The organism is Bradyrhizobium sp. USDA 241, from assembly GCF_049739505.1.
Taxonomy (GTDB): Bacteria; Pseudomonadota; Alphaproteobacteria; order Rhizobiales; family Xanthobacteraceae; genus Bradyrhizobium; species Bradyrhizobium liaoningense.
This window is the reverse complement of sequence record NZ_JBMGPZ010000002.1, coordinates 57,672-114,672: the sequence shown is the minus strand read 5'-3', so window position 1 is coordinate 114,672 and position 57,001 is coordinate 57,672. Positions and strand designations below refer to the sequence as shown.

Sequence of the window (57,001 nt, the reverse complement as noted above, 5' to 3'; positions counted from 1 at the left end):
CAGCTTGGCGCTCAACGGCCCAGAGTCCGCGTAAGGGACGATTTGATCGTCGTCGCCGTGCATCACCAGCGTGGGCAGGCTGATTTTCTTCAGGTCCTCGGTGAAGTCCGTTTGAGAGAAGGCCACGACGCCGTCGTAGTGGGCCTTGGCGCTGCCCATCATGCCCTGACGCCACCAGTTCTGGACGATTCCTTCGACCGTTTTCACGCCGGGCCTGTTAAAGCCATAGAACGGGCCTGCGGGCAGATCGCGGTAGAACTGTGCGCGATTGGTCGCGACCTGCTGCTGCAGGCCGTAGAAGACATCCTTCGGCAATCCGCCCGGATTGGTCGCCGTCTTCACCATGATGGGCGGGACGGCAGCGATCAGCACGGCCTTTGCGGCGCGGCTCTCGCCATGACGCGCTAGGTAGTGAACCACCTCGCCTCCGCCGGTGGAGTGACCGACATGAACGGCATTCTTCAGGTCGAGATGCGCGGTCAGGGCGGCCAGATCGTCGGCGTAGTGGTCCATGTCGTGGCCGTCGGCCACCTGTGCCGATCGGCCGTGACCGCGGCGGTCGTGCGCGATCACGCGAAAGCCCTTCGCGACGAAGAACAGCATCTGCGCGTCCCAATCGTCGGAGGATAGCGGCCAGCCATGGCTGAATACGATCGGTTGGCCGGAGCCCCAATCCTTGTAGAAGATCTCGACACCATCTTTCGTGGTCATGGCAGGCATTGCTCTCTCCTGGTTCGCCGCCTCGGGCGGGTGTCCGTGGACGATAGAGGGCGGCCCGAAGAAACTGCTTGGACGATTTGATCACCCTTTGGACTGGCTTGCGATCCCGGAGCGTCGGCCGTCGAGGCTGCTCCGTCAATTAGCCGCATCTCGCTGATCACCGCGCTGGAGTCCAAGCCACGACAAGATCGTCCAAGCCGCGAAAAGGCTATTTGCTCACCATGCGGGCGTTCGCAACCATTCCCGGTCGGCCCATCGTAGCTGCCGATCGCAAGGAGCCATCACGATGTCCAAGCTCGAAATGCTCACCCCTGAAAACAGCGCGATTGCATTGATCGATTATCAGCCGGCGATGTTCCAGGGCGTCCAGTCGCACGACCGCCTGGTCACGATGAACAACGTCCAGATCCTCGCCAAGGCCGCGAAGCTCTTCAAGATCCCGACCGTGCTGACCACTGTCGCGAGGGACTCCTTCTCGGGGCCGTTCATGCCCGAGGTCACGTCCCTTTTTCCCGGTCACGACATCATCGATCGGACCTCGATGAACTCCTGGCTCGACGCGAATTTCCGCAAGGCTGTGGCCGCGACCGGACGCAAGAAGTTCGTTCTGGCCGGCCTGTGGACCGAAGCGTGCGTGATTTTCCCAACGCTGGACATGATGCGCGAAGGGTTCGAGATCTACATCGCTGCCGATGCATGCGGCGACCTGTCGCTCGAGGCGCACAATCGCGCCATGGAGCGCGCCATCCAGGCTGGCGCCATCCCGATCACCTCGTCGCAATACGCCTACGAACTCCAGCAGGACTGGGCGCGCAGCGAGACCTACGAAGGCATGATGGACATCCAGCGCGAGCATTCGCCTTACGGCATCCAGATTCGCTTCTCGAAGTGGGCGCTCGGCGAACACGCATCTGAGGGCGGCACCAAGGCGGCCTGAGGCCGTAGCGCAGGCCGGGAGTGATGCCATGAAGATTTATCTGCTCTCGTTGGGCGCCGGTCTCTTGGTCGGCGTGATCTACAGCCTGCTCAACGTACGCTCCCCGGCGCCACCCCTCGTGGCGCTGGTCGGGCTTCTCGGCATCCTCGCCGGTGAGCAGATCGTGCCGGTCGCTCGCCAGCTGTTGGCCGGCAACGGTCTTGCCCGCGCCTGGCACCAGGCGAAATGCGCTCCGCACATGTTCGGCATGTTGCCGGGGCATCACAGCGACCAAGCGAAGAGCGCCTCTTCGCTTGAAGGAACGGAGAAGCATTCATGAACTCGGCGCCTGATATCATCCTGCATCGCGGTCTGTTCACGACGCTCGACCGATCGAACCCAACAGCTTCGGCGGTTGCGATTGCCGACGGCCGTTTCGTTGCGGTCGGCCAAGATCACGAAGTCATGAAGCTCGCAGGTCCGTCGACGAAGATCGTCGATCTCAAGGGCCGTCGCGTGCTGCCCGGATTGATCGATAACCATCTCCACATCATCCGCGGCGGTCTCAACTTCAACATGGAGCTTCGTTGGGACGGTGTGCGGTCGCTCGCTGACGCCATGGACATGCTCAAGAGGCAGGTCGCGATCACGCCGCCGCCGCAATGGGTGAGGGTGGTCGGCGGGTTCACCGAACATCAGTTCGTGGAAAAGCGCCTTCCCACGATCGACGAGCTCAATGTGGTCGCACCGGATACGCCGGTATTCCTGCTCCACCTCTACGATCGTGCGATCCTCAACGCCGCTGCGCTGCGCGCCGTCGGCTACGCCAAGGATACGCCGGAGCCGCCTGGCGGCGAGATCGTACGGGACGCGTATGGAAACCCGACTGGCTTGCTGCTCGCAAAGCCCAACGCAAACATCCTCTATGCGACCCTTGCCAAGGGTCCGAAATTGCCCTTCGACTACCAGGTCAATTCGACCCGGCATTTCATGCGAGAGCTCAACCGGCTCGGCGTGACCGGCGCGATCGATGCCGGCGGCGGCTTCCAGAACTATCCGGAGGACTACGCCGTCATCCAGAAGCTCAGCGATGAGGGTCTGCTGACGATCCGCCTTGCCTACAACCTCTTCACCCAGAAGCCCAAGGGCGAGAAGGAAGACTTCCTGAACTGGACGAAGACCTCGAAATACAAGCAGGGCGACGACTATTTCCGCCATAACGGCGCCGGTGAGATGCTGGTGTTCTCGGCAGCCGACTTCGAGGACTTCCGGGTCGCGCGCCCCGACATGCCTCCGGAAATGGAGGGCGAGCTCGAAGAGGTCGTGCGTGTGCTCGTGCAGAACAGATGGCCGTGGCGGTTGCACGCCACCTACGACGAGACGATCTCGCGGGCGCTCGACGTGTTCGAGCGCGTCAACCAGGACATGCCGCTCGAAAGCTTGCACTGGTTCTTCGATCATGCCGAGACGATCTCGGACCAGTCGATTGACAGGATCGCCGCGCTCGGCGGCGGCATCGCCGTGCAGCACCGGATGGCCTATCAGGGCGAATATTTCGTCGAGCGATACGGCGCTGGTGCCGCGGAGGCGACGCCGCCGGTCAGGAAGATCATCGACAAGGGCGTCAAGATGTCGGCCGGCACCGATGCGACCCGGGTGGCCTCCTACAATCCCTGGGTTTCGCTGTCCTGGCTCGTCACCGGCAGGACCGTGGGTGGACTGCGGATCACTCCGCAGCGCAACTGCCTGGATCGCGAGACCGCGCTGCGGATGTGGACCGAGAACGTCACCTGGTTCTCGAATGAGGAGGGCAAGAAGGGACGCATCCAGGTCGGTCAGCTCGCAGACCTCGTCGTTCCCGATCGCGACTACTTCTCCTGCAGCGAAGCCGAAATCGCCGACACGACGGCGCTGCTGACCATGGTCGGCGGCCGGATCGTGTACGGAGCCGGTGATTTCTCGAAACTGGAGGCGGTCACGCCGCCGCCGGCAATGCCGGACTGGTCGCCCGTTCGGCGCTTCGGTGGCTACGCCGCCTGGGCGGACGACAAGGCGAACGGGAAGCAGGGCAGTCTGGCGATCCGCACCATGCAGGCGTGCGGCTGCTCGAATTCCTGTGGCGTGCACGGGCACAACCATGCGTCGGCCTTTACGAGCCGCTTGCCGGTCTCGGACCTCAGGAGCTTCTGGGGCGCTCTCGGATGCGCGTGCTGGGCGGTTTGACATGGCGAGCGCAGCGACGCCCCACTGGATCGCGGCGGTCCTCCGCTGGCCGCTTCTAGGGCATGCGGCCCGTCTTGCCCTCGTCTCCGCTTACATCCTCGGCGGTTTCGCGAAACTGTTCGACTTCCCAGGCGCGATCGCCGAACAGGAACATTTCGGGCTCAATCCCGGATGGTTATGGGCCTCGGCCGCGATCGCAATCGAACTTGGCGGCTCGCTTCTCGTGGTCGTCAACAGGCTGGTCTGGCTCGGAGCGGGTGGCCTCGGGGTGTTGACTTTCGTGGCAATGCTCACGGCGAATGCGTTCTGGACGATGAGCGGTCACGAACAGTTCGTCGCCACCAACAGCTTCTTCGAACATCTGGGATTGATCGCAGGGCTGGTCCTCGTTGTGTTTCGGCATGGAATAAGGACCCCGTTTTCGGGGTGATCGGCATCCAATCGGGACCCCGGGATAAGGGTCCACAGTGGCTTCCATCGAGTCATGGAAGCCGAGGTTGGGATGCTGGTGGTGGAGACGATTGGTAAGATCCGTCGCGCCTACTTTGTTGATGGTCGTCCGATCAAGGCGATCTGCCGAGAACTTGGCGTATCGCGGAAGGTGGTTCGCAAGGTCATTCGTTCTCAAGCGACGGAGTTCCGGTACGAGCGCGAGACGCAGCCGCTCCCGAAGATGGGTGCCTGGAGTGCCGAGCTTGATCGGTTGCTGGCAGGGAATGAGAGCAAGGCGGCGCGGGAACGGCTGACGCTGATCCGGCTATTCGAGGAGCTTCGCGGCCTGGGTTATGCCGGCGGCTATGATGCGGTTCGTCGATACGCACGACGGTGGAGCAAGGAACGCGGCACCTCGACAGCGTCGGCTTATGTGCCGCTGAGCTTTGCACCCGGCGAAGCTTACCAGTTCGACTGGAGCCACGAGGTCGTCCTGCTGAGCGGCACCACGGTGATGGTGAAGGCTGCTCATGTCCGGCTCTGTCACAGCCGCATGCTGTTCGTGCGGGCCTATCCGCGGGAGACGCAGGAGATGGTGTTCGACGCCCACGACCGGGCATTCGCCTTGTTCAAAGGCACCTGCACCCGCGGCATCTACGACAACATGAAGACCGCGGTGGAGACGATCTTTGTCGGTAAAGGCCGTCTCTACAATCGCCGCTTCCTGCAGATGTGCAGCCACTATCTGGTCGATCCGGTCGCCTGTACGCCAGCGTCGGGCTGGGAGAAGGGGCAAGTCGAGAACCAGGTCGGGCTGGTCCGGGAACGCTTCTTCACGCCGCGGCTGCGGTTCAAAACCCTCGACGAGTTAAACGCCTGGCTGCTCGACAAATGCATCGCCTACGCCAAGGCTCATCGCCATCCGGAGCTGACCGATCAGACGATCTGGGACGTGTTCGAAGCCGAACGCCCCAAACTCGTTCCCTATGCCGGCCGCTTCGACGGCTTCCATGCGGTGACGGCATCGGTCTCGAAGACCTGCCTGGTGCGCTTCGACAACAACAAGTACTCGGTCGCAGCCAGCGCAGTCGGACGACCGGTCGAGGTTCAAGCCTATGCCGATCGCATCGTGATCCGTCAGGATGGACGTATCGTTGCCGAGCACCCGCGATCATTCGGTCGCGGCGAGACGGTCTACGACCCTTGGCACTATGTGCCCGTGCTGGTGCGCAAGCCCGGTGCCTTGCGTAATGGCGCTCCCTTCAAGGACTGGGTGCTGCCCGCAGCGATTGAGCGTGTACGGCGCAAACTCGCCGGTGCCGACGATGGCAATCGACAGATGGTCGACATCCTCAATGCGGTGCTGACAGACGGATTGCCCGCGGTGGAAGCCGCCTGCGCCGAGGCGGTCGCTCATGGCGTTCATTCCGCCGATGTCGTTCTCAATATCCTGGCCCGTCAACGTGAACCCGCCCCACCGGCCAACATCATGACGCCGGCCGCACTGACGCTCCGTCATGCACCGATCGCCGATTGTGCCCGCTACGACAACCTCCGGAGGACCATCTGATGGAACGAACCCAAATCTTCGACCTCATGGGCGAACTCAAGCTCTACGGCATGAAGGCTGCCTTCGACGAGATCATGGCAACTGCCGTTAAGCGCCAGCACGAACCTCAGCGCATTGTCGGCGACCTGCTCAACGCCGAGATCAACGAGAAGCAAGCCAGGTCGATCAAATACCAGCTCACCATTGCCAAGCTGCCGCTCGCCAAGGACATCGCCGACTTCCAGTTCGACGGCACGCCGATCAATCAGACTCTCGTCAATGATCTCGCTGACGGCGGCTTCATCGCCCAACAACGCAACGTCGTGCTGGTTGGCGGCACCGGTACAGGCAAAACACACCTGGCCATTGCCGTCGCCAGAAGTTGCATCCGCAATGGCGCTAGAGGACGCTTCTACAACGTCGTCGACCTCGTCAACCGGCTCGAGACCGAAACCCGCAACGGTCGGCAGGGACGGCTCGCCGAGCATCTGACCCGCATGGACTTCATCGTCCTCGACGAGCTGGGCTATCTGCCGTTCGCGCAATCCGGCGGTCAGCTCTTGTTCCATCTCATCAGTCGGCTCTACGAGCGCACCTCAGTCATTGTCACCACAAATCTTGCGTTCGGCGAATGGCCGAGCGTGTTCGGCGATGCCAAAATGACCACCGCGCTACTCGACCGATTGACCCATCACTGCGACATCGTCGAGACCGGCAACGACAGCTGGCGATTCAAAAGCCGCGACGATGTTCAAACAACCCGCGCTCGCGCCGTCTCCGCAACCCCGACCAGCTCCGACGACCCGAGCGCTACCAGCAGAGCACGCCGATCAAAGGGGTCCCTTTTGGAGGCCGATAGGGGGTCCCAGTCAAACGCCGATTGACAAACTGCATCGCGTGCAAGTCCGGCTTCGAGCGTCTCGCGAAGCTTCCCGGCACGCGCGCAAGACTCAATGGCAAGCGCGCGCAAGTTCTCGAGCTGCTCCGCGCACTGGGCGTCGTCCGTTGGCGGGCAGCATGCGAACAACCCGTTGATGTTATTCAAACTGGCTTGCAAACGGAGCAAATGAGGACGCAAGTCCTCGCCGAACTGGGTTAAATTGCCGCTCATGGGTTTCCTGCCCTGATAATGCGCCATACTCCTCCCTGGCAGGCGTCGCGGCCAGCAAAATTTTGCAAATTCCCAGGTAGTCCGCGACTGCAAACTGCTTCTATGAGCCGGAGAGGGGTGATTTTTGGAACATTTTACTGGCGAGTGAGTGTAGCAGAACCTAACCATCGGCCGGGTCTGCGGGTATCCTGGGAACTCCAATGGCCGAAGAAGGCGACGGCTCATTCGAAGGTTTCTATGGTCGCCGACTTGCCGCCCATCTCGGTATGGACGGCGATTGTCTCCGCAAGATCAACCGTCAAGGAAAGCTCGCGCTTGCCGTCACGAGACTGACGTGTAACCGTCTGCTGCGGGAGCGGACTGCCGCAATTCCCTCGGAGCAAGCCTTCAGCATTCTTCATCAACTCGGCGACCTGGACCGGCATTCTTGCTGGCTCGCCGGGCGCCAGCGATATTCAGGCTCATTCCAGGCCGGGACGGTGAGCGTCATTGACTTGCGTGACACTCCCCAGTGCGAGTTCAAAGGTCCGGTCGACGCCGTCCAATATTATATCCCGCGCCGCGCACTCGACGAATTTGCCTACGAGAATGGTACGAAGCCAATTTCGACCCTGAGTTGGGATCGTGGTCGGCGTGATCCCTATCTTTCCGCCCTATCCAGTGTGCTTTTGACTGCACTGAAGGAAGAGAACGCCAACAACAGTCTGTTCATTGATCAGCTTGGTTTGAGCTTGCTGGCCCACTTTGCGCAGACATATGGCGCTTGCGCGCGCAAGGGCGCCCAGGAAAGCGGCCTTGCTCCATGGCAGGAGCGCCGAGCCAAAGCGATCATGCGCGTGCGCCTCTCAAGCAACTTGACGATCGCCGACGTCGCTGCCGAATGCAAGCTGACTCCGAGCCACTTCGCTCGCTCGTTTCGGCGCAGCACGGGTGTCGCTCCGCATGAATACCTCTCACGGCTTCGTATCGAAGAGGCAAAGCGGCTGATGGCGGACACGAAGCTCTCCTTAGCGGACATCGCGCTGATCTGCGGGTTCGGCGACCAGAGCTATTTTACGCGAGTGTTTTCGCGCAGCGTCGGCACGAGCCCTGGCCTATGGCGCCGAGCTCGTTCGGAAGGATAAGGCTGGCGCGCTTCGCAGGGGGAGTATCCGGATTTGACCCATCGGAAGGACCGGCAGTCTCCAATCGTCTGAAAGCAGACGCAGGATTGGAAGGGCTCTGATTCATCCCCAACGATAAGGACGATCGCTCGTTTGGTTGCAGAGTTTATTTGCCGGTACGCTCCCCCTGAAAAACGTCGCCATGGCAGATCGCCGCGGCCGCACGCTCGGCGATCAGGATCGTCGGCGTCTGGATGTTGCCGGAGATCATGATCGGGATCACCGAGGCGTCGGCGACGCGGAGGCCTTCGAGGCCATGCACTTTGAAGGTCTGGGGATCGACCACCGCCATCTTGTCGTTGCCCATGCGGCAGGTCGAGGAGGCGTGATACAGCGTGGTGCAATGGCCGCGCACATACTCCGCGATGTCGGCGTCGCTGGTCGCCTCCACGCTCGGCGTGACTTCAGTCTCGATCAGCTCCTTGAGCGGTGACTGCGCGGCGATACGGCGGTTGATGCGCACGCCCTCGACCAGCGTTGCGATGTCGCGGCCACTCGGATCGGATGAGAAGTAGCGCGGGTCGATTGCCGGATATTCCAGCGGATCGGACGAGCGCAAGGTCAATTCGCCGCGGCTGTTCGGCCGCTGCAATGTCGAGTGCAAGGTGATGCCCGGCTTCGAGGACAGGAAGCGGACGTAGTCACGGTGCGGGCTGATCGCGCCATAGAGCTGCAGATCGGGCTCAACGTCCGGACGGCTGCGGACATGCGCGCCAGCCGCGACCCAGGGCGAGGAGCGGGGACCGCTGCGGCTGTCCTGCCATTCCTTCAGGCTGGCCTCGAGGGTCTCGTCGGTCCAGGCGCCGACGCCGATCTTTTCCTTGGTGTAGAAGGTAATGGGGATGTTGATGTGGTCCTGCAGATCCTTGCCCACGCCGGGCAGGTCGTGCACCGGCGTCACGCCGACGTTCTTGAGCTCGTCGGCGGGGCCTACGCCCGACAGCAGCAGTTGCTGCGCGGAGCCGATCGCACCTGAGGACATCACGACATCGCTCGATGCCTGCGCAGTCTTGAACTGGCCGTTCTCGAGATACTCGACGCCGGTAGCGCGCCCCTTCTCTATGACCACCCGGATCACGCGTACGCCGGTCTTGACGGTGAGATTGGGCCGCGACAGCGCCGGACGCAGATAGGCCTTGCCGGTGCCGAAGCGCTCGCCCTGCTTGATCACGAATTGGAAGAAGCCAGCGCCTTCCTGGCTCTCGCCGTTGAAGTCGCGATTATGCGCATGACCGGCGGCCTTGGCCGCCTCGAGCCAGAGCTGCTCGTTCGGATCGACGAACGGCACGTGCGCGACATAGAGCGGGCCCTTGGTGCCGTGCATCGGGCTGTCAGTGAAGTCGGCATTGTTCTCAAAGGCGATGAAATCCGGCAGCACTTTGCGCCAGCCCCAGCCGGTGCATCCGGCCTTTTCCCAGCCGTCATAGTCGGAGGGCAGGCCGCGGATATAGATCATCGCATTCATCGCACCGGAGCCGCCGACCATCTTGCCGCGCGGCCAGAACACGCGACGGCCGCGGCAACCGGCCTGCGGCTCGGTGTAGAAGCCCCAATCGACCGCGGTGTTGAACATCGTCGGCCAGTCTGACGGAATGTCCGACGCCAACGGCGCGGCGCGGCCGGCTTCCAACACCAGCACCTTGCGGGCCGGATCTGCAGACAGCCGGTTGGCCAAGACGCATCCGGCCGAACCGGCGCCTACGATAATCGTATCGTACATCTCTCGCTCCATGGGTCACGCCGGCGTTTCGCCGGACATCTCTGCTGTCATCCCGGGGTTGCGCGTGCGCAAGCGGTCCCAGATGCTCTCAAAGAGGCCGATCAGCCCGTTTGGCATCAGCACCATGACGGCGGCGATGATGATGCCGAGCCCGAGCGAGTGGAATTCGCCGATCTCGCGCATCGCCTCGTCGGCGGCCACCAGCACGATGGCGCCGACCAGCGGCCCCCACAGCCGGCCGATGCCGCCCACGACCACCATGGCGATGATGAAGAACAGCTGCGAGAACGACAGCACGCCAGGACCGACCAGGAGGTGGGCAAGATCTTCGCGTTTCACATGGACCTCACAGACGCCGCACTTCGACCCGGCCGAACAATCCGCCCGGCCGGCGGATGAGCACCAGGATCACGATGGCGAGCAGAGCAGGGAAACCCCATCGCGCGCCGGCCAGGAACTGGACCAGCGCCTCGACGATCGCGAGACCGAACGAGGTGATGATCGCGCCCGGCAGATTGCTGGTGGTCTCAAAGGTCTCCGGGCTGCGGCGCGACAGCGGGTAGGCGACCAGCGCGAAGATCAGCGCCCCGATCACGCCGCCGACCGCGGTAGCGGCAAGCACCGCGAGCGGCACCGGCAATCCGAGCTGGCTGGCTGCCGTGAAGGCCGCGTAACCGCCGAGCGTCAACAGTGTGCCATGCGCCATGTTGAGCATGCCGAGCGAGCCCCAGACCAGCGACAGACCAAGTGTCGCCAGCGCGTACAGAGCGCCGGTGGTGATGCCAGAGACGAGTACGGGTCCTATGATCTCCACGTCGTCAGCCTCCGAGATAGGTTGCGAGCAGCTCGTCGCGCTGCAGCAGCACGGCCGGCTCGCCCGACCAGACGAAGGCACCGTTGTCGAGCAGATGGATGCGGTCGGCGATGTCGGCGACGCGGGCGGGGTTCTCCTCGACCAGCAGGATGGTGCGGCCGCTCGCCTTCAGCCGCGCGATCACCTCGTAGATCTGCTCGATGATGATCGGCGCGAGGCCGAGCGACGGTTCGTCGATCAGCATCACCGAGCCGTTCATCATCAAGCCGCGGCCGATGCCGACCATGCGCCGTTCGCCTCCGGACAGGCTGGCGGCGATCTGAGTCTGGCGCTCGGCAAGCTTGGGCAGCAGGGTGAACACCATCTCGAGCCGCCGCGCCACTGCCGCCTGATCGGAATCGAGATAGGCGCCCATCAGCAGGTTCTCGAGCACGCTCATCCCTGCAAACAACAGATCGCCCTGCGGCACATGGATCACGCCGTTGGATGCCACGCGATGCGCCGGTTGGCCGGAGATCACGCGGCCGTTCAGCGATATCGATCCCTTGCGCACCGGAAGCAGGCCGGAGATCGCACGCAGCAGGGTGGATTTGCCGTGGCCGTTGGGGCCGACGACGGTGACCAGCTCACCCGGATCGACCGACAGCGATACGCCGTTGAGGACGTTACGGCCGTCGTAGCCGGTGACGAGCCCATTGACGACGAGGCAGGGAGAGTTCGACCGATCAACCATGAGCACTCATCTCGGGCTGTTTGACGAAAAAGGCCTGGATCGTTCGTCTGGTCAGGAGAGGTCACCGCGCCAGCCTCTCACGCCTTGATCCACGGCGGCAGCTTCATCGCGTCGATGGCGTAGAGCGGAGGCGCGATCAGCTTGGGATCGGTGCGATAGTCCTGGTGTTGCAGGAACTGGTGCGCCATCCCGAGCGAGGGATCCTTGACCTGGGTCGGATAGCAGAACGCGGACTGACCCTTCGGATCGGCGTGATAGATGCCGTTGACGCCGCGATAAATCAGCCGCTTCATCGCTTCCGAAACCTTGCGGGTCTGCTCCTTGTTGTTGGGCTCGCTGGCGCCGCCGGCGATCGCAGCCGACAATGCGTAGTGCCAGAGCCCGTCATAGGTCTGCGAGCCCGTGATGAAGGCAGCTTTGGCGCCGAACTTCTCGCGATAGGTCTTGCGGTAGGCCGCGGAGAATTCATCCGGCAGGCAGCCGATTACGGTGGAATAGATCACGCCGTTGACGGCTTCCTTGCCGATCTCGCGAAACGCCGGTAACGAAGGTCCGTACTGCATGTAGACCAGGCTCTGCGTCGGCTCGGGCAGGAACTGGGTCATGAACTGCGCCAGATCCTGCGGCAGGAAATGCGTCACCGCAATCGCAGCCGGCGGATTCTGGCGCAGCTTGGCAAGCGTAGGTCCCCATTGATTGGTCGGGAAGGGTACCGTCTCGTAGAGCCCGAGCTCGAAGCCGAACTCCGTGAGCCGGTCGCGGATCGCGTTGGCGATCACGATCGAATACTCGTTGGCCGAAGGGATGATCGCGATCTTCCTGTTCGGCGGATTCCACTGCTTGCTGTCGATCAGCGACTTCAGAAACAGCAGGAAGCCGGGGCCGTAATAGAACTCGGGCGGGTCGCCTTGGAAGCACGAATAATAACGCTGCGGGTCGCTGAGGAACTTGGTGTTATGCGAGATCAGCGTGTTGTAGTGCACGAAGATGACGTCGTTGTCGGCGGCGACATCCATCTCCACCATGTTGGTGCCGACATTGTAGCCGTTGATGATGGCGCCGGCCGAATGGCGATCGATCAGGCGCTGCATCGCCTGGGTGACGATGTCGGCGCCCATCTCCTTGGTGTCCTCGATCTCGATCTGGATCGGGCGTCCGAGGATGCCGCCGGCGGCGTTAATTTCTTCGGCGGCGAGCGTGAGGCCATTCTTGAACTCGATGCCATCTGCGGCGGCAAAGCCCGACATCGGCAGTGCCGAGCCGATCTTGACCGGTGCTCCCGCGGCGTGAGCTCCACCATTCAGGCTCGCCAGCATTGCAATTGAACCTGCGCCGGCGGCAACGCCGCCGAGAAGTGAACGTCGGTCAATCATGATCGTCAGTACCCCTCGTCAATGGCGCGGACAATCCGACGCCTCCCTCTAAAGCAAGAGATGCACGGCGGTCGTTGTTGCACGAACCATGCCATGGCATCCCGCAATCCCGTTCATCGCTAACACCCTCGAGTGAACTCAGCGCGTGGCAGGAAGCTGCGCCACCAGTGCGGCGGCGGCCTCGATCACTGCGGCTTGATGCGGCTGCAGATCGTTACCGCCCCATGCGGCCATCAGCGGCTCCCAGGGATCGGCCATATGTGTCCGCACGCCCGACAGCTCCTCGAGCACCGCAAGCCCGCAATACGGCGCGTACATCTCGGAATAGCCGCCTTCATGTGTCATCAGGATGCGGCCGTTGCACAAGGTTTTGGCGGCGGCGAGCAGCATGCGCGTCATCTCGCGATAGGCCGCCGAGGACAGCATCATGCGGCCGAGCGGATCGACACCTGACGCATCGAAGCCCGATGCGACCACGATCATATCTGGCGCAAAGCGATGCAGCGCGGGCAGCACGACACGCTCGAACGCCGCGCGATAGGCACCGATGCCCGATCCCGGCGGCAGCGGCACGTTGATGTTGTAGCCTTCGCCGGCACCAGCGCCGTTCTCAGCGAGCGCGCCCGAGTTCGGCGGAAATAGATTGTCCTGATGCAGCGAGACGGTGAGCACGCTGGGGTCTTCGTAGAAGATCGCCTGCGTCCCGTTGCCGTGATGCACATCCCAGTCGACGACTGCGACGCGGCCGACCTTGCCCGTCGCCTGCAGATGGCGGATTGCGACCGCTGCATTGCCGAACAGACAGAAACCCATGCCGAGCTCGGGGCGCGCATGATGTCCGGGAGGGCGGACCAGTGCATAGGCATTGGTCACAGCGCCGGATGCGACCGCTTCGCCCGCGGCGATCGCGCCGCCGGCCGCGAGTAGCGCGATCTCGTAGCTGCCGGCGCCGAGCGGCGTCAGCTCGCTGGCATCGCCGCCGCCCGCATCGCTGAGGCGCTTGATATGCGCGATATGCTCTGACGTGTGGACGCGGGCGATCTCGGCGACCGTAGCCGAACGCGGCTTGATCTGCACGAGCTCATCGAGCAGGCCGCTGACCTCGACCAGATTGCGGATGCGGCGCTTGGTCTCCGGATTTTCTGCATGGGTCCCTGGCTGGATCGTCAATCCCGGCGGAAACACCTGAGCCCAGTTGCCGGTGTTGTGCCACATGTAAAGCTCATGGCAGACAAACCCAGTAGCCATGCGTGCAATCCTTCGTCCTGACGCGCCGCCCTCGTGTTGATCTATTCGACCGCGCTGATCGCCTCGTCGAACGTATCCGCAATCTTGTCGGCATGTTCGGTCGTGAAGGTGAGCGGCGGGGAGATGATGAACGTATCGGCGAGGTTGCGGATCAGGATGCCCTTGGCGACGCATCTCTCCCAGATCCGCTGGCCGAAATTCTCCGCCAGATCGAACGGCCGCTTGGTTTCAGGATCGGCGACCAGCTCGATGCCGATCATCAGTCCCTTGCCGCGCACGTCACCCATGTTGGGATGGCGCTTCTGGATGTCCTTCAGCCGCGCCAGCAGATAGGCGCCGACCTTGCCGGCATTGGCCGGCAGCTCTTCCTGCTCGACGATGCGCAGATTGGCGATCGCGGCCGCGCAGGCGAGGGGATGCCCGGCATAGGTGTTGCCGTGCATGAAGGCGCGCGGCGTGAACTGGGACTTGTCGTCGGACTGGAAGGCCGCTGCAACCTTCGCGTTGATCAAGGTCGCGCCAAGCGGGATGTAGCCGCTGTTGATCCCTTTGGCGAACACCATGATGTCGGGCTTCACGCCCCAGGCGCGGCTGCCGAACATGCTGCCGGAGCGGCCGAAGCCGGTGACGACCTCGTCGGCGATCAGCAGCACGCCGTGGCGATCGCAGACCTCGCGCAACAGCGGCCAGAAATTCGCAGGCGGCACGATCACGCCGCCGGCGCCTTGCACCGGTTCGGCCATGAAGGCCGCGACGCTGTCCGGACCCTGATAGATGATCTCGCGCTCCAGCAGCTCGGCGCAGAGTCGGCCGAGCGCTTCCGGATCCGACGTGAAGGGATTGCGATAGACGTGCGGTGTCTCGACCTGGAAGAAGCCCGGCAGCAGCGGCGTGAATTGCTCCTTGTAGACATTGACGCCGCCGGCCGACAACGCGCCGAGCGTCACGCCATGATAGGCGCCGCGCAGCGAGATGATCTTGGTGCGCAGCGGCTGGCCGGCGAGCCGCCAATACTGCTTGGCGAGCTTGATGGCAGCTTCATTCGCCTCCGAGCCGCCGGATGAGAAGAATGTACGGACCATGCCTTCCGGCTCGGCGAGCCGGCAGAGTTCGTCCGCGAGCGCGACCGACGGGCTGTTGGTGGTGTTGCCGAAGGTGGAATAGAAGCTGAGACGATCGAGCTGTTCGATGATTGCCTGTTTGATCTCGGGCCGGCCATGCCCGACATTGACGTTCCACAACCCGGCCTGTCCGTCGAGATAGTGAGCGCCCGGGCCGTCCGAGACATAGACACCGTCACCGCCCTCGATGCAGATTGGCGGGTTCACGGCGAGGAAGTTAGCATTCGCGAAGGGGTAGACGACGTGACGAGTCAGCGTGTCGTTGTTGCGAGCGGCTGCTGTGGTCATGTTCTCGTCCCTTTTTTTCCCGCAGCTTCGATGTTCCCTGCCTCAAGGATAAACACAGGAGCCAAAACTGGTCAAATGACCAATTTTGTGCAACGTGCAAATTTGTGCGCCACGGGATAGACAATCGCGCGCGCATTGGAGAGACGGATGACAACTGCAGCACGTGAGCAGGTCGGCGCCAAGGGCGAACGGACGCGGCGCCAGATCATCGTGGGCGCCTTGCAGGCGCTCGCGACCGGGGGCGTCGCGGCGACGACGACCCGCGACATCGCGGCTGGTGCCGGCGTTCGCCTCGCCACGCTGCACTACCATTTCGAGAGCAAGAGCGCGCTGCTGCTTGCGGTGCTCGAGCATCTGATCGATGAAACGACCACGGCGCTGCGCGAGGAGACCGGCGACACGGCTGACATCGCAAGCTGCATCCGCGGGTCCCTGCGTGCCGGCTGGCGCTACCTGACGCGGACGCTCGAGCTGCAGATCGTGCAGTACGAGCTAACCTTGTACGCGCTCCGCCGCGACGATGCAGTCGGGCTCGCGGGTTATCAATATGATGCATATATCAAAGTCTATCAGGACATCCTGCAGGGCGTTGCCGGGCGCACCGGCGAGCTCGATGCGGCTGAGTGCGCCGACGTTGCGCGGTTCATGCTGGCCGGTATCGATGGACTATTGTTGCAGGAGCTGGCGAAGCCGAACAGGACCAGATCATCGCACGCGATCGAGACGCTGATCGCAGCGACTCAGGTATTCGCAAGCGGGCTGTCGAACAACCGTAAAGCGCGAAAGGCGCGGAGGCCCGCGACGCGGGGATGAGCGCTGTTGCATAAGTCGGCGGGGTCGGCTATCCCGCACGACGACGGAGTGGATCGGCATTCTTGCGTTGGGCGCCCGCCTTGCGGAGCCTGCTTCGCTTCAATCGTCGCCCCGCCAGATTGCGGCATCAAGTCCATCCTTGAGCCTCAACTAGAAGGTGGTGGATTGGACCCGAAATATAGGGGTCATGACTTCACCGCGCCGGAGGTCATGCCGTCGATGAACTGACGCTGCAGCAGCACGAAGATCACGACGATCGGCAGGACGATGGTGACGGCTGCGGCGAGCATCTCGCCCCAGTCGGTCGAGTATTGGCCTGTAAGATTGTAGAAGCGGACGATCGCAGTGACGTTGCTGTCGTTCTGCAGGAACGTCACGGCGATGACGAACTCATTCCAGGCGTTTAGTCCGACAATGATCGCAACCGTGAGCAGCCCCGGCCGCATCATCGGCAGGATCACGTAGAAGAACGTCTGCCATGGCTTTGCGCCGTCAACCTGGGCGGCTTCCTCCAGCGCCACGGGAATCGCCAGCGCATAAGTGCGCAAGAGGAAAATCGCGAACGGCGAGAACATCGCGGTGTAGATCAGCGCCACGGCGGGAATCGAATTGACGAGGCCGAGCTTGGCGAAGATGAAATAAAGCGGATAGAGGTAGAGCTGCACGGGCACGGTGATCGTGGCCATGAAGTAGAAGGTGATGAAGCGCCAGAACTTACCCTTCTGCCGCGCCAGCACATAGGCGCAGGGCGTTGCGGTGACGCAGACCATTACGATGGTGAGGATCGCGACTTCGGCGCTGTGCAGCAGGCTCGGGCCGAGCTGGGCGTTGCGCCAGGCCGAGGAAAAATTCTCCCAGTGCAGTTGCGTCGGCAGCGCCAGCGGATTGCTACCGATCTCGACCGTCGTCTTCAGCGCGTTCATCACGGCCAGCACGATCGGCAGCAGCGAGCTGAACGATGCAACGCCGATCAGCCCCAGGGCGAACGTCCTGCTCCAGCGATCCCCGATCATGTCGATTGCGCGTCGTCGGTGATCTGGAGCCAGAGATAGACGGCAGTGGCGCAGAGGCCGAACAGGCTCATGACGCAGGCCGCCGCCGCGGCCTGGCCGACATCGCCCTCGAAGAAGGCGTGGCGGTAGGCAAACGTCGCCAGCACCTCGCTGCCATAGGCGGGGCCGCCGCGGGTGACGATGAAGATGAACTCGAACACTTGGAACGACCAGATCACGGTCAGGATCAGCATGAGCGTCAGTGTCGGGCGGATGCCCGGAATCAGCACGTAGCGGAACAGCGCGAAGAAGCCGGCGCCGTCGAGCCGCGCCGCCTCGATCTGATCGACGGAGATCTGTCGCATCGCCGACAGGAACACGACCGCAAGGAAGCCCCACCAGTGCCAGATGTCGACGGCCGCGACCGCATAAAGCGAACGATCGGGATCGGCGAGCGGATCGGAGATCGAAAAGCCATGCTCGTTCAGCCAGGCGACGATGCCGGTGGCCGGGCTGAAGATCATGCCCTGGAAAATGCGTCCGGTGACGGCGACTGCGATGATGCGCGGCAGAAAGATGATGGACTGCACGACGATGCGCGCCTTCGGCGCCATCAGCAGTGCTGCCGCCATGACAAGCGCGAGGCAGACCGGCACGGTGAGGAAGATCGCGGTCCAGATGAAGTTGTTGGTCAGCGCGGACCAGAACACGGGATCGGCGACCATGTTCTGAAAGTTGGCCAGTCCCGCCCAAACAGGCGTGCCGACGCCATCCCAGATGAAGAACGCCGCCGTGAATGTCAGCACGGCGGGCACCAGGATGATGCAGATATTGATCAGCAGCGCCGGAAGCGCGAACAGCCACATTGTGGGATCAGGCCGTCCGCGGCGGGAGCGGCGGAACCTTGCCTTCCCTGGCTTCCTGGCTGAACAGCGTCTGCATCCGCGTCAGGTAGGCATCCGGCGTGATCTTGTTGAGCCAGACCTGCTCGATACCCTCGATGAGGTAGGAGTTGGTCGCGCCCGGCCAGAACGTCCACGTCGTGAAGCCGTATTGCCCCTTGCTGAAGGCCTCGTGCAGATTCGCGATGGTCTTCTCGAACAGGGGATAGCCGATGCCGCTGAGCATCTCAGGCGGCAGGTCCTTGACCGGGAGTGCCCATTTGCCGGGCCAGTCGCGGTTCATGGTTTCGTAAAACTTACGGGTCAGCATGAACTCGAAAACGGCGGCAGCGCCTTCGGCGTTCTGCGAGGTCTTTGCGATCGACAGCGTCGCGCCGCAGGCCAGATGCACCAGTGACCCCGAGAAGGCCGAGCCGAGCGTCGGCGTCGGCGCCACGTCCATGACCGTATCGGGCTTCGACATGCCGTAGGACTTGGTGCCGAACGACCAGGTGCCGCTGAACGCCATCGCCGCCTTGCTGTTCACGACCTGCAGGAAGCTCTGCTCGATCGTCAGCGAGAAGTAGTTCTTGCCGAAATAGCCCTTGTTGTACCAGGCCTTCGACAACTCGACCGCTTCGACGAAGGGTGGCGCAGTCCAGGGAAGCTCGCCTGCGAGCGCCTTGCGGACGTTGTCGGGGCCGGCGACGTTGTTGAAGAACACCGTCATCAGCCATTCGTTGACGCCCTTCCAGTCGGCATTGCCGGCGCCGAAGGGGATGATGCCCTTGGCCAGCGCGGCGTCGGCGACCTCTTCCATCTCCTTGCGGTTGGTCGGCAGCTTCCAGCCGTTCTGCTTGAACAGCTCCTTGTTGTAGAACAAATGCATCGACTCGTAGTCACGTGGCAGCGCGTAGAGCTTGCCGCCATAGACGCTGGTGTTGAGCAGCGGCGCGAGGAAGCGCTCCTTCCACTTGTACTTCTCAGCGAAATCGTCGAGCGGCAGCACCTGGCCGGCATTCGCGATCGCGGTGAGATAGGCAGGGCCCGCGGTCTGCACGATGTCAGGGCCGTTGCCGGCAACGAGAGCGATCTTCAGCAGGTTGTTGACCGCCGCGCCCTTCACCTCGAGCTGGAGCAGATACTTGTCCTGCGAGGCGTTGAAGGCCTCGACCAGATCGTTGCGCAGCGCGGCCTGGCCGTCCGAATTCGCTTGGCCGAACCAGAACGTCACGATCTTGCGTCCGTCCTGGGCTGTGGCGCCGCGCGGCAGGCCCGCAGCAAGGGCCGCAACGGGAATGGAGGCAACGAGCTGGCGTCGGGTCATGGTCATGGGATGAAACCTCGGTTTCCTCGAATGCTGGCGACAATTGTTGATTTGTCGTAGTAATACGTATAACTAAGCGGAATGGCGACGTCAATAACGAGGACGACGCGGGGGAAAGGGCGCGACAAGGCGGCGCTGTCCCGTCCCACGCAGAAGGATATTGCGCTCGCGGCCGGCGTTTCGCAGGCCGCGGTGTCGCTCGTCCTGAACAAGGCTGAGACGCCCTCCGTCCCGCCGGCGACGCGCACGCGCATCCTCGAAGTCGCGCAAGAACTGGGTTATCGGCCGAACCATCCGGCGCGGATGCTGCGCAGCGCGCGGACCATGACCTTCGCGTGCGTCATTCCCGACATTACCAACCCGTTCTATCCCGGCCTCGTGCGCGGCTTGCAGACGGTCGCGGCGCCGGCCGGTTACGACGTGCTGATCTTCGATACCGACGGCCGTCCGGAAGGCGAGGCGCGCGCCGTCGAATGGCTGTTGCAGGGGCGCGCCGACGGTGTCGTTGCGACCTTCTTCCATCTGCGCGCTTCGCAGCTCGCGGTGCTCTCACGGAACGGAATTCCGCTGGTACGGCTGGAGAGCCAGCACAAGCCGGATGGGCCTCTGGCGATCGACAGCGTCTATATCGACAATGCCGAGGCCGCAGCCGAGATGACGCGTTTCTTGATCGCGCGCGGGCATCGCCGCATCGCGATGATTCAGGCCGAATTCGGCCCGAGCCAGCGCCGAGCACAGGGTTACGGTGCGGTGATGCGGGACGCAGGTCTGTCGCCCGATTTCATCACCGATAGCGCATATTCCGAGGAATCCGGCGCTCGCGCTATGAAGCGGCTGCTCGAGCGAAAAGAGCGCCCGACTGCCGTGTTCGGCGCCAGCGATGTGCTGGCGCTTGGCGCGATGGAGGCGGCGCGCATTGCCGGGCTCTCGATTCCCAACGATATAGCGATCGCCGGCTTCGACGACATTCCGGTCGCAAAGCTGCTTGGCCTCACCACGGTGCGGCAGCCGGAATTCGACCTCGGCGCGCTCGCGGCGAAGACGCTGATAGGGCGGCTGCTGCCGGGCGGGCTCGAGGCACCGGGCAAGAGCCATGAGCTGAAGTTCGAGATCATGAAACGCACGTCGGCCTGAACGGGCGAAGCATGAACGTGGGAGTGGATCAATGACCTTTATTCCTCATGATTACGCGGAGCGCGTCTATGCCGGCGTGCTTGGCAAGCTCATCGGCGTCTATCTCGGCCGTCCCTTCGAGGGCTGGACTTATGAGCGGATCATGAAGGAACTCGGGCCGATCAACTATTACGTTAACGAGCGTAGGGATGTCGCGCTGCGATCTCATCATCTCGTCGTCACCGACGACGACGTCTCCGGCACCTTCGCGTTTCCGCGCGCGCTTGCGGACAATGGTTATCCCAAGCGCCTGACCGCAAAGCAGGTCGGCGAGGCGTGGCTGAACTACATCGTCGAGGAGCGCGCCGTCCTTTGGTGGGGCGGCATCGGCAATTCCACCGAGCACACAGCTTATCTCCGCCTGAAATCTGGCATTCCCGCGCCACAGAGCGGCTCGATCGAGTTGAACGGGACGACCGTGGCCGAGCAGATCGGCGCCCAGATCTTCATCGACGGATGGGCGATGGTGAGCCCCGGCAATCCGGAGCAGGCCGCCTATCTCGCCGACCAGGCAGGGCGCGTCAGCCACGATGGCGAATCCGTGCATGCCGCAAAACTGCTCGCAGCGATGGAGGCGCAGGCCTTCGTCGAGCGCGACGTGCAGAAGCTGATCGATGTCGGCCTTGGTTTTGTGCCAAAGGACGCGCTGATCCGCCGCGTCGTGAACGATGTCCGCGAGTGGCACGCCGGCGACAACAGCAACGACTGGGAGCGAACCCGGGCGTTGATCGCTGACCGCTACGGCTACGACAAGTTTCTCGGCAATTGCCACGTCGTTCCGAACCACGCGCTGATCATCCTGGCGACGCTCTACGGCGCGAACAGCTTCCAGGAGGCGATGCGCATTGCCAACACCGCCGGTTGGGACACCGACTGCAATGCCGGCAATGTCGGCTGCCTGTTCGGCATCCGCACGGGGCTCGCCGGCCTCGACGCCGGGCCGGATTTCCGCACGCCGATTGCCGACCGCATGTACATCTCGACCGCCGACGGCGGCGCCGCGATCACCGACGCGGTGATCGAGACGCAGGCGCTGGTCGCAGCGGGCCTTGCGCTCGCGGGCGCTCCGGCTCTGTCCGGAGCTAAGAACGGGGCGCGTTTCAACTTCAATTTCCCGGGCAGCCTGCAGGGGTTCCACGCCAAGGGCGGTTCGCCGGCCCGGCTGCACGAGGTCGAGCTCCGTAATGTCGCGGGCCACAGCCGGACTGGCGAGCGTAGCCTCGCGATCGACTTCCGCCGCCTTGCGCCTGGCCGGGTCGCGCGAGTCGCCAGTCCCACCTTCTTTGACAAGGAGGTGTTTACGATGCCTATCTATCAGCTCGTGGCCTGTCCGACGCTGTATTCGGGCCAGCGTGTCGAGTGCCGGCTTGAGTCGGAGCTGAACGGCGGCGCGGTCACCGCGCGGCTTTTTGCCAGCATCTATGACGAGGGCGACGAGCTCGTGCAGATTCATGCCGACGCGCAGGTACTCGCCGACGGCTCCGAAGCCGTACTGGTGTGGCAGGTGCCGGAGACGCACGCATATCCAATCTTCGAAATCGGCATCGAGATCGAGGCGCTTGATCCGCTCGGCGTCGACGGCACACTCTACCTGGATTACCTGACCTGGTCCGGCGCGCCGGATACGGTGCTGAAGCGGCCGGACAACAATCTCAGCACGATGTGGAAGCACGCCTGGGTCAACAATGTCAGCCAGTTCCAGACACGCTGGGAGGGTTTGCGCGTCACCAATGGCAACGGCCTCGGCTTTATCGCGCAGGGCTCGCGCGACTGGAGGGACTATAGCGTGACCTCGGAGATTACGCCGCTGCTGGCGAACGCGTGGGGTCTCGCCGCCCGCGTTCAGGGTCGTGAGCGGTATTATGCAGTCATGTTCGATCGCGTCGAGGGTGGCCGTGTGCGCCTGGTCAAGCGTGTGCACGACGAGATCGTGCTCGCCAGCGAGCCATTCGCTTGGCAACTCGACCGCAAATACAAAGTTGAGCTGCGCGTGGCCGGCACGTGTATCGAGACGTATGTCGACGGCAAGAAGATGTTCACCGTGAAAGACACTGGCGAACTGCCGCTGACCGGCGGAGCGGTCGCGCTTCTGGTTGACAGCGGTTCGATCTCGACTGAAGAAGTACGCGTTTCCTCGAATGCGATGCGCGCAAGCTAGTGTCCTGAACCAGAAGTTCGCAACATTGCTCCGTTTTCTGCCGGGGCATTGTATCGGCAGAAGCGCTCGCTGGAAGCAAGGATGTCATCAGCGGACTTGGTCCATCGGAATGGTTTCGGATCGGCATCGTGTCGTTCGATGAACGAGGTGATATCCGCCCTGAGGGCAGCGACACTGCGATAGACGCCGCGCGGGGACAATCATGGGCAACGCGCACCAAAGCGCGAGAGCAGCTGTGATCGCCGGATGCCCCGCTGTTGACCGAATGATTTCGCTCAGCGCGATCCATACAGTGCAGGTGCAATCCGTCGTCCTCGAAGATCGCCAAAGCCCTGGTCTTTTTGACAATTGCGAATCGGGCGGGTAAATTCCGAACGGATGTTCGGTAATCGAACAAGCAGCAAGATGAGATGGGGATGATGGATTCACGTGGCCATGGTGCCCGCGGCGCGAACCGCAGCGGGTCCATCGGCGCGCCCGATACGATTTACACCAACGGCAAGTTCCTCAAGGTTGACCCGCTGTTCGGCGTGGCGAGCGCGGTCGCCGTGAGAGACGGCCGCTTCGTCGCGGTCGGCAATATCGATGAAATATCTGCGCTCGCGGGCCCGAACACGGCCGTTATTGATTTGGACGGTCGAACCGTCCTTCCGGGCCTGATCGATACCCATGCTCATGTCGAGCGGGCGGGATTGATCAAGTACACGGTGCAGCTGAACGACGTCACCACGGTCGAGCAGGCATTGGCCCGTATCGGGGAACACGCTGGCAGATTGCCCAAGGGGAAATGGGTGCGCGGTGCACAATGGCACCCGGTCTCGCAATTGGCCGAAAAGCGCTTCTTGACGCGCGAGGAACTCGATCGGGCGGCTCCCCACAATCCGGTGTGCTTGCCGATTGGCCACTTCACTCTCGTCAACTCGGAGGCATTGGCCCTCGCGAAAATAACGAAGGACACGCCTGATCCGGATGGCGGGATCATCCATCGCGACAAATCCACCGGCGAGCCGAACGGTACATTGGAGGAGGCCGCTGAGGACCTTGTTCACGACCTTCTGCCCGAATGGTCGGACGAGGATCGCGATGAGCAGATGAAGTTCGCGATGCGATACTTCAATCAATTTGGGCTGACCTCCGCAATTAGCGCGGCAGTCGATCCCGCAACTTTCCGCGCCCATCAGCGAGTCCGGCAAGCCGGACAGGCGTCTTTGCGCATCAGCGCCATGTACGCGCCGACGGGCGGCCTCAATCCCAGCATGACGATCGAAGAATGGGAGCTGTTCTTCTCCCGCATCGGCGCAGCTTCAGACTTCGGCGACGATTGGTTGAGCTATTCCGGCGTCAAGCTTCAGATCGACGGCGGGATGACATTGCGAACAGCCGCGATGCGGGACGGTTACCCCGACGATCGCGAATACAAGGGGACCATCGTTATCGAGCCGTCCCGGTTCAATGCCCTGGTTGCAGCAGCCAATCGCTATGGCTGGCGCGTCGGTGTCCACGCCGTTGGGGACGCCGCCATCGACCGTGTCTTGGACGCCTACGAGCTCGCGGATGCTGAGAGATCTATCAAGGGAAGGCGCTTTATCGTCATCCATGGCAGTCTTATGCGACCAGATCAAATGCAGCGTGCCAAGAAATTGGACGTGCGTGTCGACGCGCAGACCTCGTTCCTCTGGGACAAGGCGGCTGTCGTGGCGAAGTTTCTCGGCAAAGATACCGCCGACCGCGCCTTCCCCATGCGAACCATGATCGACGTCATGGGCTTGAAGTTGATTGGGCAAGGTACCGACTATCCGATCAACCTCCTAAATCCATTCGTCAATATGTATGTCATGGTGACCCGCCGCGACAAGAATGGCGACGTGTATGGAGAAGGCGAACGGATCAGCCGGAAGGAAGCTATCCAGCTCTACACGAGCGCAGCTTCTCGATATTCGTTTTCAGAGGACAAAGTCGGATCAATAGAACCGGGCAAGTATGCCGATATGGTTGTTCTGTCCGACGATATCATGACGATCCCGGAAGAAAGCATCAAGGACATCACGGCTGTACGGACCATCGTTGAGGGGCGAACGGTCTACGACGGTGAGGCCATCTCATGAACGCGACCTAAAAACGATGATTGTGTCATGCCGCACTTGGTGATCGAATATTCGGAAGGGGCGCTCGCTCGCGACGACGTAACAGGCTTGATGGAAGCGCTCTTTGAAGCCGCTTGGCGAACGGGGATCATGAAGGCGGAGGACGTCAAGGTGCGGGCGTGCGTCTACAACGATTTCCTGGTTGCCGGGAAGCGTGACAGCTTCGTGCATTTGTCGGTCTACCTGCTCGAAGGTCGATCGCCCGACCAGAAGGTTGAGCTGAGTACGAGCCTTCGACGGACGATGACAGAGCGATGCCCTGATGTGGTCAGCATAAGCGTGGATGTCCGTGACATGGACCCGGTCGCCTACAAGAAACGGCTGAAATGACGGGTGCTCGCCAAAAGGCGGCAGCTTCTCAGACGAGCAGGGGCTGCGCGGCGAGGGACATCTCTTTGAGAAGAGGCAGGAAGCGATCGATCATCTCACCGGTCGTGATGCGATCGACATGAGCGCCAATATTTGCGGCTGCGATGACGGCGCCATCGTAGCGGCGAATTGGCACCGATATGGAGCGAAAGCCCTCTTCGGCTTCCTGATCGACAAGGCTATACCCTTTGGTGCGGTCGGCAATGATTGTCGCAATCACTGCCGATTTGTCGAGCAGCGTCGACTGGGTCTGAGCCGCCAGCTTCATGCCGTCGATCGTTCTCGTCAGCTCGTCGTTTGCCAATCTGCCCAGCAGAACGCGTCCCACTGACGTGCAGAAAGCCGGCAGCCGATATCCTATGTCCAGTCCGGTCGAAAATACCCGCGCCGGACTCGAACGGGCGATAAAAACGACCTCTTCGCCATCAAGGATCGCAAGGGAGCAGACCTCCTTGGCTTTGCCGGCGACCTCGTCCATCAACGGCTGCATCACGGTGCTGATTTGGTTTGACGTCAAATAGGCTGAAGCCAGAAGCAGCACCCTGGGCGTCAGCGAAAACAACCGCTCGTCGCTCACGACGAATCCGGATTTTACGAGGGTCATCAGGATCCGGCGCACCGTCGCACGCGGAAGATTCGCGCTCTTGGACAGGTCGCTGAGGGTCATTGGACGGCGATCGATGCCAAAGGACTGTATCACGCGAAGACCCCGATCCAGGGTCTCGATGAACTCGCTTCCTTCCCGCGCCTTTTCCTCTTCTTCCGTACGCTTCAGCCTCGGCATTCTATTGGGCGGTCCCTGTCGGCGGCCTCTCGGAAGTGAGAACCATCACAAATCCGCGCGCCAGGCGCCAGCCTTGTCTCCGGCTGTCACCAGGGATTTGAGGTCAAAGGAAGCGTCTGCGGCCTGCTCCGGTGCAGGGGAGATCCCCGCGGCAATCAGGCGTCGGGCTGCCATTTGCTCGCCTGGCCGGTTGACGCTGTCCACCGCGACCAATCGGCCCTGGCGAAAGTAGAAGACCGAGAACCTTCCGTCGTCGACCGAACCTCGGACCGCCTGCCGATCATACTGTCCGGCCAGCCCGACGATCTGCAGCTTGACGTCATATTGGTCGGACCAGAACCTCGGCACACTCTCATAGGGCGCTCGAGCGCCGGCGATCGCCAGTCCAGCGGCCTTCGCTTGATCCTGGGCGTTTTGCACCGATTCCAGTCTGACCCAGCTTTCGCAAAAGCGGTTGAAGTGGTTGGCGCAGTCACCGGCCGCGAAAATGTCCGATGTTTCGGATTGTCCGTGCTCGTCAACAACAATTCCATTCGTGCATCTAAGCCCCGCCGAGCGCGCGATCTCGTCATTGGCGACATCACCAATCCCCACCAGCACCAGGTCGGCGCGGACACTGGCACCGTTGCCCAGCACGACAGCGGAAACTTTTCGATCGTTTCCTTTGAAGGAGGTAACCGTTTCGTCGAGCTTCACGTCGACGCCAGCCCGCAAATGCGTATCGAGAAGAAAGGTCGACAAGACCGGCGAGACCGCACGCTCAAGCAGACGGCTGCTCGCTTCTATGACGGTGACCTTCTTGCCCAGCTTTGCTGCGGATTCCGATTTATTCCGGCCGGGTATTCCGACTTGAAGCCGGCCATCGTTCCGATTTGAAGCCGGCCACGATTCCGAAATGAAACCGGCCGGCATTCCGATTTGAAGTCGGCCGGGTTTTTGGAAGTCGGCGTTTTCGTTTGGATCAGTCCCTCAGGCATCAAGTCCCGCGTTGATCAACGTGGGGAAGCGGATGCCGGCCAAGAGAGAACTGACCATGCGACAGATACGACAGATGCTGCGGCTTGCCCGTGATGGGGTGAGCGCCCGGGAGATTGGGCGCACGCTCGGCGTGGCGCGCAGCACCATCCAGGACAACCTCAAGCGTGCCTCGACTGCCGGGCTGGCGTGGCCTTTGGCGGGCGATCTGACCGACGCCGTTCTTGAACAACGTCTGTTTGCCCATGCCGGCGTCAGGCGCGGCTTTCGCCGGCGCCGGGAGCCGGATTGGGCCTCGCTGGCCTGTGAGCTGAAGCGGCCTGGCGTCAATCTGATGGTGCTGTGGGAGGAGTACCGGGCGGTCCACCCGGAAGGTTATGGCTACAGCCGGTTCTGCGATTTATTCCGAGAATTCGACCGGCGGCTGTCTCCGACGATGCGGCAGGACCATCCGGCCGGCGACAAGGTCTTTGTCGATTACTCCGGCAAGAAGATCATGATCGTTGATCGCGAAACCGGGGTTGTACGCGATGCGGAGATCTTCGTCGCCGTGCTTGGCGCCTCGAATTACACCTACGCCGAGGCGACCTGGACGCAGACACTTCCGGACTGGATCGAGGCCCATGTCCGGATGTTCCGGTTCTTTGGCGGGGTGCCGCGCCTCGTCGTCCCTGACAATCTGAAGTCCGGCGTGCACCGGGCTTCGTTCTACGACCCTGAAATCAATCGCAGCTACGGGATGATGGCGTCCCATTACGGCGTTGGCGTCCTTCCGGCACGGCCAAGAAAGCCGCGGGATAAGGCAAAAGTGGAGGCCGGGGTTCGGTTTGCCCAGACCTATATCCTCGGGCGGCTTCGTCGCCAGACCTTCTTCTCGTTGGCCGAGGCGAACGCAGCCATTGCCGCTGCGCTGGAGCGGATCAACGCGCACATCATGCGCCGGCTCGGTGTCAGTCGCCGTCAATTGTTCGAGACGGTCGAGATGTCGGTCCTGGCGTCGTTGCCGGACGCCGATTATCAGTTTGCGGAATGGCGCGTGGCCCGCGTCTCGCTCGATTATCATGTCGAGATCGACGGCTTCTTCTACTCAGTTCCACACGGCCTGATCCGGGAGCAGGTCGACGTCCGCGCCACCACCCGGACCATCGAGCTGTTCCATCGGGGTTCGCGTGTTGCGGCTCACCAGCGCCGCTACGGCGGCCGCCGGCACGGCACCGATCCCGACCACATGCCCAGCGCGCATCGGCGTTACGCCGAGTGGACTCCCGAGCGGTTCCGTCGCTGGGGACGATCGATCGGGCTAAACACTGAGGGTCTCGTCCTCGCCATTCTGGCCAATCGGCCTCATCCCGAACAAGGATTCCGGACCTGTCTGGGTGTGCTTCGGCTGTTCAAGGATCTCGATCCGGAACGCGCCGAGTTGATCGCGGCCCGCGCGGTTGCGGTCCGCGCGCTGACCTACAAGAGCATCGCCTCGATCATCGCCAACAAGCTCGACCGCAGCGCTCGCCCCACCGATGACGTCGTCGTCGACCATCCCAATCTGCGCGGCCCCGGCTACTTCCATTGAAAGGAAAATCCAGCATGCTGACCCATCCCACGCTCGACCTGCTGCAAAATCTCGGTCTCCACGGCATGGCCAAAGGCTTCAAGGAGCTTGATGCCCAGCTCGAAGCACGCAGCCTCGAACATGCCGAATGGCTGGCCCTGCTCCTGGAACAGGAGAAAACGCAGCGACAGCAAAAGCGGTTTGAGAGCAGAGCTCGCGCCGCCAAGCTACGTCATGCCGCTTGCGTCGAGGATGTCGACTACCGTGCCATCCGCGGGCTCGACCGCACGCTCTTTCTAAAACTCGCCGCCGGCGACTGGATCCGAGCGAGGCATAATCTCTTCGTCACTGGGCCATGCGGCGTCGGCAAGAGTTGGCTTGCTTGCGCCCTCGGCCACAAGGCCTGCCGGGACGACTTCGCCGTTGCCTACCATCGCGTCCCGCGTCTGTTCGCCGCTCTCGCACTGGGACGCGCCGACGGACGCTATACCAGGATGCTGCGGGCGATCGCACGACTTGATCTGCTGATCCTGGACGACTGGGGACCAGAACCTCTCGACGCCGACCAGCGCCGTGATTTGCTCGAAATCGTCGAGGATCGATACGAAGCCCGTTCGATCATCGTCACCAGCCAGCTGCCCGTCGATCGCTGGTACGAAATCATCGGAAACCCCACCATCGCCGACGCGATCCTCGATCGCCTCGTCCACAATGCCTACCGCATCGAACTCAAAGGAGAGAGCCTCAGGAAGCAGAAGCAACCCGCTCAAGATCAACCGGTCTCTTGACCTTCCCAGCCCTCGACGACATCATGAAATTGACCCATGCGAACGACGCCACGGGTGGCCGGCTTCAGATCGGAATACCCGGCCGGCTTCGAATTGGAATGCATGGCCGGCTTCGTTGGAATCCACAGCTTTGCCGCGGAGGCCGCAACTTCCAGCCCTATAAAGCCGCCCCCGATGATGACGATCTCCGCGGCATCGGCCAGCCGTGCTTTCAGGTCGATCGCATCGGTCACCGAACGCAGATAGGAAATTCCATCGAAGTCCGCGCCCTCGACCGCGATGCGCCGCGCGCGCGAGCCTGTCGCGATGAGGAGTTTTTCAAACTCCAGAGCGTTGTCGCCGGCCAGAGTGACCTGTCGCGCGCGCAAGTCAAGCAGCGTGGCGCGCTGCCCAAGAACGAGATTGATCTGCTTGCCTTCGAAGAAAATCTCGTCGCGCAAGATCAGATTTTGCTCGCTGATGCGCCCGAGAAGGAAGTCCTTCGATAACGGCGGCCTCTGATACGGCAACCACTCTTCGTCGCACACAATGGTGATGGGCTGAGAATAGCCGGCGTCACGAGCAGTGAGAGCGGCTTGAACCCCGGCATATGAGGCGCCGATGATGACCAGCCCCGTCATGATTGCCTCGCCGGCACGTGGACCACCAGCTCGTCGAGAGGGGCCAACACCTTCAGCTGGCAACTCAGCCGACTGTTCGGCTCTCGCTCTCCCGAGACGGCGGATAGCAACTCGAGCTCTTCTTCGCTCGGCTGAGGGAGAGAGCTTGTTCGTTCTTCATCGACGTAGACGTGGCAGGTCGCGCAATCGAGGCAGCCGCCGCATTCGCCGTCAATACCGGGAATGCCGTTGCGAACGGCCGCGAGCATCACGCTCAGGTCGCGTCCGACCTCGATGGATTTTTCGCTGCCGTCCTGCTGGACAAATCTCACTCGCGGCATCCGACCTCCGTTCTTTGCAATTGTTCGGTCTAAGAACATAAGCTCGTTAAACGGTTACAGTAATTCTAGAGGTCTCTCAATATCGATCTGTTTGCCGCCGCTGCGGTTCCTTTGGGCACAGTTTGCGGAAATATTTTGCTTGCCTGCTCGTCACATTGGAGTCATTCTGAGGTAAATCGAACCGGTGTTCGTCTACCGAACAGGCAGGAAGGGCGCAATGAAGCTGACGACAGCGATCGTGGGAGTGGTGCTGACATCAAGCGCGGCGTTTGCCCAGCAGCAGGAGGCCAATGCTCCCTCGCTTGCCTTGATCAACGGCAAGATTTTCACCATGGACGGTCAGTCAAAGGTTGCGGAAGCGCTTGCCGTTCGCGACGGAAAAATCTTGGCCGTAGGAGACACGGCGACGATCAAGGCGTTGGCCGGAAATCGCACCCGCACGATCGACTTGCAGGGCAAGACTGTCGTTCCCGGGCTGATCGACACGCACGCGCATTTCAGGGCCGCCGGTCTGTCGGACTACGTCGTGAATATGAGCGGCGCCAAGACTGTTGCGGATGCCCTCGCAAGCATCAAGCAGTTCGTGGCGAAGAAAAAGCCCGGCGAGTGGATCATCGGAAGCGCCTGGCATCCCCCGTCACAGCTCGCGGAAAAGCGCTACCTGACACGTCAGGAGATCGATGGTGTCGCGCCGAACAATCCGGTCTATCTCCGGACCGTTGGCCACTTCTCGATGGCCAATTCGATGGCGCTCGAGAAGGCCGGCGTAACCAAGGCCACCCCAAACCCAAGCGGCGGATCGTTTGAGCGCGACGGTGCTGGTGAGCTGACCGGCGTTCTGGTCGAGACGGCGATCGACAAGGTCGAAAAGGCCGTTCCGGAGTGGACAGCGGACGACGAGTTTCGCCACTTCAAGCTCGCGGAAGGTGTGCTGAACTCGTTCGGGATCACCAGCGCCGTAGAAGGGGCCACCTCGCCCAGGGACATCGCGGCCCTGCAGCGAGTGGCGCAGGCCGGTGAAGCAACGCTACGGGTCGGTCTCATGTGGCGCCCGGAGCCCCCCGCCGAGAACGCGGCCTGGGAGGCCATCATGCGAGGCAACGGCGCCTCGTCGGGCTTTGGCGATGACTGGCTGAAGTTCGCCGGAATCAAGATCCTTTACGATGGCGGCATGACGCTCAAGACGGCGCTCATGCGCGAGGCCTATCCAGACTCGCATGATGACTACCACGGCATTGCCCAGCAATCGCCGCAACGTCTCAAGGAGCTGGTGTCCATTTGCAATCGCTACAATTGGGGCGTGGGTGTCCATGTCGTCGGCGACAAGGGCATCGACCAAGTCCTTGATGCCTTCGAAGCGGTCGACAAGGAAAAATCGATCAAGGATCGGCGTTTCGTCCTGATCCATGGAAGCTTGATAGTGCCCGAGCAAATGGAGCGCGCGAAGCGCCTCGGTGTCAGAGTCGACTTCCAGAACGTGTTCATGTGGGACAAGGCGGCCACCGTCGAGCGCTTCCTGGGTGCGGCGGTCGCCAATCGGGCTGTGCCCACGAAAACTCTCATCGAGAAGGTGGGGCTGAACAGCCTCGGCGCAGGCACCGACTTCCCCGTGAACCCGATCAATCCCTTCATCAACATGTACATCATGGTGACCCGCAAGGATCCCGCCGGACGCGTTTATGGAGCGAACGAAGCCGTCAGCCGCGAGCAGGCGCTGCGCCTCTACACCAGTGCGGCATCGCACTACATGTTCGAAGAGAACGAGAAGGGGACGATCGAGGCCGGAAAACTCGCGGATCTGACCGCGTTGTCGGCGGACCTCATGACGGTTCCCGAGGAACAGATCAAAGACATCAAAGCCGACCTGACGATTGTCGGCGGCAAGATCGTGTTTCAGCGTTAGTCAGCGTCCCGAAAGCCGGAGGACGCATCTCGAAGCCGGAGAGAGGAGATCCAAGTCATGATGAGCCAAGAGCAGAACGACCTCATTACCCGCGTCGGACCAAAGGCGCCTGCGGGAAAGCTGATGCGGATGTATTGGCAGCCTGCTGCCCTTGTCGACGAACTCGAGGAGGGACGCCCCATCAAGGCCGTCAAGCTTCTCGGTGAGAACCTCGTTCTGTTCAAGGACGAAACGGGGCGCTATGGTCTGCTCGACCGCGACTGCCCGCACCGGGGCGCCGACCTTGCCTTCGGCCGGCTCGAGAACGGTGGCCTGCGCTGCGCCTTCCACGGGTGGCTGTTTGACACCACGGGACAGTGTCTCGAGACGCCCGCCGAGCCTGCAAACTCCTCGCTCTGCAAAAACATCAAGCAGCGTTCCTACCCCGTCCTGGAGAAGGGTGGAATCCTGTGGGCGTATTTGGGTGAAGGCGAGCCGCCGGCGTTTCCGGAGATCGACTGCTTCGCGGCGCCGGGCGAATACACTTTCGCCTTCAAGGGCCTGATCGAATGCAATTGGCTGCAGGCCCTGGAAGTCGGCATCGACCCGGCTCATGCCTCGTTCCTTCACCGGTTCTTCGAGGATGAGGATACATCGGCGGCCTACGGCAAGCAGTTTCGCGGTGCGTCGGCCGACTCGGAAATGCCCATGACGAAGGTCCTGCGCGAGTACGACCGGCCGATCATCAACGTCGAGCACACCGAATACGGCCTGCGGCTCATCGCCTTGCGAGAAATCGACGAGCAGCGCACCCACGTTCGCGTCACCAACCAGCTGTTCCCGCATGCGTTCGTCATTCCGATGAGCACGGAGATGACGATTACCCAGTGGCATGTGCCCGTCGACGACGAGAATTGCTATTGGTATGCGATTTTCACCAGCTACGCCGCGCCCGTCGACAAGGCGAAAATGCGCGCGCAGCGCCTCGAGCTTTACGAGTTGCCGGAATACCGCTCGCGGAAGAACAAGTCGAACGACTATGGCTTCGACCCGCACGAGCAGGCGACCGAGACTTACACCGGCATGGGCGCGGACATCAACGTCCATGACCAGTGGGCCGTCGAGTCGATGGGCGCCATTCAGGACCGGACGCGTGAGCATCTCGGGCAATCCGACAAGGCGATCATTCAGTACCGCCGGCTGCTTCGCCAGGAGATCGAGAAGGTGGCCGCCGGGGGCAAGCCGCTGTTGTTCCTCGACGCTGCCAGCGCGCGCAGCATCCAGGGGCCGGCCACAATGGACGGCATCGGTCCGACGAAGGGCTGGGAAACCTATTGGATGGAAGTGGACGTCAGGCGTCGTCGGGGCGCTCCCTGGGCCGCGCCGGTGCCCGCCGAGCTCGCCAAGAAGGTGCCTCACCTGACCGCCGCCGAATAACCAGGCCGGCCCAGCTCAGCAAAGGAGATGTCGTTGAGTTTCGTCGAAAAGCACGGTCTCTGGTCGGCCGAACAGAAGGAGGCTGCCATCCGCATGCGGCGGATGGCGGAGGAGCAGGAGTTGCATACGATCCGGCTCTCCTTTCCGGACCAGCACGGCATCTTGCGCGGCAAGGCCCTGGTCGCTTCCGAGGCGCTCTCGTCGATCGAGAGCGGCTGCTCGATAACGACGACATTGCTCGCGAAAGATACCTCTCACCGCACGGTGTTTCCCGTCTTCACCGCCGGCGGCGGGTTTGGGATGAACGAAATGCAGGGGGGAGGCGACGTCATGATGGTCGCCGATCCCACCACCTTCAAGGTTCTCCCCTGGGCACCAAAAACCGGGTGGGTGCTTTGCGACCTCTACTTCTCCGACGGACGACCCGTGCCCTTCGCCTCCAGGGGCCTGTACAAATCCGTGCTGGGGCAGCTCAAAGACCGGGGCTATGATTTCAAGGCGGGCCTCGAGGTCGAATGCCACATCTTCAAAGTCGAGAATGCCCGGCTCTCTAGTACCCACTTTTCTTGGAACGTGAGTCGTGATTCAAGGTCGGGATGATACCCGAAGCAAGAGAAGTCCACCTTTCGAGGAAAGATCGCAAGGTGCTTGAGGCGTGCTGTCGCTCACCGGTGACGTTGCAGCGCGATTTGAAGCGGGCGCGGATAGTTCTGTTGGCGGCGGATGGGCGCAGCACCCGGTCGATCGCCAAGGAAGTTGGGGTCCAGCCGCGGATTGTCAGCCTTTGGCGGCATCGCTATGCCGACCATGGCCTTGAAGGGCTGCAAGACAAGCCGCGGCCTGGCAAGCAGCCGATCTATACGAAGACGACCGACAAGCGGATTCTGAAGCTGCTGGATAAGCCGCCACCGCAAGGGTTTGCGCGCTGGACCGGCCCCCTGCTGGCCGAGGCGCTGGGCGATGTCGATGTCCAATATGTCTGGCGGTTCCTGCGCAGCCACAAGATTGACCTGGTGGCTCGCAAGTCCTGGTGCGAGAGCAACGACCCGAACTTTACGGCCAAAGCCGCCGATGTTGTCGGCCTCTATGTCGCGCCGCCGGCGAAGGCCATTGTGCTGTGCGTGGACGAGAAGCCCTCGATCCAGGCTTTGGAGCGAGCGCAGGGTTATCTGAAGTTGCCCAATGGCCGCGCCTTGACCGGCCAAAGCCACGATTACAAGCGGCATGGCACCACAACATTGTTTGCGGCGCTCGAAGTCGCCACCGGAAAGATCATCGCGACCCATTCAAAACGCCGGCGCCGCGTCGAGTTTCTCGATTTCATGAACAGCGTCACCGCGGCTTTTCCGAACCGCAAGCTTCACGTCATCCTCGACAACCTCAACACCCATAAAAAGAACGAGGACTGGCTCAAGGCCCACCCCAACGTGCAATTTCATTTCACGCCGACAAGTGCGTCATGGCTCAATCAGGTCGAAGTATGGTTTTCCATCTTGCAGGGGCAGTCGCTCAGCGGCACCTCCTTCACGAGCCTCAAGCAGCTTCAGGAACACATCGATGCCTACGTCAACGCATACAACGACAGAGCCGAGCCCTTCGTCTGGACCAAGAAAAAGGTCCGTCAACGCCGTTTCAAAGGCCGCCGTATCACTCAGCTCTGATTCCGGGTACTAGCGCCTTGGGACGCCGGCAGTCCCGGCCAACCGGGTGAGCCCCCGGAGGTCAGCCTGCTTTCGCAGGGCTATCAGTACCTGACGGAGCAACGTTATGACCAGATGGAGCCTGCGCTCGAGTTGATCAGGCAAAACATCGTGGCGCTGGGCTTGCCGCTTCGGTCGATCGAGGTGGAATACGGGCCGAGCCAGTGCGAGTTCGTGTTTCAGCCCACCGTCGGCATCGAGCCGGCGGACACCATGGTACTGTTTCGCACGGCAGTGAAGCAGATCTGCAACCGCCACGGCTATCACGCGACTTTCATGTGCCGGCCGCGGATACCGAACGTGATGTCGTCGGGGTGGCACCTTCACCAATCGCTGGTCTCCCGAAAAGACAGCGCCAACGTGTTCATGACGAGCGAACCGACCGGTCTGTCGAAACTTGGCAAGCACTATATGGCGGGGCTGCTGGAGCATGCCAGGGCATCCGCGGTCTTCTCGACGCCGACGATCAATGGCTACAAGCGCTACCGTTCCTATTCGCTGGCTCCGGATCGGGCGATCTGGGGACGCGACAACAGGGGCGTCATGATCCGCGTGCTGGGCGGTCCCGACGATAAAGCCACCCGGCTCGAAAACAGGATCGGCGAGCCGGCCGCAAACCCCTATCTGTACATGGCGTCCCAGATTCTGGCCGGCCTCAACGGCATTGATCGCCAGCTCGATCCCGGTCCGTCGGCGGACACCCCCTACGAGACCAAGGCGAACCTCCTACCGACCTCCTTGCGCGAGGCGGTGTTCGCGTTGCGCGATGACCCCTTCTTCCGCGAGGCTCTGGGAGAGAAATTCGTCGACTACTACGTTTTCATCAAGAACGCGGAAATCGAGCGCTTCCAATCGACGATCACCGAGTGGGAGCAGCGAGAATATTTTGAAATGTTCTGAGACAGCATCACCGAAGCGGGGAGAAGAAAGACATGAGCTTGAGGTTTGGACTTGTTGGGGCCGTCGCGATTGCCGCCGCCTGGATGTCGCCGGCGCAGTGCGACACGATCAAGGTGGGGATTATTGGCACCATGTCCGGTCCGTATGCTTTGTTCGGCCAGAACTTCAAGTACGGCATTGACGCCTGGGTGGCCAAGCATGGATCGAAAGTCGGCGATCATCAGATCGAGTTCGTCTATCGTGACGAAGAATCGCCGAACCCGGCCAAGTCGAAATCATTGGCCCAGGAGTTGATCGTCAAGGAGAAAGTTCAATACATCGCGGGACTGTACTTCACTCCGGACGCCCTGGCCGTCGCTCCACTTCTCGAGGAAGCGAAGGTGCCCATGATCGTGATGAACGCGGCGACGTCCGCGATCGTCGAGAAGAGCCCCTACATCGTGCGGACGTCCTTTACGATGTGGCAGAACACGGTCCCCGCGGCGAAGGTGGCGAAGGCCAGAGCGGCCAAGAAGGTGGCGATCGCCGTCAGCGATTACGGCCCCGGCGTCGATGCCGAGACAGCCTTCAAAAAGACGTTCGAGGCAGATGGAGGCACCATCGTCCAATCGATCAGGATGCCGCTCAATACGACCGATTTCGGCCCGATCATGCAGAGGATCAAGGATTCCGGCGCCGACATGATCTTCACGTTCTTGCCGGCCGGTCCGCCAACCCTGGGGTTCGTCAAGGCCTATATCGACAACGGACTGAAAGCGTCCGGCGTGAAGTTGTTGTCCACGGGTGATGTCGTGACCGAGCCCGATCTTCCGAATATCGGGGACAGCGGCGAAGGCATCTTGTCGACTTACCACTATGCGGTCTCGCACGACTCGCCAGAGAACAAAGCCTTCCTGGCCGATATGATCAAGGCTGGCGCCAAGCCTGACGACATCACCATGGCGTCGGTCGCGGCCTATGACGGTGCTCGGCTCATTTACAAGATGGTCGAGGCCACGAACGGTCAAAAGGATCCGGACAAAGCCCTTGCGGCCGTGAAGGGCATGAAATGGGTCAGTCCGCGCGGACCCGTGTCGATCGACCCGGATACCCGGCATATTCGTCAGAACGTGTATCTGCGCGAAGTCGTGATGCAGGACGGCAAGTTCCTCAACAAGGAACTGCAAACGTTCGATGCGCAGCCGGACTGGGGCCTGGCGAAGAACTAGAGCGGATCGCTCGCGAAGTAGGATCTCGCGAGCAATCGCTTCAACGTGTCGGAGAGGGGGGCCGGAATGAGTGGTCGGTCGCAGTCTATTCGCTTCGTCAATGGTCGCATCTATCGCGATGCCAAAGACCGGATTCCGGCTGATGCGCTGGTGATGCAAAATGGCGCCATTCTTTTTGCCGGCGTTCAGGATGAGGCCCCCTCCGCACATGTCACCGTCGATCTGCGCGGAACAACTGTGATACCCGGCTTGACGGACACACGCGGCACTCTCCGCGCCGGCAGCGCCGCGGACCAGACCGCCTTGGAGAAGGACCCGTTCGGCTCGTCGGTCGACACGAGGTCGGTGAAGACCTTGAGGACGGTGGTCCGCGGGACCATTCGGCATGACGTGTTGGGGTCGCAACATTTCAAAGCCGCGGAAGTATTCAACTAATGGCGTGGACGGGTCTCAGCATCGGGCTGGATGCCCTCTCGTACGGCATGGTCCTTTTCATCATCTCCATCGGCCTGTCCATCATGATGGGCCTGATGAGGGTCGTGAACCTTGCTCATGGCGCATTTGCGATGATCGGGGGATATCTCGCGTCTTTTGCGCTCAAGAGCGCAGGAGTTGGATACCCGTTCGCGATTGTCCTGGCGGTCCTCGGCACCATCGCGATCGCCTTTCCGCTTGAGTTTCTTCTCTACCGCCGGATCTATCGCAAGTCCGATGAACTGACCCAGATTTTGCTCACGATCGGCATTGCGTTCGTCATCATTGGCGTTGCCAACTACATTCTTGGCCCGACAACCAAATCCATTCCGCTGCCTCCGCTGCTGAGCGGTCCCGTCGATCTAGCCCGTCTTATTCGCGAGAGGGCGCCTGAGAGGCTGGCGAGCGTGGTGTAAAGCGCTGATGCGGCGTAGGATTCGGTTGCGAAGCCACCCCATCACCTTCAACCGCGAACGCCACGCCCGCCATGACCGATGATACGATTTCAGACCACTATCGAGAAGCAAGAATTCAACACAAATAAAACCTCTGCCTCGCGCTCGATCTCTTCATGCTTGATAGTCTCGTTTCGGAGGCTGAGCACCTACCGCGTCTAATAGGCCGCTCGCGCCGGTTTCTTTGGACGCGGCACGACCGCGACTCCACGTTTCGGCACAGAAATGATCGGGAGTCACTCAATCTTTCTTCAACTTAACCCGTCTTATTCGTAAGAGTGCGCCTGAGGGGTAAAGCGCTGATGCGGCGTAGGATTCGGTTGCGAAGCCAACCCCATCACCTCCAACCGCGAACGCCACGCCCGCCATGACCGACGATACGATTCCGCCCTTCTCGTTTCCAGCCGTTCACGCCAAGAAAGTCACAGCTGCCTTCGATGGTGGGCGCCTAACCTCGAACGGGGGCGTGATGCTTCTGGCGATGGCCGAGCGGCGTCTCGGTTTGGCCAACAATCTGGCCCGGGTGTTCCCGGATCGGCGCGATCCGACGCGGGTCGTGCACAGCCTGGTCGATATGTTCCGCGCTCGCATGTTCGCGATCTGCTGCGGCTACGAGGACGCCGACGACCTCGATCATCTGAGGTCCGATCCGGCATTCAAACTGGCCTGCGGTCGCCTACCGGACACGGGCCGGGATTTGTGTTCCCAGCCGACGCTGTCGCGGCTGGAGAATGCTCCGCGCCTGCGCGACGTGATCCGGCTGACCTACACTTTGGTCGACGCATGGATGGATAGCTACCCGCGCGAGCCGGCATCCGTCACGCTCGACATCGATGATACCTGCGACGTCGTCCACGGCCATCAGCAGCTCTCGCTGTTCAACGCTCATTATGACGAACGCTGCTTCCTGCCGATCCACGTCTACGACACGGAGAAGAGCCGGCCCGTGGCGGTCGTGCTGAGGCCCGGCAAGACGCCGGGCGGCGTCGAGGTGCGTGCCCATCTGCGCCGCCTGGTACGGCATATCCGGACGCGATGGCACAACACGCAAATTACGTTCCGTGGCGACGGGCACTATGCCCGGCCGGAGGCAATGGCGTGGTGCGAGACCAACGGCATCGACTACATCTTCGGTCTGTCCGGCACCAAGCCTCTCGCCAGAAAAGTCGACGAGGTCGCCGACGACATCCGCACCCGACGCGCCATCGAGAACCTGCCGGTTCTGCGTGGCTATACCGAGACGCGCCACAAGGCAAAGTCCTGGGATCGCGAACGGCGCACCGTCGCCCGTATTGAGGCGACGATGCTCGGCCTCGACATCCGTTTCGTCGTCACCAGCCTCGATGTCGGCTCGGCCGAGTGGATCTACGACAGCCTGTATTGCGCGCGCGGCCAAGCCGAGAATCTGATCAAGCTGCATAAGACGCAGCTCGCCTCCGACCGCACCAGCTGCCGTTCGGCGCTCGCCAACCAGGTCCGTCTCGTGCTCCATACGGCCGCTTATTGGCTGATGCTGACCGTGCGCGACGCCATTCCCAAAGTCCGGGAATTGGCCGCTGCCGAGTTCGCGACGCTGCGTCTTCGGCTCTTGAAAATCGCCGCCCGTGTCGTCGAGACCACGAGCCGCATTCGCCTTGCGTTTGCCGCGGCATGTCCCGAAGCCGACCTGATCTGCGGCTTGCCCGGCGCGCTGCTGCCGCTCGGTCCTTGACCGGCGGGGCGTCCGCCCCCGTTCGCCCAACCCATCCCTCAAGCGCGTTGCAAAGTACCGGTCGTCAGGCGGCGAAAAGCCGAAGGCAATCCTGTGCGCCTCGTCAGACAAGATGTGCGGCCGCATCAATCGGGCCCAAAAGCCGCACTCTCACGAATAGGACGGGCTAGGTAGCTACGCAGATGCCCGCCACGCGTCTTGAAGTCAAAGGTCTCAGTGCTGGGTATGGCCTCACGCGTGTCGTGGATGACATGTCTTTCGAGGTCTTGCCTCGAGGTCGTCTCAGCGTCCTTGGTCGAAACGGAGTCGGCAAGACGACCTTGCTCGCATCGCTAATGGGTCTGACAACCCATCACGGTGGGAAAGTATTCCTGGGCGAAGCAGATCTCACGGATTCCAAGGCATCTACACGTGCTCAGCGAGGTCTCGGCTACGTACCGCAGACACGCGACATTTTTCGGTCGCTGACGGTGGAAGAAAACCTGGTCGCAGGTCTCAAGGGTCGAGGTCGAGAGGCGCTTGAAGAGGTCTACGTGATGTTCCCGAGGCTGGCTGAACGCCGGCGCCACTTCGGGATGCAGTTATCGGGCGGCGAGCAACAGATGCTTTCGCTTGCCAGAACGCTGCTAGGAAGGCCCTCCGTTCTCCTCTTGGACGAACCGCTTGAGGGGCTCGCCCCGGTGATCTGCGATCAAATCATGGACATCATCACGGCGTTAGCGAGCTCTGGCGAGATGACCATCGTTTTGGTCGAGCAGCAGATCGAACGAGCACTAAGGTTTGCCGATCAGGTCATGGTGGTTGAACGGGGCAAGGCGGTCTGGAGTGGGGAATGCGCGCACTTGCGCGACGATCCTAAGATGGTCGAGCGCCTGCTCGGTGTCGGATTACACTAAAGCGGGCGGTGTTCCCGCTGACCCAATATGACGTCTATCTTCATCTTCTCAGCTGGAACCATCCACGTCTAACTCCTCTTTGGACAAGCCCCGGCACCAATCAGGGTAGTGCTCCTCTGCAAATTCCTTGAACGACTTTCTGCTCTGAGCAGCGGCCCGCTTTTTGGAGCTATGGCGGAATCTGGGTGATGACGGTGTGAGGAAGGCGGCGTATCGAGGCGGGTGACGAGCCTGCCAGAACCTCTCGAGGAGAGCGATACGCCATGACCGAGACTACCAATGTTCTTGCTTTCCGTCAGCCGTCCGCGGTTGATGATCCACTGACCGATATCGTTCGAGCCGGCGCGCGGGACCTGCTTGCCAGGGCGATCGAGATCGAGGTTGGCGCGTTTCTGGCCAGCACGGCCAATCTGACGCTGCCCGACGGTCGAGCGCGCCTGGTCCGACATGGGCACGGTCCGATGCGCGAGATTGCGACCGGCATCGGTCCGGTGGAGGTCGCTCGTCCCAAGGTCCGCGACCGCGGAGCGAGCGGGCCAGGCGACCGCCTCCGCTTCAGTTCGGCAATCCTGCCGCTATGGGCGCGGCGGACGAAGAGCCTGGATGCCTTGATCCCGGTCCTCTATTTGCGCGGCATCTCGACCGGCGACTTCCAGGAGGCGCTCTCGGCGCTGCTCGGCAAGGATGCGCCGAACCTGTCGCCTTCGGTGATCGCCGGCCTGAAGGCCGATTGGCAGGTCGAGTACGAACGCTGGCAGAGACGCGATCTGTCGGCGCGTCGCTATGTCTACATCTGGGCCGATGGCGTGTACCTGCAGGCCCGCATGGAAGATCACAGCGAATGCATGCTGGTGCTGATTGGCACCACGCCGGAAGGCAAGAAGGAGCTGATCGGCTTCCAGGTCGGCGTGCGCGAGAGCGCGCAGAGCTGGCGCGAACTCCTGATCGACCTGCGGCAACGCGGGTTACGGATTGCCCCGCAACTCGCCATCGGCGACGGCGCCCTCGGCTTCTGGAAGGCACTGGACGAGGCCTTTCCCGGCACGCGGCACCAACGATGCTGGTGCCATAAAGTGAGCAACGTACTCGACAAGGTCGCCAAATCCGTGCAGGGCCTCATGAAGAACGACCTGCGGAACATCTATCTGGCCCCACACCGGGCCGAAGCTGAAACCGCGATCGACGTCTTCGTCGAGAAATACCACGTCAAATACGGACGTGCGGTGGAGTGCCTGATCAAGGATCGCCATGCGCTGCTCGCCTTCTTCGACTTCCCTGCTGAGCACTGGATCCACCTACGCAGCTCGAACCCGATCGAGAGCGTCTTCGCCACGGTGCGCCACCGAACGGTGCGGACCAAGGGATCGCTGTCGCAACAAACCGCGAAGCTGATGGTGTTCAAGCTCATCGACGCCGCATCGAAGACCTGGCGGCGATTGAAGAGCACGAACCAGTTGCCGAAAGTCATCGCCGGTGTAAAGTTCATCGACGGAATCGAAGTCATTCCGAACACTGAAAGCCACGCCGCCTGATCAGGCCGCGTCACCCAAAATCAGCCATAGCTCCGCTTTTTGTCGCGCGGATCGATGCCCTGGCGCAACCTTGTAGTCGCGTGCCTTCTCGCGCGCTGCTTAGGGTCAGAACGTCACCCCCTGCGCTGTCGCGGTCGCCAGCCCTGGCGAACTCCATCTGCGCCCGTTTGCCCTCGGGGTCGGTGAACCGGAAGGCCCACACCCGATCACCGCTCCTGCGCACGACCAGATAGAGGCCCCCAGTGTCCGCATGAACGCCAGCTTGCAGGGATTTAACTTGGTTCGAATTGAGCGCCACTTTAACGTTCCCCTTTCGCTTACCACTTACCGGCGCGGATGCTTTGCCCGTCACGGTCAGTCGTTCCACAAGGAACCGTTCGGATGTGAGCCGTCACGGATACTTTCAAAAGGGGCGGATGTGCCGCCTTACCACTTTTTTACCAAGACCGGCTGGCGGTCGGCGATTTTTGGCGAAGACAGACGATAGTTGATGAAGCCAAGTTATTGAAAATAAAGCAGGATGCAAGGAGTGACGATGCTCGGCGATAGCAGACTTGCGGCGTTGAAATTGGATGCATGATCCGTGACGGCATTCGGTAAACTCGTCCGCACCACGGCGTTCCGGCTGACGCTGGTCTATCTGCTGCTGTTCGCGATGTTCGCGGCCTCGCTGCTGGCCTATTTCGCCTGGAACACGCGGCGGCTGATCACCGAGGAGATCACGCAGACGGTCAATGCCGAAACTTCGGAGATCAACGAGATCTACGGGCGCCGCGGCCTGTTTGGCCTCGTGCGGACGATCGAATATCGGGCGCTGCGCCCGGGCGCGAACCTTTATCTCGTGACCACCCCGACCGGGCAGGCGGTTGCCGGCAATGTCGGCTCGCTCGCGCCCGGCGTGATGGCGACCCGTGGCTGGTCGGAGACCGCCTATCGGCGGATCGAGGATACGGATGATCGCGACCATCGCGCGCTGGTGCGCGTCACCGAATTGGAAAACGGCTTCCGCCTGCTGATCGGCCGCGACCTCGCCGAGCGGCGGCGCCTGTTCGGCATCGTCGCCAAGGCGGCGCAATGGTCGGTCCTCATCGTGGTCGTGCTTGGCCTCGCCGGCGGCATTTTCGTCGCGCGGAGGGTGCTGAGGCGCATCGACGCCATGACCGGCACGGCGCAGCGGATCATGACCGGAGATCTCAGCGAGCGCCTGCCCGTGGGGCGCAGCGGCGACGAGATCGATCGCCTCGCCGAGAACCTCAACGCCATGCTCGAGCGGATCGAGGCGCTGATGGCGGGCCTGAAGGAGGTTTCCGACAACATCGCCCACGACCTCAAGACGCCGTTGACGCGGCTGCGCAATCGCGCCGAGGAGGCGCTGGCGAGATCAGGCTGCGAGGCCGATTACCGCGCCGCGCTGGAGCGGACCATCGAGGAATCCGACGGGCTGATTCGTACTTTCAACGCGCTTCTGATGATCGCGCGCGCCGAGTCCGGACAGGCGCGCGGCAACATGGACGATTTCGACGCCGCCGATGTCGCCAATGGCATCCACGAGCTCTACGAGCCCCTGGCGGAGGACGACGGCATGACCTTGAAGGTGAAGGCCGATCCGACGCCGGTTCATGCCAACCGCGAGTTGATCAGCCAGGCGCTCGCCAATCTGGTCGAGAATGCGATCAAATACGGCAAGCCCGCTTCGCAGCCCGCGGGAACCGTGGTCAGCATGGATAGCCGGCAGATCACGATCGAGGCCCGGCGTGAGGGCGATCAGGTGCTGCTCGGCGTCACCGATCGCGGCCCCGGCATTCCCGAAGGCGACCGCAAGCATGCCGTCGAGCGATTCGTCCGGCTGGAGGCGAGCCGCACGCTGCCGGGCTCCGGCCTCGGCCTCAGCCTCGCCTCGGCTGTTGCCACGCTGCATGGCGGAGAATTGCGGCTGGGCGATGCCCATCCCGGTCTTGTCGCGACGCTGGTGCTGCCGGCGCGGGCGGGCGACAGGGTTGCTCCGCCAATGCCGGATGTGCCACAGAAGGTGGCATGAACCACTCCGCGCCGGGAAACGCGGACAAGCATGGTGAGAGGCTGGCCGCACGTTTCGCGGAGGCTCCCCATATTGCCGCTTCCGCAACCGACGAACGACGTTTCGAGAGCTGGCTGGCCGAGCTCGAGCCGGCCCAATCGGCGCGTCTGGAAGTGCTCCTGGGCCATCCCTTCGCCCGCAACATCCTGGTCGGGATCGCGGAATTCTCGCCCTATCTGTTCGATCTGGTGCGCGCCGATGCCCCGCGCCTGATCCGGCTGCTCGAATGCGATCCGGATACGCATCTCGCCGCACTAATCGCTGAGGTAAGGGGCGCGGTGCTCGCGGCTCCTGACGAGGCCGAGGTGATGCGGCTGCTTCGCCGGATGAAGGCGGAGGCCGCGCTGCTGATCGCGCTGTGCGACATTGGCGGTGTCTGGCCGGTGATGCGGGTGACGGCGGCGCTCACCGATGTTGCCGTTTCCTCCGTGCAGGCGGCGCTGCAATATCTGCTGCGGCAGGAAGCCGCACGCGGCAAGCTCTCGCCGCCCAATCCGGAGGCACCCGAAGAGGGCTGCGGGCTGATCGTGCTCGCGATGGGCAAGATGGGCGCGGGCGAGCTGAACTATTCCAGCGACATCGATCTGATCGTGTTCTTCGATCCCGATGCGACAACGCTGGCGGCGGACATCGAGCCGCAACCGTTCTTCGTCCGTGTGACGCAGGGGATGGCGCGCATCCTCCAGCAGCGGACCTACGACGGTTACGTCTTCCGGGTTGATCTGCGCCTGCGGCCCGATCCGTCCTCGACACAGGTGGCGATCTCGCGGGACGCCGCGTTGCATTATTACGAGCGGGAAGGGCGCACCTGGGAACGCGCCGCGATGATCAAGGCGCGCGCCTGCGCCGGCGATCCCAGGGCGGGTGAAGCGCTTCTGGCAGAGATCGCGCCCTTTGTCTGGCGCAAGCATCTCGACTTCGCCGCGCTCGCCGACGTTCACGACATGAAGCGGCAGATGCAGACCTATCGTGGCCAGAGCGAGATCGCGGTCGAGGGACATAACGTCAAGGTCGGGCGCGGCGGCATCCGCGAGATCGAGTTCTTCGCGCAGACCCAGCAGCTGATTGCGGGCGGCCGCCATCCGGAATTGCGGGTGCGGCCGACGCTTAGGGCGCTCGATGTACTCGCCTCCAGCAAGTGGATCACCTCTGCGGCGCGCGACGAGCTGACGACGGCCTATGAATTCCTGCGCCGGGTCGAGCATCGCCTCCAGATGATCGCCGACGAGCAGACCCATACGCTGCCTGAGGACAGGCAAGCGGTCGATCGCTTCGCGTGGTTCTTCGGCTATCAGGATCGCGAAGCCTTTGCGCGCGACCTGTTGCACCAGCTTCAGATCGTCCAGGGTCACTACGAAAAACTGTTCGAGGGCGACGATCCCACCGGGACGGCCAGGCTGCCGGCGCTCGACTACAGTGCGGGTCCCGACGATCCGCGCCTGCTCCAGCACCTGGCGACGCTCGGCTTCAAGAAGCCGGCCGCCGTCGCGCAGACCGTGCGCGACTGGATCACCAGCGACTACCGCGTATTCCGCAATGAGGCGACGCGAAGCGCCTTCGTCGAATTCGTGCCGGCTCTGATCGACGGCCTTGCCCATGCCGAGGAGCCGGATCGCGCCGTCGTGGCGTTCGATCATTTCCTCGGGGCGCTCCAGCGCGGCGGCCGGCTGATCACGCTGCTTGGCCAGAACCGGGATTTCGTCGCGCTGGTGGCGCTGGTGCTGGGGGCGGCGCCGCGGCTCGGCGAAATGCTGGCGCGGCAGCCGCAGCTCATGGATGGTCTGATTGATCCGCGCTTCTTCGGCGCCATGCCCGACAGGCAGGAATTGTCGGGCCGGCTCGCGGCCACCGTGCGAGACGCGGACTCCTACGAGGAATTTCTCGATCGCCTGCGCCTGTTCGGCCAGGAGAGCCTGTTCCTGATCGGCACGCGCATCCTGTCCGGCACGGTTTCGGCGCAGCAGGCGAGCACCGCCTTTGCCGATGTCGCCGAAGGAATCGTGCACACGGTGCATGGCCTCGTCGCCGATCGCTTTGCCGCCCAGCACGGCCGGATCAAGGGGCAGGAGACCGCGATCATCGCGATGGGCCGGCTCGGCAGCCGCGAGATGACGGCCTCGTCCGATCTCGACCTGATCCTGCTCTACGATTTCGACAGCGACAATCCGGACTCCGACGGGCCGAAATCGCTTCAGGGCGCGCATTATTTCGCGCGCTTCACCCAGCGCCTGATCAGCGCCTTCACGACGCGCACCAATTACGGCGTGCTCTATGAGATCGACATGCGCCTGCGGCCGTCGGGGCGCGCCGGCCCGGTGGCCTCGAGTCTCGTTTCATTCGCGGACTACCAGGCCACCGAGGCCTGGACCTGGGAGCACATGGCGTTGACGCGCGCGCGCGTGGTGTCGGCGTCGCCCGAATTCCGGGAGCGGATCGAGCGTGTCATCCGCGATGTCCTGACCCGCCGCCGCGATCCCGCAATCACGGCCAACGACGTCGCCGACATGCGGCGCGCGATCGCGCAGGAAAAGGGCGAGGCCGATTGCTGGGATATCAAGCATGCCGCCGGCGGCATGGTCGACATCGACTTCATCGCGCAATATCTCCAGCTCGTGCACGCCCACGAGAAGCCGGACATTCTCGACGTCGGCACCATGCAGGTGCTGGAAAATGCATGCAGGCTCGGTGTGCTCGCGCAGTCCGAGACCGAGATCCTGCGTGCCGCGGCGCGGCTCTATCACGACCTGACGCAGATCCTGCGGCTTTGCGTCAGCGAGCGCTTCAAGCCGGAGACCGCCGGCACCGACCTCCTGCGCGTGATGGCGCGCGCGGGCGACGCGCCGGACTTCTCGTCGCTGGAGGCGCGGGTGAAGGAGACCCAGACCGAGGTGCGGCGCGTGTTCAGGGCGCTGCTGGAAGGGACGTCGCCTGCTTCAACGAGGTGATGGCCTCGCGCACATCAGGCTCGAGGCCCGCACCGCCGGCATCGAGATGAGCGAAGATCGCGCGCTTCATCCGGGGATCCCAGAACTTCTTGATGTGCTCGGCAATCCCCGGCACGGCCTTGTCATGGCCCTGGCTCTGGAAGAATCTGCCGATCTGGTTGGCCATGTAGATCAGGCGGTCAGGCGACATCGGCAACCTCCGTGGCATGGCGCGCGACGATCCGGCTGCCATGCGAGAATATTTCGAACCCGTCCTGCCGCGCGATCGCGATCAGCGTGATGCCGGCGGCTTCCGCCGTGCGTAGCGCGAGCGCGGTCGGTGCGGATACGGCGACCATCACGGGGGCGCCGATCGCGGCCGTCTTCTGCACCATCTCCACCGAGACGCGGCTCGTCAGCAGCACCATGCCGCCGCGCGCATCCGCGCGGCTGCGCGCCAGGGCCCCGGCGAGCTTGTCGAGCGCGTTGTGACGGCCGACATCCTCGCGCAGCGCGACGATGCCGCCTGCGGCGGACCAGAACGCGGCGGCGTGAACGGCGCGGGTTTGCATGTTGATCGATTGAAGGGGCGCGATCGCCTGCATCGCCGCCATGATTTGCTCCGGCGTGAAGGTCTGCCCCTGCGGCACCACGGCCGCCGGCCGCACCGCCTCGGCAATGGACTCGATGCCGCAGATGCCGCAGCCCGTGGGTCCCGCGACGTGGCGACGGCGCTCGCTAATGCGGGCAGCATCTTCCGATGCCAACCATATCCGCAGCTCGATGCCGTCGTCGAGACGGACCACGTCGAGAGAGCGAATGTCCTCGACCGATCCGACGATGCCTTCGTTCACGCTGAAGCCGACCGCAAAATCCTCGAGGTTCTGCGGTGTCCCCATCATGACGGCGTAGGTGCCGCCATTATAGGTCAGCGCCAGCGGCGTCTCCTCCGGGATCAGCCGTGTCCCCTCTGATGCGATGCCATCACGCCAGATCTCGCGGTCGGTGGCCTGGACCGGAACGTGCATGCGGTTACTCCGCGGCCTCGGCCGGTGCGATGCGGCGGGAGTGCCGCGCCTGCGCGTCATAGGCCTTCTGCCAGTCGGACGGGCCGTTCGAGGGCGAGACCTGCACCGCCGTGACCTTGTATTCGGGGCAATTGGTGGCCCAATCCGAATAGTCGGTCGTGATGACGTTGGCCTGCGTGTCCGGATGGTGGAAGGTGGTGTAGACGACGCCCGGTGCGACGCGGTCGGTGATCTCCGCGCGCAGCGTGGTCTCGCCGGCGCGGCTCTTCAGCCGCATCCAGTCGCCGTCGCGCACGCCGCGCTGCTCGGCGTCGTGCGGATGGATCTCCAGCCGGTCCTCGGCATGCCAGACCACGTTGTCGGTGCGCCGCGTCTGCGCGCCGACATTGTACTGGCTGAGGATGCGGCCCGTCGTGAGCAGCAGGGGATAGCGCGGGCCGGTGCGCTCGTCGGTCGCGACATACTCGGTCACGACGAACTTGCCCTTGCCGCGAACGAAGCCGTCGATGTGCATCACCGGCGTGCCCTCGGGCGCCTTCTCGTTGCAGGGCCATTGCACCGAGCCGAGCTCGTCGAGCCTGGCGTAGGAGACGCCGGCGAAGGTCGGCGTCAGCGCCGCGATCTCGTCCATGATCTCGGACGGATGGCTGTACTTCATCTCGAAGCCCATCGCCTTCGCAAGGCCGATGGTGACCTCCCAGTCGGCCATGCCGTTCTTCGGGGTCATTACCTTGCGCACGCGCTGGATGCGGCGCTCGGCGTTGGTGAAGGTGCCGTCCTTTTCGAGGAAGCTCGAGCCGGGCAGGAAGACGTGGGCGTAGTTCGCGGTCTCGTTCAGGAAGAGATCGTGGACGATGACGCATTCCATCGCCGACAGCGCCGCCACCACGTGCGAGGTGTTGGGATCGGATTGCAGGATGTCCTCGCCCTGCACGTAGATGCCCATGAAGGTGCCTTCGACCGCGGCATCGAACATGTTGGGAATGCGCAGGCCGGGCTCCGGGTTGAGCCTGACGTTCCACAGCGCCTCGAACTGCTCGCGCACCGCATCGCCCGAGATGTGGCGATAGCCGGGCAGCTCGTGCGGGAACGAGCCCATGTCGCAGGAGCCCTGAACGTTGTTCTGGCCGCGCAGCGGGTTCACGCCGACCCCGGGGCGGCCGATATTGCCCGTTGCCATCGCGAGATTGGCGATGGCGATCACGGTGGTGGAGCCCTGGCTGTGCTCGGTGACGCCGAGGCCGTAATAGATCGCGCCGTTACCGCCGGTCGCGTAGATGCGGGCGGCTTCACGCAGATCCCTGGGATCGACGCCGGTGAGGATGGCGGTGGCTTCCGGGCTGTTTTGCGGTTGGGTGACGAAGGCGGCCCATTCCTCGAACTCGCTCCAGTCGCAGCGCTCGCGCACGAAGGCTTCGTTGACGAGCCCTTCGGTGACGATGACATGCGCCAGCGCCGTCATGACCGCGACGTTGGTGCCGGGCATCAGGGGCAAATGCAGCGCCTTCACGTGCGGCGATTCCACCATTTCGGTGCGGCGCGGATCGATCACGATCAGCTTGGCGCCCTGGCGCAGCCGCCTCTTCAGGCGCGAGGCGAAGACGGGGTGAGCGGAGGCCGGGTTGGCGCCGATGACGACCACGACATCGGTCTCCTCGACCGAGTCGAAATCCTGCGTGCCGGCGGAGGTGCCGAAGGTGGTGGCAAGACCGTAGCCGGTGGGGGAGTGGCAGACGCGGGCGCAGGTGTCGACGTTGTTGTTGCCGAAGCCGGCGCGGATCAGCTTCTGCACCAGATAGGTCTCTTCATTGGTGCAGCGGGACGAGGTGATGCCGCCGATGGCGTCGCGGCCGTATTTCTTCTGGATACCGCGCATCCTGGCGGCGGCGAACGAGAACGCCTCGTCCCAGGACACTTCGCGCCAGGGATCCTCGATGCGCTCGCGGATCAACGGCTTGAGAATGCGTTCCTTGTGGTTGGTGTAGCCCCAGGCGAAGCGGCCCTTGACGCAGGAATGGCCGCGATTGGCCTTGCCGTCCTTGTAGGGCACCATGCGCACCACTTCCTCGCCGCGCATCTCGGCCTTGAAGGCGCAGCCGACGCCGCAATAGGCGCAGGTGGTGACGACGGAGTGCTCGGGCTGGCCGATCTCGATCACGGACTTTTCCGTCAGCGTCGCGGTCGGGCAGGCCTGGACGCAGGCGCCGCAGGAGACGCATTCCGAGCCGAGGAAGCTTTCGCTCATGCCGGGTGAGACGCGGCTGTCGAAGCCGCGACCGGAGATGGTCAGCGCGAAAGTGCCTTGCACCTCCTCGCAGGCACGGACGCAGCGCGAGCAGACGATGCACTTGGAGGGATCGTAGGTGAAGTACGGGTTGGACTCGTCCTTCGGCATCCAATTGTCGTTGGTGCAGCCGTCCGTCCTGGCGAAAACGTGGTTCTCGCCCTCATAGCCGTAGCGCACGTCGCGCAGGCCCACTGCGCCGGCCACGTCCTGCAGCTCGCAATCGCCGTTGGCGCCGCAGGTGAGGCAGTCGAGCGGATGGTCGGAGATATAGAGTTCCATCACGCCCTTGCGCAGCCGCTTCAGCCGCTCGGTCTGGGTATGCACGACGAGGCCGGGCATCACAGGCGTGGTGCAGGAGGCAGGGGTTCCGGCGCGGCCCTCGACCTCGACGAGGCAGAGACGGCAGGAGCCGAACGCATCGACCATGTCGGTCGCGCAGAGTTTTGGAATCTGGTGGCCTGCATCCATCGCGGCGCGCATGATGGAGGTGCCCTCGGGCACCGTCACCTCCTTGCCGTCGATGGTCAGCGTCACCATCGTTTCCGATTTCGAGCGCGGCGTGCCGAAGTCGATTTCTTCGATCAGAGACATTGTCGTTCTCCTATTCCGCGGCCTGAAGCGTGGTCGGGACCGGCGCGAAATCCTCCCGGAAGTGCTTCAATACGCTGAGCACGGGGTAGGGCGTGAAGCCGCCGAGCGCGCAGAGCGAGCCGAATTTCATGGTGTTGCAGAGGTCCTCGACGAGCGCGAGATTTTCGCTCACACGCTCGCCCTTGATGATCTTCTCGATGGTCTCGACCCCGCGGGTCGAGCCGATCCGGCATGGCGTGCACTTGCCGCAGGATTCGATGGCGCAGAACTCCATGGCGAAACGCGCCTGCCTGCGCATGTCGACGCTGTCGTCGAACACGACGATGCCGCCATGGCCGATCAGGCCGTCGCGCGCGGCGAAGGCTTCGTAGTCGAACGGCGTGTCGAACAGGGCGCGGGGGAAGTAGTACCCACTTTTCTTGGAACGTGAGTCGTGATTCAAGGTCGGGATGATACCCGAAGCAAGAGAAGTCCACCTTTCGAGGAAAGATCGCAAGGTGCTTGAGGCGTGCTGTCGCTCACCGGTGACGTTGCAGCGCGATTTGAAGCGGGCGCGGATAGTTCTGTTGGCGGCGGATGGGCGCAGCACCCGGTCGATCGCCAAGGAAGTTGGGGTCCAGCCGCGGATTGTCAGCCTTTGGCGGCATCGCTATGCCGACCATGGCCTTGAAGGGCTGCAAGACAAGCCGCGGCCTGGCAAGCAGCCGATCTATACGAAGACGACCGACAAGCGGATTCTGAAGCTGCTGGATAAGCCGCCACCGCAAGGGTTTGCGCGCTGGACCGGCCCCCTGCTGGCCGAGGCGCTGGGCGATGTCGATGTCCAATATGTCTGGCGGTTCCTGCGCAGCCACAAGATTGACCTGGTGGCTCGCAAGTCCTGGTGCGAGAGCAACGACCCGAACTTTACGGCCAAAGCCGCCGATGTTGTCGGCCTCTATGTCGCGCCGCCGGCGAAGGCCATTGTGCTGTGCGTGGACGAGAAGCCCTCGATCCAGGCTTTGGAGCGAGCGCAGGGTTATCTGAAGTTGCCCAATGGCCGCGCCTTGACCGGCCAAAGCCACGATTACAAGCGGCATGGCACCACAACATTGTTTGCGGCGCTCGAAGTCGCCACCGGAAAGATCATCGCGACCCATTCAAAACGCCGGCGCCGCGTCGAGTTTCTCGATTTCATGAACAGCGTCACCGCGGCTTTTCCGAACCGCAAGCTTCACGTCATCCTCGACAACCTCAACACCCATAAAAAGAACGAGGACTGGCTCAAGGCCCACCCCAACGTGCAATTTCATTTCACGCCGACAAGTGCGTCATGGCTCAATCAGGTCGAAGTATGGTTTTCCATCTTGCAGGGGCAGTCGCTCAGCGGCACCTCCTTCACGAGCCTCAAGCAGCTTCAGGAACACATCGATGCCTACGTCAACGCATACAACGACAGAGCCGAGCCCTTCGTCTGGACCAAGAAAAAGGTCCGTCAACGCCGTTTCAAAGGCCGCCGTATCACTCAGCTCTGATTCCGGGTAGTAGGCGCCGAGCGGGCCGCCGACCTGCACCGCGCGGACCGGACGGCCCGTGAACGTGCCGCCGCCGATGTCGTCGACGAGTTCGCCGAGCGTCACGCCGAAGGCGGTCTCGAACAGTCCGCCGTAACGGATGTTGCCGGCGAGCTGGATCGGCATCGTGCCGCGCGAGCGGCCCATGCCGAAATCGGCATAGGCCTTGGCGCCTTCGGCGAGGATGAAGGGGATGGCGGCGAACGACAGCACGTTGTTGATCACGGTCGGCTTGCCGAACAGGCCGTGATGCGCCGGCAGCGGCGGCTTGGCGCGCACGATGCCGCGACGGCCTTCGAGGCTTTCCAGCAGCGAGGTCTCTTCGCCGCAGACGTAAGCGCCGGCACCGACGCGCACTTCGAGATCGAAGGCTCGCTTCGAGCCGCCGATATTCGCGCCGAGATAGCCGCCGCGCCTCGCCGCCACGATGGCCGCGTTCATCGCCTCGACTGCGTGCGGATATTCGCTGCGGATGTAGATGTAACCCTTGGACGCGCCGACGGTGATGCCGGCGATGGTCATGCCCTCGATCACCAGGAACGGATCGCCTTCCATGATCATGCGGTCGGCAAAGGTGCCGCTGTCGCCTTCGTCGGCGTTGCAGACGATGAATTTGCGGTCGGCCTTGGCCTGGGCAACCGTCTTCCACTTGATGCCGGTCGGGAAGCCTGCGCCGCCGCGGCCGCGCAGGCCGGACGCGGTGACTTCGTCGAGGATTGCATCCGAGCCAAGCGAGAGCGCGCGCGCGAGGCCCTTGTAGCCGCCATGGACGCGGTAGTCGTCGAGCGAGTGCGGGTCGATCACGCCGCAACGGGCAAAGGTGAGGCGGGTCTGGCGCTTGAGCCAGGGGATCTCGTCGGTCGCTCCCAGCCGCAGGAGATGCGGCGTGTTGCCGGCGAGCGCGGCGAACAGCGAGGGCACGTCGGTCTCGGTGACAGGCCCGAAGGCGATCCGGCCCTGGGGCGTCGCGACCTCGACCAGCGGCTCCAGCCAGTAGAGGCCGCGCGAGCCGGTCCTGACGATCTCCACTGCAACGCCGCGCCTGGCTGCAGCCTGCTCCAGCGCAAGGGCAACCTCGTCGGCGCCGACGGAAACCGCACCGGCATCGCGCGAGACGTACAGGCGGATGCTCATCGCTGCGCCTCCGCAACCAGCGCATCGAGGCGCTTCTGATCGAGCCGGCCAATGAGGCGGCCATCGAGCATCGCAGACGGCGCAGTCGCGCACAGGCCAAGGCAGTAGATCGGCTCCAGCGTGACGCGATCATCGGCCGTGGTGTTGCCGAGCGAGACGCCGAGCCTTGCCTCGGCGCGCGCAGCCAGCGCATCGCCGCCCGCGGCCTGACAGGCTTCCGCACGGCACAGCTTCAGCACATGGCGGCCGGCCGGCTTGTGGCGGAAATCATGGTAGAACGTGAACACGCCGTGGACCTCGGCGCGCGACAGATTGAGTGCTTTCGCCACCATGGGAATTGCCGCCTCCGGCACATGGCCGAACGCCTCTTGAAGCGCATGCAGGATGACGAGCGTCGCGCCTTCCTGCCCGGCATGTTCGGCGATGATCTCGGCGCCGCGCGTCTCGTCCCAATCATGAACCGCTGTCATTTGTCATTCTCAACCAGAGCGTTTCCTGCTCCCAAACTATTTCGAATCATTCGAAGATCAATAAAGCTGTCCCGTGCTGCGATTGCGAAGTCGGATCGATTGGCAAGCGCGATCACCTGATTTCAAATCGCAATCGAATCCGCTCCCGCAGGCGGTTTTTGCGTGTTGCAGGGGAGTGGGCGTGCTAGCTTGCATGCCACCACAGCATCCGAAGGGATAACCGGTTGATCGACAAGCTTGAACTGCTGCTGGCGCTGGCGAAGGAGCGGCATTTCGGACGCGCGGCGGAAGCCTGCGGCGTGACGCAACCGACGATGTCGACCGGGCTCAAGCAGCTCGAGGAGATCCTCGGTGTGATGCTGGTCCAGCGCGGGTCTCGCTTCCAGGGATTTACCCCGGAAGGCGAGCGGGCGCTCGACTGGGCGCGGCGGATCGTGGGTGATGCCCGCGCGATGCGCGACGAGATCAACGGGCTGAAGCATCAGCTCTCCGGCGAGATCCGCATCGCCGCGATCCCGACCGTGCTCGGTATGGTCGCCTCGCTGACGACGCCGTTTCGCGCCAAGCATCCCGAGGTGCGCTTCCGCATCCAGTCCACCACCTCGTCCGAGGTGCTGGGGCTGCTCGAAAATCTCGAGGTCGATGCGGGGCTCACCTACATCGAGAACGAGCCGATTGGCAAGGTGCGGACCATTCCGCTCTACAACGAGAGCTATCGCCTGCTGACCGCGCCGGATGCGATGTTCGGCGACCGCGAGACGGTGACCTGGAAGGAGGTCGGCCAGGTGCCGCTATGCCTGCTGACGCCCGACATGCAGAACCGCCGCATCATCGACCGCGCATTGCGCTCGGTCGGCGCGGAGGCGACGCCGACGCTGACCTCGAACTCGCTGCTGGTGCTGTTCACGCATGTGAAGACGGGGCGTTGGGCGAGCGTGATGCCGGCCAAGCTTGCCGAGACGCTCGGCCTGTCCGATACGGTGCGTTCGATCCCGATCGTCGACCCCGAGGTCAATTACAGCATCGGCATGGTGATCCCGCAGCGCGATCCGATGACGCCGCTGATCGCGGCGCTGGTCAATGTGGCGCGGGAAGTGGCGCCGACGCTGCAATTGTAGGAGCTGACGCGTCGGCAGCGTAGGTGGCACTTTCCCTGCGGCAGAGGTTTAGGCCGCAGCCGATATCCCGGATGCCGCCTTGATCGCGTCGCGCGGCAGGGTCACGCGCACGACGGTGCCGACCTCGAGCTTGGAGCGCAGCCGCATCGAGCCGCCGTGGAGCTGCGCCAGCGAGCGGGCGATCGCGAGGCCAAGGCCCGAGCCGTGATACGTCTTGGTGAGCTGGCTCTCGACCTGCTCGAACGGGCGGCCGAGCCGCGCCAGCGAATGTGGCGCGATCCCGATGCCGGTATCGGCGATCATCAGCACGATCCTGTCCTCGAGCTGCCGGCTGCGCACCACGACGCGCCCGCCCTCGGGCGTGAACTTCACGGCGTTGGAGAGCAGGTTGACGATGATCTGCTTGGTCGCGCGGCGGTCGGCGACGACGGAGATGGGCTTTGCGATGTCGGCGTCGAGCGTCAGGCGCTTGTCCTGCGCACGGCCGGTGACGACCCGCAGGGACTCCACAAGCGTCTTCGAGAGGTCGAGCTCTTCCATGTCGAGCTTCATGCGGCCGGCTTCGATCTTGGACATGTCGAGGATGTCGTTGATGACCTCGAGCAGATAGTGGCCGCTGGTCAGGATGTCCTGGCAGTATTCCTGGTATCTCTCGCTTCCGAGCTCGCCGAACATGCCCGAGCCCATGATCTCGGAGAAGCCGATGATGGCATTGAGCGGCGTACGCAGCTCGTGGCTCATATTGGCCAGGAACTTCGACTTGGTCTGGTTGGCTTCCTCGGCGCGGGTCTTCTCGCGCTGGTACTTCTCGGCGAGGTCGGCGAGCTCGACCGCCTGGCGCTCCAGCGCGGCCTGCGAGCGCTTCAGGTCGATGACGGTGGCACGCAGGCGCAGGTCGTTGTCGACCAGCTTCTGCTCGTGCTCCTTGATGCGGGTGATGTCGGTGCCGACCGAGACGTAGCCGCCGTCCTTGGTGCGGCGTTCGCTGATGTGCAGCCAGCTGCCGTCGTCGAGCTGCGCCTCGAAGGTGCGCGCGCCCGGGCCTTGGGCGGCGGTCTCGTTGTGGCGGGTGCGCACCTCCGGCATGCGGCCGACCTCGAGCACGGTCTCGTAGGAGGTGCCGGGAATGACGGCCGTATCGGGCAGCCTGTGCAGACGCTGGAAGTGCGAGTTGCAGAGCACGAGGCGATCGCTCGCATCCCACAGCACGAAGGCTTCCGGAATGGTCTCGATCGCGTCGCGCAGGCGGAGGTCGGCTTCCACGGTCCTTTCCGCGAGGCTCTTCTGCTCGGTGATGTCGACGGCGATCCCGATCAGGTG

The 57,001-nt window shown here is 62.8% G+C and carries 46 protein-coding genes and 7 pseudogenes (2 of these 53 only partly in view); 29 read left to right on the top strand and 24 right to left on the bottom strand.

What is annotated here, in order from left to right; genetic code table 11:
* A protein-coding gene (locus tag ABIF91_RS01505; protein WP_028181704.1) for an alpha/beta fold hydrolase crosses the window boundary here: on the bottom strand, positions 1 to 720 show its 5' portion. Its footprint begins 105 nt before the window's first position; only the first 720 of its 825 coding nucleotides appear in the window; it begins with the start codon at positions 718 to 720; its stop codon lies beyond the left edge, outside the window.
* Positions 721 to 1,006: 286 nt separating this feature from the next.
* Here ABIF91_RS01505 and ABIF91_RS01500 point away from each other — a divergent pair, with 286 nt between their 5' ends.
* The 7 genes and pseudogenes from ABIF91_RS01500 to ABIF91_RS01470 all read left to right on the top strand — a co-directional run bounded on the left by ABIF91_RS01500 (position 1,007) and on the right by ABIF91_RS01470 (position 8,075).
* The gene (locus tag ABIF91_RS01500) at positions 1,007 to 1,657 is read left to right on the top strand and encodes a hydrolase (RefSeq protein ID WP_028181703.1); all 651 of its coding nucleotides are present in this window, start codon (positions 1,007 to 1,009) and stop codon (positions 1,655 to 1,657) included.
* A gap of 28 nt (positions 1,658 to 1,685) precedes the next feature.
* Entirely contained in the window at positions 1,686 to 1,976 is a 291-nt protein-coding gene (locus ABIF91_RS01495) for a XapX domain-containing protein (protein WP_028181702.1), read from the top strand.
* On the top strand, positions 1,973 to 3,859 hold the full coding sequence (locus ABIF91_RS01490) for an amidohydrolase (protein ID WP_028181701.1): 1,887 nt from the start codon (positions 1,973 to 1,975) through the stop codon (positions 3,857 to 3,859). Before ABIF91_RS01495 ends, ABIF91_RS01490 begins: the two co-directional genes overlap by 4 nt.
* A gap of 1 nt (position 3,860) precedes the next feature.
* Complete coding sequence (locus tag ABIF91_RS01485; RefSeq protein ID WP_424578710.1) at positions 3,861 to 4,289, top strand: DoxX family protein; 429 nt, start codon at positions 3,861 to 3,863, stop codon at positions 4,287 to 4,289.
* Between the two features lie 72 nt (positions 4,290 to 4,361).
* Positions 4,362 to 5,952 (top strand): annotated as a pseudogene (gene istA, locus ABIF91_RS01480) (IS21 family transposase).
* Positions 5,861 to 6,724: an IS21-like element helper ATPase IstB gene (gene istB / locus ABIF91_RS01475; RefSeq protein WP_038952122.1), complete on the top strand. Its 864-nt coding sequence runs from the start codon at positions 5,861 to 5,863 to the stop codon at positions 6,722 to 6,724. Before istA (ABIF91_RS01480) ends, istB (ABIF91_RS01475) begins: the two are co-directional and overlap by 92 nt.
* Before the next feature lie 427 nt (positions 6,725 to 7,151).
* Positions 7,152 to 8,075 (top strand): helix-turn-helix domain-containing protein, encoded by a 924-nt coding sequence (locus ABIF91_RS01470; protein WP_028180233.1) that lies wholly within the window; start codon positions 7,152 to 7,154, stop codon positions 8,073 to 8,075.
* A gap of 145 nt (positions 8,076 to 8,220) precedes the next feature.
* On the opposite strand, the gene ABIF91_RS01465 is transcribed toward ABIF91_RS01470, so the two are convergent.
* The 7 genes from ABIF91_RS01465 to ABIF91_RS01435 all read right to left on the bottom strand — a co-directional run bounded on the left by ABIF91_RS01465 (position 8,221) and on the right by ABIF91_RS01435 (position 15,411).
* A complete protein-coding gene (locus ABIF91_RS01465) occupies positions 8,221 to 9,834 on the bottom strand; it encodes a GMC family oxidoreductase (RefSeq protein ID WP_035718183.1) in 1,614 nt (537 codons plus the stop codon).
* A gap of 15 nt (positions 9,835 to 9,849) precedes the next feature.
* Complete coding sequence (locus ABIF91_RS01460) at positions 9,850 to 10,173, bottom strand: hypothetical protein (RefSeq protein ID WP_424578709.1); 324 nt, start codon at positions 10,171 to 10,173, stop codon at positions 9,850 to 9,852.
* A 7-nt stretch (positions 10,174 to 10,180) separates the two neighbouring features.
* On the bottom strand, positions 10,181 to 10,648 hold the full coding sequence (locus tag ABIF91_RS01455; RefSeq protein ID WP_051393935.1) for an ABC transporter permease subunit: 468 nt from the start codon (positions 10,646 to 10,648) through the stop codon (positions 10,181 to 10,183).
* Between the two features lie 4 nt (positions 10,649 to 10,652).
* Positions 10,653 to 11,381, bottom strand: a complete 729-nt coding sequence (locus tag ABIF91_RS01450) for an ABC transporter ATP-binding protein (RefSeq protein ID WP_028180230.1) — start codon at positions 11,379 to 11,381, stop codon at positions 10,653 to 10,655.
* 77 nt (positions 11,382 to 11,458) lie between these two features.
* Positions 11,459 to 12,754: an ABC transporter substrate-binding protein gene (locus ABIF91_RS01445; RefSeq protein ID WP_028180229.1), complete on the bottom strand. Its 1,296-nt coding sequence runs from the start codon at positions 12,752 to 12,754 to the stop codon at positions 11,459 to 11,461.
* Positions 12,755 to 12,892: 138 nt separating this feature from the next.
* Positions 12,893 to 13,969: a class II histone deacetylase gene (locus ABIF91_RS01440; RefSeq protein WP_424578708.1), complete on the bottom strand. Its 1,077-nt coding sequence runs from the start codon at positions 13,967 to 13,969 to the stop codon at positions 12,893 to 12,895.
* Positions 13,970 to 14,043: 74 nt separating this feature from the next.
* A complete protein-coding gene (locus tag ABIF91_RS01435; RefSeq protein ID WP_284280146.1) occupies positions 14,044 to 15,411 on the bottom strand; it encodes an aminotransferase class III-fold pyridoxal phosphate-dependent enzyme in 1,368 nt (455 codons plus the stop codon).
* A 147-nt stretch (positions 15,412 to 15,558) separates the two neighbouring features.
* On the opposite strand from ABIF91_RS01435, the gene ABIF91_RS01430 reads away from it, so the two are divergent.
* Positions 15,559 to 16,224, top strand: coding sequence for a TetR/AcrR family transcriptional regulator (locus ABIF91_RS01430; RefSeq protein WP_050995062.1), 666 nt, complete (start codon positions 15,559 to 15,561; stop codon positions 16,222 to 16,224).
* Between the two features lie 185 nt (positions 16,225 to 16,409).
* Here the strand turns inward: ABIF91_RS01430 and ABIF91_RS01425 are convergent, their stop codons facing one another.
* The 3 genes from ABIF91_RS01425 to ABIF91_RS01415 are packed head-to-tail and all read right to left on the bottom strand — an operon-like array spanning position 16,410 to position 19,430.
* Positions 16,410 to 17,237, bottom strand: a complete 828-nt coding sequence (locus ABIF91_RS01425) for a carbohydrate ABC transporter permease (RefSeq protein ID WP_085966492.1) — start codon at positions 17,235 to 17,237, stop codon at positions 16,410 to 16,412.
* The gene (locus ABIF91_RS01420) at positions 17,234 to 18,082 is read right to left on the bottom strand and encodes a carbohydrate ABC transporter permease (RefSeq protein ID WP_028180226.1); all 849 of its coding nucleotides are present in this window, start codon (positions 18,080 to 18,082) and stop codon (positions 17,234 to 17,236) included. Before ABIF91_RS01420 ends, ABIF91_RS01425 begins: the two co-directional genes overlap by 4 nt.
* 7 nt (positions 18,083 to 18,089) lie before the next feature.
* The gene (locus ABIF91_RS01415) at positions 18,090 to 19,430 is read right to left on the bottom strand and encodes an ABC transporter substrate-binding protein (protein ID WP_028180225.1); all 1,341 of its coding nucleotides are present in this window, start codon (positions 19,428 to 19,430) and stop codon (positions 18,090 to 18,092) included.
* 75 nt (positions 19,431 to 19,505) lie between these two features.
* Between ABIF91_RS01415 and ABIF91_RS01410 the strand changes: the two genes are divergently transcribed.
* Complete coding sequence (locus ABIF91_RS01410) at positions 19,506 to 20,558, top strand: LacI family DNA-binding transcriptional regulator (protein ID WP_050995063.1); 1,053 nt, start codon at positions 19,506 to 19,508, stop codon at positions 20,556 to 20,558.
* A 76-nt stretch (positions 20,559 to 20,634) separates the two neighbouring features.
* On the top strand, positions 20,635 to 22,755 hold the full coding sequence (locus tag ABIF91_RS01405; protein WP_424578707.1) for an ADP-ribosylglycohydrolase family protein: 2,121 nt from the start codon (positions 20,635 to 20,637) through the stop codon (positions 22,753 to 22,755).
* Here the strand turns inward: ABIF91_RS01405 and ABIF91_RS01400 are convergent.
* Positions 22,752 to 22,946 (bottom strand): annotated as a pseudogene (locus tag ABIF91_RS01400) (IS630 family transposase); the annotation flags it as partial. The gene ABIF91_RS01405 and the pseudogene ABIF91_RS01400 overlap by 4 nt on opposite strands.
* A 225-nt stretch (positions 22,947 to 23,171) precedes the next feature.
* Here ABIF91_RS01400 and ABIF91_RS01395 point away from each other — a divergent pair.
* Positions 23,172 to 24,860 carry an amidohydrolase gene (locus ABIF91_RS01395; RefSeq protein ID WP_245285581.1) on the top strand — a complete coding sequence of 563 codons (1,689 nt, stop codon included), beginning with the start codon at positions 23,172 to 23,174 and terminating at the stop codon, positions 24,858 to 24,860.
* Positions 24,861 to 24,887: 27 nt separating this feature from the next.
* Positions 24,888 to 25,229, top strand: coding sequence for a 5-carboxymethyl-2-hydroxymuconate Delta-isomerase (locus ABIF91_RS01390; protein WP_028182201.1), 342 nt, complete (start codon positions 24,888 to 24,890; stop codon positions 25,227 to 25,229).
* A 28-nt stretch (positions 25,230 to 25,257) separates the two neighbouring features.
* On the opposite strand, the gene ABIF91_RS01385 is transcribed toward ABIF91_RS01390, so the two are convergent.
* Positions 25,258 to 26,052 carry an IclR family transcriptional regulator domain-containing protein gene (locus ABIF91_RS01385; RefSeq protein ID WP_028182202.1) on the bottom strand — a complete coding sequence of 265 codons (795 nt, stop codon included), beginning with the start codon at positions 26,050 to 26,052 and terminating at the stop codon, positions 25,258 to 25,260.
* 45 nt (positions 26,053 to 26,097) lie between these two features.
* The gene (locus ABIF91_RS01380; RefSeq protein ID WP_051394047.1) at positions 26,098 to 26,964 is read right to left on the bottom strand and encodes an NAD(P)/FAD-dependent oxidoreductase; all 867 of its coding nucleotides are present in this window, start codon (positions 26,962 to 26,964) and stop codon (positions 26,098 to 26,100) included.
* A 97-nt stretch (positions 26,965 to 27,061) separates the two neighbouring features.
* Between ABIF91_RS01380 and istA (ABIF91_RS01375) the strand changes: the two genes are divergently transcribed.
* Positions 27,062 to 28,597: an IS21 family transposase gene (istA, locus tag ABIF91_RS01375; RefSeq protein WP_424578659.1), complete on the top strand. Its 1,536-nt coding sequence runs from the start codon at positions 27,062 to 27,064 to the stop codon at positions 28,595 to 28,597.
* A 14-nt stretch (positions 28,598 to 28,611) separates the two neighbouring features.
* Positions 28,612 to 29,364, top strand: coding sequence for an IS21-like element helper ATPase IstB (gene istB / locus ABIF91_RS01370; protein ID WP_424578706.1), 753 nt, complete (start codon positions 28,612 to 28,614; stop codon positions 29,362 to 29,364).
* Here istB (ABIF91_RS01370) and ABIF91_RS01365 read toward each other — a convergent pair.
* Positions 29,349 to 29,984 carry an FAD-dependent oxidoreductase gene (locus ABIF91_RS01365; RefSeq protein WP_051394048.1) on the bottom strand — a complete coding sequence of 212 codons (636 nt, stop codon included), beginning with the start codon at positions 29,982 to 29,984 and terminating at the stop codon, positions 29,349 to 29,351. The two genes, istB (ABIF91_RS01370) and ABIF91_RS01365, sit on opposite strands and share 16 nt — an antisense overlap.
* Positions 29,981 to 30,343 (bottom strand): 2Fe-2S iron-sulfur cluster-binding protein, encoded by a 363-nt coding sequence (locus ABIF91_RS01360; RefSeq protein WP_424578705.1) that lies wholly within the window; start codon positions 30,341 to 30,343, stop codon positions 29,981 to 29,983. Before ABIF91_RS01360 ends, ABIF91_RS01365 begins: the two co-directional genes overlap by 4 nt.
* Positions 30,344 to 30,521: 178 nt before the next feature.
* On the opposite strand from ABIF91_RS01360, the gene ABIF91_RS01355 reads away from it, so the two are divergent.
* The 11 genes and pseudogenes from ABIF91_RS01355 to ABIF91_RS01305 all read left to right on the top strand — a co-directional run bounded on the left by ABIF91_RS01355 (position 30,522) and on the right by ABIF91_RS01305 (position 42,499).
* Positions 30,522 to 32,207, top strand: coding sequence for an amidohydrolase (locus ABIF91_RS01355; RefSeq protein WP_028182203.1), 1,686 nt, complete (start codon positions 30,522 to 30,524; stop codon positions 32,205 to 32,207).
* 57 nt (positions 32,208 to 32,264) lie between these two features.
* A complete protein-coding gene (locus ABIF91_RS01350; RefSeq protein ID WP_424578704.1) occupies positions 32,265 to 33,623 on the top strand; it encodes a Rieske 2Fe-2S domain-containing protein in 1,359 nt (452 codons plus the stop codon).
* Positions 33,624 to 33,656: 33 nt separating this feature from the next.
* A pseudogene (locus ABIF91_RS01345) lies at positions 33,657 to 34,175 on the top strand (glutamine synthetase); the annotation flags it as partial.
* 44 nt (positions 34,176 to 34,219) lie between these two features.
* A complete protein-coding gene (locus tag ABIF91_RS01340) occupies positions 34,220 to 35,284 on the top strand; it encodes an IS630-like element ISRj1 family transposase (RefSeq protein ID WP_026192128.1) in 1,065 nt (354 codons plus the stop codon).
* A gap of 9 nt (positions 35,285 to 35,293) precedes the next feature.
* A pseudogene (locus ABIF91_RS01335) lies at positions 35,294 to 36,223 on the top strand (glutamine synthetase); the annotation flags it as partial.
* 32 nt (positions 36,224 to 36,255) lie between these two features.
* On the top strand, positions 36,256 to 37,431 hold the full coding sequence (locus ABIF91_RS01330; protein WP_028182315.1) for an ABC transporter substrate-binding protein: 1,176 nt from the start codon (positions 36,256 to 36,258) through the stop codon (positions 37,429 to 37,431).
* Between the two features lie 66 nt (positions 37,432 to 37,497).
* Positions 37,498 to 37,866, top strand: a complete 369-nt coding sequence (locus ABIF91_RS01325; protein WP_035680748.1) for a hypothetical protein — start codon at positions 37,498 to 37,500, stop codon at positions 37,864 to 37,866.
* A pseudogene (locus ABIF91_RS01320) lies at positions 37,866 to 38,318 on the top strand (branched-chain amino acid ABC transporter permease); the annotation flags it as partial. The gene ABIF91_RS01325 and the pseudogene ABIF91_RS01320, both read left to right, overlap by 1 nt.
* A 409-nt stretch (positions 38,319 to 38,727) precedes the next feature.
* A complete protein-coding gene (locus ABIF91_RS01315; protein ID WP_424578703.1) occupies positions 38,728 to 40,071 on the top strand; it encodes an IS1380 family transposase in 1,344 nt (447 codons plus the stop codon).
* A 182-nt stretch (positions 40,072 to 40,253) separates the two neighbouring features.
* Positions 40,254 to 40,967, top strand: a complete 714-nt coding sequence (locus tag ABIF91_RS01310; RefSeq protein WP_284280579.1) for an ABC transporter ATP-binding protein — start codon at positions 40,254 to 40,256, stop codon at positions 40,965 to 40,967.
* A 263-nt stretch (positions 40,968 to 41,230) separates the two neighbouring features.
* Positions 41,231 to 42,499 (top strand): IS256 family transposase, encoded by a 1,269-nt coding sequence (locus ABIF91_RS01305; RefSeq protein WP_424578702.1) that lies wholly within the window; start codon positions 41,231 to 41,233, stop codon positions 42,497 to 42,499.
* A gap of 10 nt (positions 42,500 to 42,509) precedes the next feature.
* On the opposite strand, the gene ABIF91_RS01300 is transcribed toward ABIF91_RS01305, so the two are convergent.
* Complete coding sequence (locus ABIF91_RS01300; protein WP_035718578.1) at positions 42,510 to 42,797, bottom strand: integrase arm-type DNA-binding domain-containing protein; 288 nt, start codon at positions 42,795 to 42,797, stop codon at positions 42,510 to 42,512.
* Positions 42,798 to 43,082: 285 nt separating this feature from the next.
* Between ABIF91_RS01300 and ABIF91_RS01295 the strand changes: the two genes are divergently transcribed.
* The gene (locus ABIF91_RS01295) at positions 43,083 to 44,537 is read left to right on the top strand and encodes a sensor histidine kinase (RefSeq protein ID WP_028181557.1); all 1,455 of its coding nucleotides are present in this window, start codon (positions 43,083 to 43,085) and stop codon (positions 44,535 to 44,537) included.
* A complete protein-coding gene (locus tag ABIF91_RS01290; protein WP_028181556.1) occupies positions 44,534 to 47,521 on the top strand; it encodes a bifunctional [glutamine synthetase] adenylyltransferase/[glutamine synthetase]-adenylyl-L-tyrosine phosphorylase in 2,988 nt (995 codons plus the stop codon). Before ABIF91_RS01295 ends, ABIF91_RS01290 begins: the two co-directional genes overlap by 4 nt.
* Here the strand turns inward: ABIF91_RS01290 and ABIF91_RS01285 are convergent.
* The 4 genes and pseudogenes from ABIF91_RS01285 to ABIF91_RS01270 all read right to left on the bottom strand — a co-directional run.
* Positions 47,478 to 47,711 carry a formate dehydrogenase subunit delta gene (locus ABIF91_RS01285; protein ID WP_028181555.1) on the bottom strand — a complete coding sequence of 78 codons (234 nt, stop codon included), beginning with the start codon at positions 47,709 to 47,711 and terminating at the stop codon, positions 47,478 to 47,480. The two genes, ABIF91_RS01290 and ABIF91_RS01285, sit on opposite strands and share 44 nt — an antisense overlap.
* Positions 47,701 to 48,528, bottom strand: a complete 828-nt coding sequence (gene fdhD, locus ABIF91_RS01280) for a formate dehydrogenase accessory sulfurtransferase FdhD (protein WP_028181554.1) — start codon at positions 48,526 to 48,528, stop codon at positions 47,701 to 47,703. Before fdhD ends, ABIF91_RS01285 begins: the two co-directional genes overlap by 11 nt.
* 4 nt (positions 48,529 to 48,532) lie before the next feature.
* Positions 48,533 to 51,406: a formate dehydrogenase subunit alpha gene (fdhF, locus tag ABIF91_RS01275; RefSeq protein ID WP_424578701.1), complete on the bottom strand. Its 2,874-nt coding sequence runs from the start codon at positions 51,404 to 51,406 to the stop codon at positions 48,533 to 48,535.
* Between the two features lie 10 nt (positions 51,407 to 51,416).
* A pseudogene (locus ABIF91_RS01270) lies at positions 51,417 to 51,818 on the bottom strand (NADH-ubiquinone oxidoreductase-F iron-sulfur binding region domain-containing protein); the annotation flags it as partial.
* A gap of 37 nt (positions 51,819 to 51,855) precedes the next feature.
* Here ABIF91_RS01270 and ABIF91_RS01265 point away from each other — a divergent pair.
* Positions 51,856 to 52,920: an IS630-like element ISRj1 family transposase gene (locus ABIF91_RS01265; protein WP_026192128.1), complete on the top strand. Its 1,065-nt coding sequence runs from the start codon at positions 51,856 to 51,858 to the stop codon at positions 52,918 to 52,920.
* On the opposite strand, the pseudogene ABIF91_RS01260 reads toward ABIF91_RS01265, so the two are convergent.
* Together ABIF91_RS01260 and ABIF91_RS01255 are read right to left on the bottom strand one after the other, a co-directional pair.
* Positions 52,903 to 54,093, bottom strand: a pseudogene (locus ABIF91_RS01260) (formate dehydrogenase beta subunit); the annotation flags it as partial. The gene ABIF91_RS01265 and the pseudogene ABIF91_RS01260 overlap by 18 nt on opposite strands.
* The gene (locus ABIF91_RS01255) at positions 54,090 to 54,563 is read right to left on the bottom strand and encodes a formate dehydrogenase subunit gamma (RefSeq protein ID WP_028181571.1); all 474 of its coding nucleotides are present in this window, start codon (positions 54,561 to 54,563) and stop codon (positions 54,090 to 54,092) included. The pseudogene ABIF91_RS01260 and the gene ABIF91_RS01255, both read right to left, overlap by 4 nt.
* 224 nt (positions 54,564 to 54,787) lie before the next feature.
* Between ABIF91_RS01255 and ABIF91_RS01250 the strand changes: the two genes are divergently transcribed.
* Positions 54,788 to 55,681 (top strand): LysR family transcriptional regulator, encoded by an 894-nt coding sequence (locus ABIF91_RS01250; RefSeq protein WP_028181570.1) that lies wholly within the window; start codon positions 54,788 to 54,790, stop codon positions 55,679 to 55,681.
* A gap of 48 nt (positions 55,682 to 55,729) precedes the next feature.
* Here ABIF91_RS01250 and ABIF91_RS01245 read toward each other — a convergent pair whose 3' ends face one another.
* Positions 55,730 to 57,001 carry the 3' portion of a PAS domain-containing sensor histidine kinase gene (locus tag ABIF91_RS01245; protein ID WP_028181569.1) on the bottom strand. Its footprint extends 1,059 nt past the window's final position, so 1,272 of the gene's 2,331 nt are visible here — the last part of the coding sequence; its start codon lies off the right edge, out of view; it ends in the stop codon at positions 55,730 to 55,732.

Excerpts from the sequence above, each read along its gene's own strand:
- ABIF91_RS01390 (WP_028182201.1), top strand. The coding sequence starts at position 24,888 with ATGCCGCACTTGGTGATCGAATATTCGGAAGGGGCGCTCGCTCGCGAC.
- ABIF91_RS01340 (WP_026192128.1), top strand. The coding sequence starts at position 34,220 with ATGATACCCGAAGCAAGAGAAGTCCACCTTTCGAGGAAAGATCGCAAG.
- ABIF91_RS01255 (WP_028181571.1), bottom strand. The coding sequence starts at position 54,563 with ATGACAGCGGTTCATGATTGGGACGAGACGCGCGGCGCCGAGATCATC.
- ABIF91_RS01450 (WP_028180230.1), bottom strand. The coding sequence starts at position 11,381 with ATGGTTGATCGGTCGAACTCTCCCTGCCTCGTCGTCAATGGGCTCGTC.
- ABIF91_RS01330 (WP_028182315.1), top strand. The coding sequence starts at position 36,256 with ATGAGCTTGAGGTTTGGACTTGTTGGGGCCGTCGCGATTGCCGCCGCC.
- ABIF91_RS01495 (WP_028181702.1), top strand. The coding sequence starts at position 1,686 with ATGAAGATTTATCTGCTCTCGTTGGGCGCCGGTCTCTTGGTCGGCGTG.
- ABIF91_RS01315 (WP_424578703.1), top strand. The coding sequence starts at position 38,728 with ATGACCGACGATACGATTCCGCCCTTCTCGTTTCCAGCCGTTCACGCC.
- ABIF91_RS01420 (WP_028180226.1), bottom strand. The coding sequence starts at position 18,082 with ATGTGGCTGTTCGCGCTTCCGGCGCTGCTGATCAATATCTGCATCATC.
- ABIF91_RS01430 (WP_050995062.1), top strand. The coding sequence starts at position 15,559 with ATGACAACTGCAGCACGTGAGCAGGTCGGCGCCAAGGGCGAACGGACG.
- fdhD (WP_028181554.1), bottom strand. The coding sequence starts at position 48,528 with ATGCACGTTCCGGTCCAGGCCACCGACCGCGAGATCTGGCGTGATGGC.
- ABIF91_RS01380 (WP_051394047.1), bottom strand. The coding sequence starts at position 26,964 with ATGCCGGCCGGTTTCATTTCGGAATCGTGGCCGGCTTCAAATCGGAAC.
- ABIF91_RS01355 (WP_028182203.1), top strand. The coding sequence starts at position 30,522 with ATGAAGCTGACGACAGCGATCGTGGGAGTGGTGCTGACATCAAGCGCG.
- ABIF91_RS01360 (WP_424578705.1), bottom strand. The coding sequence starts at position 30,343 with ATGTTCTTAGACCGAACAATTGCAAAGAACGGAGGTCGGATGCCGCGA.
- ABIF91_RS01415 (WP_028180225.1), bottom strand. The coding sequence starts at position 19,430 with ATGACCATGACCCGACGCCAGCTCGTTGCCTCCATTCCCGTTGCGGCC.
- ABIF91_RS01385 (WP_028182202.1), bottom strand. The coding sequence starts at position 26,052 with ATGCCGAGGCTGAAGCGTACGGAAGAAGAGGAAAAGGCGCGGGAAGGA.
- ABIF91_RS01470 (WP_028180233.1), top strand. The coding sequence starts at position 7,152 with ATGGCCGAAGAAGGCGACGGCTCATTCGAAGGTTTCTATGGTCGCCGA.
- ABIF91_RS01310 (WP_284280579.1), top strand. The coding sequence starts at position 40,254 with ATGCCCGCCACGCGTCTTGAAGTCAAAGGTCTCAGTGCTGGGTATGGC.
- ABIF91_RS01365 (WP_051394048.1), bottom strand. The coding sequence starts at position 29,984 with ATGACGGGGCTGGTCATCATCGGCGCCTCATATGCCGGGGTTCAAGCC.
- ABIF91_RS01350 (WP_424578704.1), top strand. The coding sequence starts at position 32,265 with ATGATGAGCCAAGAGCAGAACGACCTCATTACCCGCGTCGGACCAAAG.
- ABIF91_RS01445 (WP_028180229.1), bottom strand. The coding sequence starts at position 12,754 with ATGATTGACCGACGTTCACTTCTCGGCGGCGTTGCCGCCGGCGCAGGT.
- ABIF91_RS01305 (WP_424578702.1), top strand. The coding sequence starts at position 41,231 with ATGACCGAGACTACCAATGTTCTTGCTTTCCGTCAGCCGTCCGCGGTT.
- ABIF91_RS01440 (WP_424578708.1), bottom strand. The coding sequence starts at position 13,969 with ATGTGGCACAACACCGGCAACTGGGCTCAGGTGTTTCCGCCGGGATTG.
- ABIF91_RS01265 (WP_026192128.1), top strand. The coding sequence starts at position 51,856 with ATGATACCCGAAGCAAGAGAAGTCCACCTTTCGAGGAAAGATCGCAAG.
- istA (WP_424578659.1), top strand. The coding sequence starts at position 27,062 with ATGCCGGCCAAGAGAGAACTGACCATGCGACAGATACGACAGATGCTG.
- fdhF (WP_424578701.1), bottom strand. The coding sequence starts at position 51,406 with ATGTCTCTGATCGAAGAAATCGACTTCGGCACGCCGCGCTCGAAATCG.
- ABIF91_RS01395 (WP_245285581.1), top strand. The coding sequence starts at position 23,172 with ATGATGGATTCACGTGGCCATGGTGCCCGCGGCGCGAACCGCAGCGGG.
- ABIF91_RS01465 (WP_035718183.1), bottom strand. The coding sequence starts at position 9,834 with ATGTACGATACGATTATCGTAGGCGCCGGTTCGGCCGGATGCGTCTTG.
- ABIF91_RS01285 (WP_028181555.1), bottom strand. The coding sequence starts at position 47,711 with ATGTCGCCTGACCGCCTGATCTACATGGCCAACCAGATCGGCAGATTC.
- istB (WP_424578706.1), top strand. The coding sequence starts at position 28,612 with ATGCTGACCCATCCCACGCTCGACCTGCTGCAAAATCTCGGTCTCCAC.
- ABIF91_RS01325 (WP_035680748.1), top strand. The coding sequence starts at position 37,498 with ATGAGTGGTCGGTCGCAGTCTATTCGCTTCGTCAATGGTCGCATCTAT.
- ABIF91_RS01425 (WP_085966492.1), bottom strand. The coding sequence starts at position 17,237 with ATGATCGGGGATCGCTGGAGCAGGACGTTCGCCCTGGGGCTGATCGGC.
- ABIF91_RS01485 (WP_424578710.1), top strand. The coding sequence starts at position 3,861 with ATGGCGAGCGCAGCGACGCCCCACTGGATCGCGGCGGTCCTCCGCTGG.
- ABIF91_RS01290 (WP_028181556.1), top strand. The coding sequence starts at position 44,534 with ATGAACCACTCCGCGCCGGGAAACGCGGACAAGCATGGTGAGAGGCTG.
- ABIF91_RS01410 (WP_050995063.1), top strand. The coding sequence starts at position 19,506 with ATGGCGACGTCAATAACGAGGACGACGCGGGGGAAAGGGCGCGACAAG.
- ABIF91_RS01490 (WP_028181701.1), top strand. The coding sequence starts at position 1,973 with ATGAACTCGGCGCCTGATATCATCCTGCATCGCGGTCTGTTCACGACG.
- ABIF91_RS01435 (WP_284280146.1), bottom strand. The coding sequence starts at position 15,411 with ATGACCACAGCAGCCGCTCGCAACAACGACACGCTGACTCGTCACGTC.
- ABIF91_RS01500 (WP_028181703.1), top strand. The coding sequence starts at position 1,007 with ATGTCCAAGCTCGAAATGCTCACCCCTGAAAACAGCGCGATTGCATTG.
- istB (WP_038952122.1), top strand. The coding sequence starts at position 5,861 with ATGGAACGAACCCAAATCTTCGACCTCATGGGCGAACTCAAGCTCTAC.